The sequence below is a fragment of the Telluria sp. AZSoR62 genome, from assembly GCF_058111565.1.
In genome coordinates, this window is record NZ_JBYTST010000001.1 from 512488 (window position 1) to 568523 (window position 56036).

Genomic DNA, 56036 nt, shown 5'->3' on the forward strand with positions numbered 1-56036 from the left:
GAAGGCCAGCGGCAACAGGCTCGCGACAAAGGCGAAGGGCATTACCAGGCGGCGCATGCCGTCCAGCGCGAAATTGCGGTTTTCGAGCCAATAGGCGGCCACCGACACCCACAGCGCGCTGGAGAGCATGATGGCGAAACCGACCCGCAGTTGACCGGGCGAGACGATGTCGAGCGCGAGCGCGGCGCCGTGCACCGCCCAGGCGACGGCGGTCACGCCGGAAATGACGGCGCCCCGGCGCGACGGCAGCAGGGCGCACACCGCGTACAGCAGGGCCGCGGCGAGAAAGAGGGAGTTCTGCATAGTGGAAGGATACACCATCGATTGATGGCGGGGGCGGGAGGGGATGCTCTGGCGCTACGGCTTGTTCCAGCGCGAGTGATGCTCATGCGGACTTGGGTCCCGGCCTGCGCCGGGACCCAAGTCAATACTCAGCCACCGGCTAATCCACCGCCGCCATCCTCAACTCATCCGAATGGTGGCGCTGCTGCTCTTCCATCACCAGCATGCCCAGCTCGCGCTTGAGGGCGTTGAACTCGGGCGCCGCCGGGTCGCGCATGCGCGGCAGGTCGACGATCAGGTCGCGCTTGACGGTGCCCGGGCGGTAGGTCATCACCACGATGCGGTCGGCCAGGTAGATCGCCTCCTCGATGCTGTGGGTGACGAACAGGATGGTTTTCTTCAGCTCGGACCAGATGCGCAGCAGCTCGTCCTGCAGGTTGCGCCGCGTGAGCGCATCCAGCGCGCCGAAGGGCTCGTCCATCAGCATGATCGGCGAGTCCAGCGCCAGCACGCGGGCGATCGCCACCCGCTGGCGCATGCCGCCGGACAGGTCCTTGGGAAAGCGCTGGCGGAAATCGCCCAGGGAAAGCATGCCCAGCAAGTCGCCCACGCGCTTGGCGATGGTGGTCTTCGACATGCCCTTGATGTGCAGGCCGAAGGCGATGTTGTCCTCGACCGTCATCCAGGGAAAGAGCGCGTATTCCTGGAACACCATGCCGCGGTCCGGCCCCGGGGCGGCGACGGGCACGCTGTCGACCAGGATCGCGCCCCGGCTCGGCAGCGAAAAGCCCGCCACCGCATTGAGCAGCGTGGACTTGCCGCAGCCGGAGGGCCCCAGCAGGCAGGTAAACTGCCCGCGCGGGATCTCGAGCGAGATGTCCTTGAGCGCTTCCACCAGCCGTCCATGGCTGGCGAAGGTCTTGTCGACGCCCTCGATACGGATATGCGGCGCCTGCAGCGGCGGCGAGTAAGGTGCGTTCATGTCACTGCTCCAGGCCGCGGTGCCAGCGCAGCAGATAGTTGTTGAGGCGGTTCATGGCCAGGTCGATGGCCAGGCCGAGCATGCCGATGGTGATCATCCCGGCGATGATCTTGTCCGACCAGAAGTACTCGCGCGCTTCCAGGATGCGAAAGCCCAGGCCGTTGTTCACGGCGATCATCTCGGAGACGATCACCACGATGAAGGCGGTGCCGATCCCGATCCGCACGCCCGACAAGATGTAGGGCACGGCGGCCGGCAGGATCACGCGCAGGAACATGGTTGCGCGCCCTGCCCCCAGGTTGCGCGCGGCGCGCAGGTAGATGCCATCCACGTGGCGCACCCCGGCAATGGTGTTCATCAGCACCGGAAAAAAGGCGCCCAGCGCGATCAGGAACACGGCCGGCGGGTTGCCCAGGCCGAACCACAGGATCGCCAGCGGGATATAGGCGATCGGCGGGATCGGACGCAGGATCTGCACGAAAGGGTTCATCCAGGCATACACCACGCGGCTCGCACCCATCGCCAGGCCCAGCGGCAGCGCCAGCCCGGCGCCGATGGCAAACCCCACCACCACCCGGTACATACTGGTGAGCGTATCCATTGGCAGCTCGCCCGACAGGGCCCACGACCACCAGCCGCCCTCCGTATAGCTCTCGAAAGGCGCCAGCGGCAGCAGGTAGGCGACCCATTTGCGCCAGACGTCGAGCGGCGCCGGCAGCACCAGCGGGTCGACCCAGCCGTTCATCGCTACCCACTGCCAGAGCAGGATGGCCGCCACCGGCACCACCATGCCCACCGCCCGCTCGTACCAGGGATTGCTCCAGAAGGCGCGCGAGGAGCGGCGCCGGTTGCGCATGGCTATTTGCGTCGTCATGGGGGCTCCTTCAGCGCAGTTTCAGGTCGGCCATGGCGGCATCGAGCAGGTCGGTGCGCACCCAGTCCTTCGCCAGCGGCGGCCGCGCCATGCGCCCTACCCCGGTTTTCACCATGGTGTCGGTGGTGACCTGGATGTGTTCGGGCGTGATCTCGTACGAGTAGGGCGAATTGCGGATCGCGTCCTGGAAATCGTCGCTGGTGATCTGGTTCTTGAAGATCACCTCGCGCACGTATTTCTCGGCCACCGCCGGATGGTCGATGAAGGTGCGGGTGGCCTGGACGAAGCAGCGCATGAATTTCTCGGCCACCGGGCGGCGCTCGCGGTAGAACTTCTCGGTCATGACCATGGTGCGCACCGGTTCGCCGATCGGCGTGTCATAGGGTTTCAGCACCTCCATGCCGAAGCCCTTGTTGATCGCCTGCGAAGACTGCGGCTCGGACTGCATCATGGCGTCGATCTGCTTGCCCAGCAGCGCCCCGTTCAAGTCCGCATACGGCAGGAACACCAGCTGCACGTCCTTGCCCGGCGCCGGATCACCCTTCAGGCCGTGCTTGGCCAGTTGGGCCATGAGCAGCACTTCCTGGATCGCGCCGCGCGTGACGCCGACTTTTTTCCCCTTGAGCTGGGCCACGCTGCGGATGTTCAGCTCGGGCCGCGCCACCAGCCGCGCGCCGCCGCGCGCGAACCCGGCCACCGCCACGATCGGGGCGCCGCCGGCGCGGCCCGAGATCGCCGCTTCCGATGCGGTCGCGCCGACATCGAGCTCGCCGGCGATGATCGCCTGCATCACGTCCAGCCCTTTCGGGAACACCTTTTCCTCGACCCGGATGCCGCACTTGGGTGCGATCTCCTTGATGTACGAAACCGCGCCGAAGTGCGCGAACTTGAGGTTGCCGAGCCGGACGACTTCGCTGGCCCCGGCCGTCCCGGCCGCGCCTGCCGCCAGGCTGGCCGCGACGAGGATGCTGTTCAATAATGTGCTCATGCCTGTCTCCCCTTGAATGCCGCACGACAAAACGGCGCGGCACAGAGGACGATGCTGACGGGAAACGACCTTGCAGCACCTGAGCTGTGTCAAATGAAGCAAGCCTGCGGCGTGATCGGGCACATCACGGCTGCTTAAAAAAATTGCGCTATATCCTGGCCCTGGCCGAACCGGGCGGCGTGCGCAGGGTAAAATGGCGGATTATCGAATGCTTTCGTCTCATATATATAGTCAGGTAGAACATGCTAGATAACCTTACCCAGCGCCTTGCCAAGGTCGTCAAGACCATGCGCGGCGAGGCGCGCCTTACCGAGGCGAATACCGCCGAGATGCTGCGCGAAGTGCGCATGGCCCTGCTCGAGGCCGACGTGGCGCTGCCGGCGGTGCGCGAATTCATCGCCAAAGTGAAGGAAAAAGCGCTCGGCGAGGAAGTCATCGGCTCGCTCTCGCCCGGCCAGGCCCTGGTCGGCGTGGTGCAGCGCGAGCTGGCGGCCCTGATGGGCGCCGACCTCGGTCCCGAGGCGACCCAGCTCTCGTTCGCGCAGCAGCCGCCCGCGATCATCCTGATGGCCGGCCTGCAGGGCGTGGGCAAGACCACCACCGTCGGCAAGCTTGCCAAGTACCTGAAAGAGCAGAAGAAAAAGAAGGTCCTGACCGTTTCGGCCGACGTCTACCGCCCCGCGGCAATCGCGCAGCTGGAATCCGTCACCAGGCAGGTCGGCGCCGACTTCTTCCCGACCACATCCTCGGACAAGCCGGTCGATATCGCCAGGAATGCGCTCGACTGGGCCCGCAAGCACTACCACGACGTCCTGATCATCGACACCGCCGGCCGCCTCGGTATCGACGAAGCGATGATGCAGGAGATCGCCGCGGTGCACGCCGCCGTCAACCCGGTCGAGACCCTGTTCGTGGTCGACGCCATGCTGGGCCAGGATGCGATCAACACGGCCAAGGCCTTCAACGACACGCTGCCGCTGACCGGCATCGTGCTGACCAAGCTCGATGGCGACTCGCGCGGCGGCGCGGCGCTGTCGGTGCGCCACGTGACCGGCAAGCCGATCAAGTTCGCCGGCGTGTCCGAGAAGCTCGATGGCCTGGAAGCCTTCGATCCGACGCGCATGGCCAACCGCGTGCTGGGCATGGGCGACATCCTGGCGCTGGTCGAAGAAGCGCGCAAGGGCGTGGACGCGGAAGCGGCCACCGAACTGGCGAACAAGATCAAGGGCGGCGGCAAGTTCGACATGAACGACTTCAAGGCGCAGCTGACGCAGATGAAGAAAATGGGCGGCATGTCCGGCCTGCTCGACAAACTGCCGGCGCAGTTCCAGCAAGCCGCGGCAGGCGCCAACATGGACCAGGCCGAGAAGCAGGTGCGCCGCATGGTCGGCATCATCGACTCGATGACGCCGGGGGAGCGCGCCAAGCCGGAACTGATCAAGGCCAACCGCAAGCGCCGCATCGCCGCCGGCGCCGGCGTGCAGGTGCAGGAAGTCAACCGCATGCTGACCCAGTACGACCAGATGCAGTCGATGATGAAAAAGCTCAAAGGCGGCGGCCTGATGAAGATGATGCGCGGGATGAAAGGCATGATGCCTGGCATGCGCTGATCGTCATGCAAGCCCGCCGGAAACGGCAGGAAACCGCGCGGGCACTGGCCTTGCGCGGTTTTTTCACATCTGGAGCGCTTGATTTTTCATTTGCGGCGCATCCAGTGTGCGATAGCTCGCATTTCGCGGGTTATAAGAATGAAAAAATTTTGAAAAAGACTTGCACGAACAGTAAAAGGCCACCAATATAAGCCCGTGCGTCAATAACGCAACTTTCCCCGTGATCGTTTTAGGAGGCTCGAAGATGGCAACAGCCAAGAAATCCACCGCAGCACCAGCCAAGAAAGCAGCGGCCAAGCCAGCTGCAGCGGCCAAGCCTGCAGCAAAAAAAGCAGCTCCAGCAAAAGCAGCCGCAAAACCAGCAGCCAAGCCTGCAGCAGCACGCAAGCCAAACGCCGCTTTCATGAAAGCGATGACGCCGTCGGGCGAACTGGCCGCGGTCGTGGGCAACTCGCCGCTGCCACGCACTGAAGTCACCAAGAAGGTCTGGGACTACATCAAGAAAGAAAACCTGCAGGATCCAGCGAACCGCCGCATGATCAATGCCGACGACAAGCTCAAAGCTGTCTTCGGCGGCAAAGCGCAGGTCTCGATGTTTGAAATGACCAAGCTCATTTCGGATCACCTGAAGTAAGCGCTGCGGCTGTCCAAAGCCTTGAATGCAGAAAGCCCCGGATTCCGGGGCTTTTTGTTTTTTGGCGGGGTGAGTGAGATTGACGTTTGTTCGACGTCGCGGCTCCGGTCATGCAAGTCGCCACCTCGATCGACGCGCCTCGACTCACAAGCCCGCCGCCGCCTTCATCAGGTGGAACACCTTGGTGTTCTCCATCGTGCCCTTGAACGGCGCCGAGCCCGCACCGACCGCGTACAGCTTGACGTCGCCGCCGCCGTGCGATTCGTACACCGTGCGCACGCCCGCCTCCTGCTGGTAGCGGGGGGCCAGCGCGGTGGCGCAGTCCACGTCGGCCCTCACGTCCGGGCGTACCTTGCCGTTGCCGAACACCAGGGCCGTGAAGGTCTTGCCGTCGGCGTCCTTCTTTGGTTCGCCGGTAGCGTAGTCGTGGACGATGTCCAGCACCTTGCTGCCGCGCTTCGGATAACCATTCAATACCATCGTGTGGTCGTGGTCCGCGGTGACGACGATCAGCGTGTTTTCCAGGCCAGGGTCGATGCCGCGCATGCGCTCGATCGCGGCCTGGATCGCTTCATCGAACGCCACCGTGTCGGCCAGCGCGTTGTGGGCATTGGTGTCGTGCAGGGCGTGGTCGATCTTGCCGCCTTCGACCATCAGGAAGAAGCCGTCCGGGTCGGGCGAGAGCAGCTCGATGGCCTTGAGCGCCATCTCGCGCAAGGTAGGCTGCTCGGGACGGCGCTCCAGCGCATAGTCCAGGTGGTCGTCGGCGCTGTAGATGCCGACGAACTTGCGGCCAGGCCGGGCCGACATCATGCCGGCGCGGGTGCCGGCCACGTAATAGCCTTGAGCCGCCAGTTCCGCCATCAGGTCGCGGCCGTCGGCGCGGCCCTTCGGGTTGCCGGCCTTGTCAAAGGGCGTGAAGTGGTGCCGGCCGCCGCCCATCAGGACGTCGACGCCGTCCTTCAGGGCCGTGTTGTAGCCCGCGCCGCCGGGCACCGCCTGACGCGCGATGCTGTAGGCCGCGTCGCGGTGGCACACGTGCGAGAAGGTCGATGCCGGCGTCGCATGGGTCAGTTCGGTGGTGGTCACCGCGCCCACCGCCTTGCCGCGCGCCTTGGCCAGCTCCAGGATGGTCGGCACGATGCTGCCGTTGTTCTCGCCGCACAGGTCGACCGTGCGGTTGCCGTTGGCGTCCTTGCCCGGATCGATGGCCTTGGCATCCTTCATCGAGATGCCGTCCTGGTTGATCTTCACCCCCGTCATGTAGGCGCCCATCGAGGGCGCGCTGTCGGTGGTCTGGAAGTCGTTCGAATAGGTCTTGATACGCGCGGTGCGTTCGAGCCTTTCGAAGTTGAGCAGGCCCGCCTCGCCATGCTTGTAAATGCGCGCAGCGGTGATCGTGGTCGGGCCCATGCCGTCGCCGAGGAAGAAGATGATGTTTTTCGCTTGCGGCGCGGCCATCGCGCCGGCGCTGCACAGGCTTGCCGCCAGCAGCAGGGAGAGTCGTTGTTTCATGATGGTGTCCAGTTCGGGGCTCACAGGCCGGCAGCGGTCTTGATCAGGCTGAAGACGCGGGTATTGTCGATGGTCCCGCGGAACAGTTCGGACCCGGCGCCGGCGGCGCCCAGGTAGACGTCCGAGCCGCCATGCGTTTCCGCGCCGGCGCGCGTGCGCACCACGGCTTCCTGGTGATAGTCGTCGCGCGTCACGATCTCGTCGGTCAAGGCGGGCATGGTGTTGCGGTTACCGTTGGTGCGGTTCTCGCCGGTGCCGAAGCCGATGATCGTGAACGGACGGCCTTCCTTGTCCAGCTTCGGGCTGCCGTCGAGGTTGCGCACCAGTCCCAGCACGCCCGGGTTGGTGGGCGTGGTCTTGCCGGTACGGACCGTGTAGCCGTTCAGCAGCAGCGTGTGGTCATGGTCGGCGGTCGATACCACCAGGGTGTTCTTCAGGCCCGGGTCGAGCGCTTCCATCCTGTCCAGGGCCGCCTGCATGGCGTCGTTGAACGACACCGTTTCCTGCAAGGCGCGCTTGCCGAGCGTGGCGTGCAGCGCATGGTCGATCAGGCCGCCCTCCACCACCAAAAAGAAGCCGGCACCCTGGCTGCCGGCGTGCGGCGCCAGCAGGTCGATCGCCTTGCGCGTCATCTCGCTCAGGCTCGGCTGCCTGGCGGGATTGCGCACGGCGTCGTAGTCCATGTGGTTATCGGCGAACAGGCCGATGGCCGGCTGCCCGGCGGCTGGCGCCAGCGCATGGAAGCCTGCGCCATCGGCCACCACGCGCACGCCCTGCGCGCGCATCTCGGCCAGCAGGTCGCGGCCATCGGCGCGCTTGCCGCCGCGCGCGGACGGCGTGAAGAACTGCGTCCCGCCGCCGAACATCACGTCCAGGCCGCGCGGGCCCAGCGCGCCGTTGTAGCCGGCGCCGCCGGGCACCAGGGCCGCCGCGAAATCGGTTTCCAGCTTGCGGTGGCAGGCGTGACCATAGGCGGATGCGGGAGTCGCATCGGTGACGCTGGTATTGGTGACCACGCCCAGCGCCATGCCGCGGCGCCGCGCCAGTTCCAGCAGCGTCACCGCAGGCGAACCGTTCTCGCAGCGGCTCACCAGTGCGTTGCCGTTGACGTCCTTGCCGGGTGCGATCGAGCGGGTGCCGGCCGACATCGAGATCACGCCGTTGTCCTGCTTCACGCCCGTCATGTAGGCCGCCATGCCGGCGGCGCTGTCGGTCACCATCGCATTGTTCGAGAAGGTCTTCACGAAGGCCGATTCCGGCAGGCGGTCGATGGCGAGCTCGCCCTCCTCGCCCACGTGGAAGATGCGCGCGGCGGTGAGCGTGTTCACGCCCAGGCCGTCGCCGAGGAAGAAGATCACGTTCTTCGCGCGCTCGGTGGTGGGGGCTTGCGTGGCTAGGGATGCGGGCGGGGCGGACGCGCAGCCGGCCAGCACGGCCAGGCAGGCGGCGCCGGCAAAGGTGGTCAATCGCATGAAAACCTCAACGTCGGGAAAGCGTGAAGTTTACACCTTTGCCATGCCGGGATGGCGGATTGATATGTTGCGGGATTGTTGGTCCGCGATCACACCGCCGGCTTGAATTCCCACTTCTTCCAGGCCGACAGCACCGCGTTCGGATACTGCGGCCGGCCGCGGCTGCCGTTGTAGCGGCCCAGGGCCAGGTAGAGGTTGCCCTTCTCCATGTCGATATACATGCGCAGGATCGAGCAGCCATAGCGCAGATTGGTCTGCATGTGGAACAGCTTGCGGCGGTCGGAGTCGCCGATCACCTTGGTCCAGAAGGGCATCACCTGCATGTAGCCGCGCGCGCCGGCGATCGAGATCGCGTACTTGCGGTAGGCCGACTCCACCTGGATCAGTCCCAGCACCAGCCCCGGATCGAGGCCGGCGCGGGTCGCTTCGTACCAGGCCACTTCGAGGAATTCGGTGCGCGACTGCGCATCGGGCAGGCGCTTGGCCAGGCGCCGCGACATCTCGTCGAACCAGGCCTGGTAGCGCGCCCGCGCCGCCTCGTCGCGCAGCACCGGCTTGGGCGGCCGGCTGTCGCGGATGGCGTTGGCCATGGCCAGGCGCACCGAATCGGCCATGGCTTCTTCCTTCTGGTTTCCGGCGTGCGCCGGCGCGCCGAGCACAAGCCCGGCGGCCAGCAGCACCCCTGCTACCCAGGAAACCAGCGTCGACACGCTCACTTGCCGAGCTTGCCCTTGATGAAGGCGACCATGCCGTCGACCGGCACGCTGGTGGCGGCGTCGTCGCGGCGGCCCTGGTATTCCAGGTTGCCTTCCTTCAGGCCGCGCTCGCCGATCACGACGCGGTGCGGCACGCCGATCAGTTCCCAGTCGGCGAACATCGCGCCCGGACGCAGGCCGCGGTCGTCGACGATGACGTCCACGCCAGCCGCCTGCAGGTCGGCATACAGCTGCTCGACCTGTTCCTTGACCATCTCGCTGCGGTCCATGCCCATCGGGCACAGCACCAGCTCGAAGGGCGCGATGGCGTCCGGCCAGACGATGCCCTTGGCGTCGAAGTTCTGCTCGATCGCGGCGCCCAGGATGCGGGTCACGCCAATGCCGTAGCAGCCCATCTGCAGCGGGGCCGGCTTGCCGTTTTCATCCAGGAAGGTGGCGTTCATGGCTTCCGAATAGGCGGTGCCGAGCTGGAACACGTGGCCCACTTCGATGCCGCGCTCGATCGCCAGCACGCCCTTGCCGTCCGGCGAAGCGTCGCCCTCGACCACGTTGCGCAGGTCGGCAACCAAAGGCTCGGTGACGTCGCGGCCCCAGTTGGCGCCGGTGTAGTGGAAGTCCGCTTCGTTGGCGCCGCAGATGAAGTCGCTCATGTTGGCGACGGTACGGTCGGCCACCACGGTGACAGGCAGCTTGGTACCGATCGGGCCGAGGTAGCCCGGCACGGTGCCGTAGACTTCCTGGATCTCCGCTTCGGTGGAGAAGCGGTAGTCCTTCAGGCCCGCCACTTTCGAGACCTTGATTTCGTTGAGCTCATGGTCGGCGCGCAGCAGCAGCAGGAAGTACTGCTTCTTGCCTTCGTGCTCGACGGTCAGGGCGATGCTCTTGACGTGCTGCTGGAGCGGCAGGTTGAGCAGTTCGGCCACGGCTTCGCATTTGGTCTTGCCGGGGGTCGAGGTCTTGGCCAGCGACTGCGCCGGCGCGGCGCGCTGGCCGATCGCCAGGGCTTCGGCCGCTTCCATGTTGGCGGCGAAATCCGAGTCCGGGCAGTAGACCAGCGCGTCTTCGCCGGTGCTGGCGATGACGTGGAATTCATGCGAGCCGGTGCCGCCGATGGCGCCGTTGTCGGCCGCCACCGCACGGAACTTCAGGCCGAAGCGGTTGAAGATCTTCGTGTAGGCGTCGAACATGGCCTGGTAGGACTGCTGCATGCCGGCCACGTCGCGGTCGAAGGAATAGGCATCCTTCATCGTGAACTCGCGGCCGCGCATCAGGCCGAAGCGCGGGCGGCGCTCGTCGCGGAACTTGGTCTGGATGTGATAGAAGTTCACCGGCAGCTGGCGGTAGGACTTCAATTCGCTGCGCACGACGTCGGTAATCACTTCTTCCGAGGTCGGCTGGATGGCGAATTCGCGGCCATGGCGGTCTTTGACGCGCATCAATTCAGGGCCCATCTTGTCCCAGCGGCCGGTTTCCTGCCACAGTTCGGCCGGCTGCACGAGCGGCATCAGGAGTTCGATTGCGCCTGCACGGTTCATTTCTTCACGGATGATGCCCTCGACCTTGCGGATGACGCGCAGGCCCGTCGGCATATAGGTGTAGATGCCCGAGCCAAGCCGCTTGATCATCCCGGCGCGCATCATCAGCTGGTGGCTGACGATTTCGGCGTCGGAAGGTGCTTCTTTCAGAGTTGAAATAAAAAATCGTGAGGCACGCATATCGATGAATTCTTTTTAAAAAGAGAGAGTTATAATCGACCTAATTTTAAAGGATTAGCTGGCTGATGCGTCCAATCTTTCTACAAATGGGTCCGGAACACGCCCTCCCCGCCTCGCCGGCAGCTTGCCGGCGGGGCGGGCAGGGCAATTTGTGGGTAAAAATATAAGGATCGTACGGCTGGCAGAAAGTTTCGAGGTGCACTTATGCTCGATCGTGAAGGGTTTCGCCCCAACGTCGGCATCATCCTGCTGAACGCCAATAACGAGGTGTGGTGGGGCAAGCGGGTGCGTGAGCACTCGTGGCAATTTCCGCAAGGAGGAATCAAATACGGCGAAACGCCGGAACAGGCGATGTACCGCGAGCTCGAGGAAGAAATCGGCTTGCGCCAGGAGCACGTCAAGATCGTGGGCCGCACCCGCGACTGGCTGCGCTATGAGGTGCCAGATCACTTCATCAAGCGCGAGATCCGCGGCCACTACCGTGGCCAGAAGCAGATCTGGTTCCTGTTGCGGATGGTGGCGCGCGATAACGACGTCAATCTTCGCCTGACCGACCATCCCGAGTTTGACGCCTGGCGCTGGCACGACTATTGGGTGCCGCTGGACGTGGTCATCGAATTCAAGCGCGATGTCTACCAGAGGGCGCTGCAGGAATTGTCGCGTTTCATCACCTGGCCGGCCAAGAGCGGCGGCCCGCACGGTGAACGGCGCCACAGCGCACGCTACCTGCGCCAGCCGCATGGCCGGGCGCAGGCCGGTGGCAAGCCTGCCCAGCAGGCAACGCTGGCGACGGCGGCGCCGACGGTCGTCGCTCCGGGGGTTGCGGAACCGCTGGTGCTGGTGCCGAACAAGTAAGACCCATGGAGGCCGGCGCCCGCCGGTTTCCATTGCTTTGCGCCGATTCTGCGGTGCAGGCATTCCTGCGCGCCGCGCCGGCGCAGCATGCGAGCCATCCTGCCGCCCTGCCGCACGGGTCAAACCGCATCGCGCTACAATGCCGGCTTCCTCCCTTTTTGCCTTCCCCCCGACATGTTCACACCGTCTTCGCACGACGTGCGCCGCTTTTTCTGCGAAGCCCTGCGCAAGCAGCGCAATGGCGAGATCCTCACGCCGATGGACGCCATCGCCGCCGACTGGATCGTCCAGCATCCCGAATACCACGAGCAGCTGGACGACGCCGAGGCGGCGATCGCGCGCGACTACTCGGTCGAGGGCGGCCAGGCCAACCCCTTCCTGCACCTGTCGATGCACCTGTCGATCGTCGAGCAGGTATCGACCGACCAGCCGCGCGGGATCAAGGCCGCGCACGACCTGCTGGTGGCCAAGCGCGGCGAGCACGACGCCCACCACGAGATCATGGAATGCCTGGGCGAGATGATCTGGACCTCGCAGCGCAATGGGGTGCCGCCAGACACCGAGGCGTATATCGAGTGCGTGCGCCGGCGCGCCGCGCGTTAACACCGCCGGCCAAACAAAATCCCCCCGCCGGCTGCCCGGTCGGGGGGATTTTTTATTGGCCTGCTTGCTGACTGAAGCTTATTTGCTCACGACCAGCTGCGACGGCAGCTTGGCCAGGTAGGCGCCGATGTCGGCCATGTCCTGGTTCGACAGCGGCTGCACCTGGGCCGACATGATCGGGTTGGTGCGGCCGTTCGGGCCCGCGCCGCGCTTGTAGGCGTGCAGCGCGTGGGTCAGGTATTCGGCGTGCTGGCCGGCCAGCTTCGGATAGCTCGGGTCGATCGGCTTGTTGTAGTCGGCGCCGTGGCAGGAAGCGCAGTTGTACTTCTTGACCAGCGCTTCGCCCTTGGAGACGTCGGCGGCAGAAGCGTTGAGGCAGAATGCGCCGAACACCAGCGCGGAAACGAGTTTCTTCATGGCTGTCCTTAGCGCTTGGCGTTGGCTGGGGTCTGCTGCGCGTAGTACGCAGCCACGTCGGCGATGTCCTGGTCGCTCAGGCTGGCGGCAATGCCGCGCATCGACGGGTGCTTGCGGTCGCCTTTTTTATAGGCGAGCAGCGCCGATTCGATGTACTTGGCGGACTGCCCGCCGATCATCGGTACCCGATAGACCTCGGGGAAGGATGCCTTGTAGCCCGGGATGCCGTGGCAGCCGATGCACATTTCGACCTTGCTTGCCGCTGCCTTCGGGTTGCCGACGACTTCGGCGGCGGTTGCGGTGCCGGCAAACGCAGCCAGTACCAGTAGAGCTAAAGATGTTTTCATGGGTGTGGCTCGTTAGTTGTAATTCGAATACCGCAAACGCACAAAAAGTTAGCAAATGACTCACCAACCTGTCGATTCTATCCGAAGAGTTGTCCACAGTCTACAAACGCACGCACGGGCGGGACGTCCTCGGTGGGCGCCATTCTGGCATATACTCGGCCTCATTTCACACTTACTTTCGACCGCACATGCACGCTTCCCAACGCTTCGAAGGCAGCGACAACTATGTCGCCACCGATGACCTGAAACTGGCGGTCAACGCCGCGCTGACGCTCGGCCGCCCGCTGCTGATCAAGGGCGAGCCCGGCACCGGCAAGACCATGCTGGCCGAGGAAGTGGCGGCGGCGCTGAATATGCCGCTGATGCAGTGGCACGTGAAATCGACCACCAAGGCCCAGCAGGGCCTGTACGAATACGATGCGGTGTCGCGCCTGCGCGACTCCCAGCTGGGCGACGAGCGCGTGCGCGACATCCACAACTACATCGTCAAGGGCGTGCTGTGGCAGGCATTTACCGCGCCCGAACCGGTGGTGCTGCTCATCGACGAGATCGACAAGGCCGACATCGAATTCCCGAACGACCTGCTGCGCGAGCTGGACCGCATGGAGTTCTACGTCTACGAGACGCGCGAGATGGTGGTAGCCAAACACCGTCCGATGGTGATCATCACCTCGAACAACGAGAAGGAATTGCCGGACGCCTTCCTGCGCCGCTGCTTCTTCCATTACATCAAATTCCCGGACCGCGAGACCATGACCGACATCGTCAAGGTCCACTTCCCGGCGCTCAAGCAGGACTTGCTGGCCGCCGCGTTGCAGAGCTTCTACGAGCTGCGCGAAGTCGCCGGCATCAAGAAAAAGCCCTCGACCTCGGAATTCCTGGACTGGCTCAAGCTCCTGCTGGCCGAGGATATCCCGGCCGAGGCCCTGCGCAGCCAGGACCGCAAGGCGATCGTGCCGCCCCTGCACGGCGCGCTGCTCAAGAACGAGCAGGACGTGCACCTGTTCGAGCGCCTGATCCAGATGTCGAGGACCAACCGATGATCCGGGTCGCGCCCGTCACGCTCGAATTCAATGGCCTGCGCCTGGAGCCGCTGGCGCCACACCACGAGGAAGGCCTGCGCGCCGCCGCCGGCGACGGCGAGCTGTGGAACCTGCGCGTGACCAGCGTGCCGGAGCCGCACAACGCGGCCCGCTACATCGCCACCGCGCTCGAGACGCCGGACCGCGTGGCCTTTGCCGTGATCGATGCGCGCGAAGGGAAAAGCGGCGGGACCGTGCTGGGCACCACCAGCTTCCACGACATCGTCCCGGCGGCGGACCGCGTCGAAATCGGCTACACCTGGTATGCCAAACGCGTCCAGCGCACCCACGTGAACACCAGCTGCAAGCTGCTGCTGCTCTCGCACGCCTTCGATACGCTGGGCTGCGCGGTGGTCGGCCTGCGCACCGACTGCGAAAACTTTGCGTCGCAAGACGCCATCGAACGCCTGGGCGCGCAGAAAGATGGCGTGATCCGCCACCACGCCCTGCGGCGCGACGGCACGGCGCGCGACACCGTCATGTACAGCATCCTGCGCAGCGAATGGCCGGCGATCAAGAGCGCCCTGCACGAGCGCCTGGGGCAGCACGCACGGGGCTAAGCGCATGCTGATCGATTTCTTCTATACGCTGCGCGACGCCAAGGTCCCGGTCACGATCAAGGAATTCCTCACCCTGTTAGAGGCCCTGCAGCGCGGCGTCATCGCCCCTTCGCTGGACGAGTTCTATTACCTGGCGCGCCTGACGCTGGTGAAGGACGAAGCGCATTTCGACAAGTTCGACCGCGCCTTCGGCGCCTTTTTCAAGGGCGTGGCGGCGGTGTTCGACGAGAAGGCCGAGATTCCGCTCGACTGGCTGCTCAAGCGCTTCGAGCGCGAGCTCACCCCGGAGCAGAAAGCGGCGCTGGAAAAGCTCGGCTACGACAAGCTGCAGAAACGCCTGGAAGAACTGCTGAAGGAACAGCACGGCCGCCACGAAGGCGGCAGCAAATGGATCGGCACCGGCGGCACCTCGCCTTTCGGCAATGGCGGCACCAACCCGGAAGGGATACGCGTCAAAGGACAAAGCCGCAACCGTACGGCGGTGAAGGTGTGGGAGCAGCGCAGCTACCGCGACTACGACGACGAGCGCGAACTGGGCACGCGCAACCTGAAGGTGGCGCTGCGCCGCCTGCGCCGCTTCGCCCGTACCGGGGCCGCCGACGAACTGGCGCTGGACGCCACCATCCGGGCGACGGCCAGCAACGCCGGCTGGCTCGACATCCGCATGCAGCCCGAGCGCAAGAACCGCATCAAGGTGGTGATGCTGCTGGACGTCGGGGGCTCGATGGACGACCACATCGAACGCGCCGAGGAGCTGTTCTCGGCGGCCAAGAGCGAATTCAAGAACATGGAGTTCTACTACTTCCACAACTGCGTCTACGACTACCTGTGGAAGAACAACAGCCGCCGCCACAGCGAGCGCTTCCCGACCTGGGACGTGCTGCGCAAGTACCCGAACGACACCCGCATCATTTTCGTGGGCGACGCCACCATGAGCCCCTACGAAGTGCTGGCGCCGGGCGGCTCGGTCGAGTACAACAACGAGGAAGCCGGCGCGGCCTGGCTGGCGCGCTTCACCAATGCCTTCCCCAAGTTCGCCTGGCTCAACCCCGAGCCGGAAAACCTGTGGCCCTACCGGCAGTCGATTTCGGTCATCCGGCAAATCATGAACAACCGGATGTTCCCGATCACCCTCGAAGGGCTGGAGCGGGCGATGCGCTTGTTGAGCAAATAGGGCTTCTTCAGCGGGTATCCACGTCAATCGTGCGCGCCGGCCTCTCTTGTATTATTGTCAATAAACACCCGAGAGAGGACCCATGCCCGACCTGCTGCCCATCCTGACCAGCCTCGCCTGGCCCATCGCCATGGCCATCGCCTGGCTGGCCGGCGAATTCGGCCAGCGCTGGACCGGCCTGCCCCGCATCAGCTTCTATGGCCTGGCCGGCTTCGCGCTGGCCAGCCCGCAAATCGGTGTTTTGCCGCCGCCCGGCAGCGGCCCGGTCGCGCTGCTGGCCGACATCGCCTTCGGCCTGATCCTGTTCGAACTGGGCTATCGCATCAACCTGCGCTGGCTGCGCACCAATCCCTGGCTGGGTGTGACCGGCCTGGCCGAATCCCTGCTCACCTTTGCCGTGGTCTACCTGGTGGCGATCGCTTTCGGCAGCCCGCAGCTGATCGCCTTGATGATGGCGGCCCTGTCGATGGGCACCTCGCCCGCCACGGTCGTGCGCGTCATCAACGAGCAGCGCAGCTCGGGCCAGGTGACCGAGCGCGTGCTGCACCTGACGGCGCTGAACTGCGTGCTGGCGGTATTCGCCTTCAATGCGATCATCGGCTTCTGGATCTTCCGCACCTTCGACGCCGTGGGCGAAGCCCTGTGGCAGAGCGGCGTGATGCTGGCCGGCTCGATCTTGCTGGGCGCCGTGTTCGGGTTGGCGGTGCCGGCCCTGCTGCGCGCGATCCACAACCCGCGCCAGGATGCGACTGTCGCCTATGCCATCGCCGTGCTGCTCCTGGTGTCGATCTGCGATGCCGGCGCGCTCTCGCCGTATATCGCAGCGCTGGCCTTTGGCTTGAGCGCGCGCCACCGGCGCGTCGCCTTCAGCGCGGCGCAGCGCAATTTCGGGGCGCTGGGCGAGGTGCTGACGGTGCTGCTGTTCGTGTTCGCCGCCTCCACGCTCGACTGGCGCCAGATCGCCGCCGGCAGCCTGCTGGCCGTGGTGGTGGTGTTCGCACGCCTGCTCGCGAAAACCGCCGGGGTGACGGCCTTTGCACATTTGTCCGGCATCTCGTGGCGCAAGGGGGCGCTTACCGGCGTGGGCCTGGCGCCGCTGTCGGTGTTCGTGATTCTGCTGATCGAGCATGCGCGCCACGCCGGCGTGCACGTGGTCGAGGAATTACGCGCGATGGCGGCCGTGACCATGCTGCTGGAAGTGTTCGGCCCCTTGATCATCCAGCGCGCCCTGGTCTGGGCCCGCGAGTCGTCCGCAGAACGCCCGGAGCACCCCGATGCCGCTTGAAGCCTTTACCTCCTCCCAGCCGCTTACCTTCGGGGTCGAGCTGGAACTGCAGCTGGTCAGCCTGTCGGACTTCGACCTGACGGCGGCCAGCCCCGACCTGATGCACCTCTTGAAGCGCAAGCCTTTCCCGGGCAATGTCACGCCCGAGATCACCGAGAGCATGATCGAGATTAACTCGAGCGTGCACACGGGCTACGCGCCGCTGCTGGCCGAATTGCGCGAGATCCGCGACACGCTGGTCGCGGCCAGCGACGTGCTCAATATCGGCATCGCGGGCGGCGGCACCCATCCCTTCCAGCACTGGTCGCAGCAGAAGATCTCGAGCAAGCCGCGTTACGAATACCTGTCGCAGCTGTACGGGTACCTGGCCAAGCAGTTCACGGTGTTCGGCCAGCACGTGCACATCGGCTGCGCCAACGGCGACGATGCGCTCTACCTGCTGCATGCGCTGAACCGCTACCTGCCGCATTTCATCGCGCTATCCGCCTCGTCGCCCTTCGTGCAAGGCGTCGATTCCGGCTTCGATTCGGCGCGCCTGAATTCCGTGTTCGCCTTCCCGATGAGCGGACGCGCACCGTTTGTCCAGACCTGGCAGGAGTTCACGGATGTTTACTTCGCCAAGATGGAGCGCACCAACATCATCAAGAGCATGAAGGACTTCTACTGGGACCTGCGGCCGAAGCCCGAATTCGGCACCATCGAGCTGCGCGTGTGCGATACGCCGCTGACGGTGGAGCGCGCCGCGGCCATCGCCGCCTACCTGCAGGCGCTGTGCCGCTACCTGCTCACGCGCCCGGAAGAAGCGCCCAGCGAAGACGACTACCTGGTCTATAACTACAACCGCTTCCAGGCCTGCCGCTTCGGCATGGAGGGTTCGCTCACCCACCCCAAGACCTACGAGTCGCTGCCGATGCGCGAGGACATCCTGGCGACGCTGGAGAAGATGATGCCGCATGCGGAAACGCTGGGCAGCGTCGACGCCCTGCAGCACCTGGCCGCGGCCGCGCGCGGCGGCAGCGATGCGGCGCAGCTGCGCCAGGTGTTCGCGCTGGAAGGCAGCGTCGAGGGCATGGTGCAGGCCGCCATCCAGCGCTTCCGCGGCGACCGCCGCATGCGCTGGCAGCGCGGCTGATTACCCGTGGGCGGCGCGGGCGTCGGCCGGCGCCTCGTCCCGCTCGTGCAGGCCGTAGTCGCGCACGACCTGGGCCACCCGCAGCCGGTAGCCGCGAAACACGCTGCTGCGCCCGCGCGCCTGCGCCATCCGGTGCGATTCCAGGCTGCGCCACTGCGCCACGGCCTGTTCGTCGCGCCAGAACGACAGCGACAGGATGCGGCCCGGCTGCGTCAGCGATTCGAAGCGCTCCACCGACACGAAGCCGTCGATGCTTTCCAGCTGCGTGCGCAGGCCTGCCGCGATGTCGAGGTATTCCTGGCGGTGCGCCGGCTCCGGCTCGACTTCAAAGATCACGGCGATCATGGATGGCCTCGCGCCTGCAGGGTGCCTTCGACGGCTTCGGTGAAGGTGCGCTCCTCGCGCAGGATGAAACGCTGTTCCTGGGCCAGCGCGAAGTTGGCACGCGCCTCGTCGTCCGCCTTCAGGCGGGTGCGGTAGGCTTCGTAGGCGCTCAAGCTGTCGAAGGACACCAGTCCCCAGGCCTCGTCGTTGGTGCCCTCGTGTGGAAGGAAGTAGCCGATCAGCTCGCCGCCGCAGCGCGGGATGATGCGGCCCCAGTTCTCGGCATAGCGCCGAAAGCCTTCGCGCTGGAAGGGGTCGATACGGTAACGGATGAAACAGGTGATGGCCATGGGTGCTCCTCGTGGTTGAAGCAGTGACTGTAGGCCTTCCTGGCCGCGGATGCTTCGGCTAAGATCGAAGCATGACCGACGGACCGAACATCACTACCATCGCCGCGCTGATCGGCGACCATGCGCGCGCCCAGGCGCTGACGGCGCTCATGGGGGGCAAGGCCTTGAGCGCCACCGAACTGGCCGATGCGGCCGGCGTCACGCGCCAGACCATCAGCACGCACCTGGCGCGTCTGGTCGACGCGGGACTGCTCGCGGTCGAGCCGCAAGGCCGCCACCGCTACTTCCGCATCGCCGATTCCGAGGTGGCCCGCATGTTGGAGACCCTGATGGGCGCCGCCAGCGATGCTGCCAAACCGCAGCGCCGCACCGGCCCGCGCGACCCTGCCCTGCGCAAGGCGCGGGTCTGCTACGACCACCTGGCCGGCGAACTCGGGGTGCTGGTCTACGACAGGCTGGTGCAGCACGGCGCATTGACCCTGGAGCTCGATGGCATCGCGCTCACGCCGCAGGGCGCGGCCCTGGTGGCGGAACTGGGGATCGATGGTAGCGCAGGCGCCGGCCGCCGCCCCTACTGCCGCAGCTGCCTCGACTGGAGCGAGCGCCGCCATCACCTGGCCGGCGTGCTCGGTGCCGCCCTGCTCGGCCGCTTCGAGGCGCTGGGATGGGCCAGGCGCGTGCCGGAATCGCGGGTGCTGGCGTTCAGCCCGGCCGGCGAAGCGGCGCTGCGCGGCTGGCTGGGGTGATTCAGGCGGCTGCCGGCTTGCCGCTCCACGCACCTTTCATGAAGCGCGCCAGCAAGGGCTGACGGGCCGGCCGTGGCAAGCGTTCGTCCACCAGGCCCGCCCAGCGCTCCGCCAGCTGCTCGCAGGTGGCGCGCAAGACGGGATCGGCATCCGGCAGGCGCGACAAGGCGCTCAGGTGGCGCTCGATCACCGAGGCCAGCTTCACGCAGGGCTGCTCGCCCTCGCCGCGCGCGGTGTAGTGCGACATCAGGTGCAGCAGCGAGGCCACCAGCAGCACATCCTGGCTGCGTGTTGCCTGCACGGCGACTGCCGGGTCTGCAAAAGGACTGTTCATGCACGCGTCTCCTTCCAGTTTGCTCGATCTAATGAATGAGAATGATTCTCATTCATTATTGACCGTGTCGCTGCTGAAGGCAAGCGTTTTCGGTTCCTTACAGCCGGGTCTCGCGCGCCGCCCGCAGGAATTCGTCCAGCACCGGCGTGCAGTCGAGCAGCTCGGTCCCGCCGGCGCGGTGGAATTCGGGATGCCACTGCAGGCCCATCACGAAATTGGCGCGCTGGTAGCGGATCGCCTCGACGATGCCGTCCGGGTCGGAATAGGCTTCCACCCGAATGTCGCGCCCGAGTTCCTTGACGGCCTGGTGGTGGATCGAATTGACGATCGGCCGGTGCACGCCGCTGAACATGCGGCCCAGCGAGGAACCCGGCGGGAAGCGCACCGCATGGCGGTGGGCGTCGTACAAATCGTGCACGTGGGCCAGCGCCTCGGGCACATTGGTGGCGACGTCCTGGTAGAGGGTGCCGCCGAAGGCGACATTGATCAGTTGGCAGCCGCGGCACACGCCCAGCACCGGCTTGCCGGCGTCGACGAATTCGTGCAGCAGCTCGAGCTCGTAGACGTCGCGCGCGCGGTCGCCGCTCCATTCTGGCCGGGTCGGCGATTCGGAATAGGTTTGCGGCGCGACGTCGGCCCCGCCCTGCAGCACCAGTCCGTCGAGATGGCGGGCGTAATGGCGCAAGGTGATATTGCTGGGATGGAGCAGCCCGTTGGTATTCACCGTCGGGATCATGAATACCAGCACGTCGCGTGCCATCACCCACTGGGCGATCGACTCTTCGAGGTACTGGAGGTTCTTGCTCAGCAAGCCCTTGGCGCCCGCTTCAGGGTGGAAAATGCGCGCCGAGACCCCGATATGCAGCGTGCGGTGCATGAAGTCGCGGCTGAAACGCTCGCGCAAGCTGCGCCAGCGCGAACTCAGCACCCGTCCGGCCAGCGCAAAGGGCGTGTCGCCGTCGCGCTGGTAGCGGGCGGCGCCGGGCTCGGCCGGGCCTCGGGTGGCACGCCGGTCCGGTACGCGGATCGGGCTTTCCGGCCGCTTGTCGACGGCAGGGCCGGGGGTGTCTTCGAGGGGTGTCAGTTCATCTTCCGCCATAAGCGTCAATATAACGTCGCCATGGCTGCGCACGATTTGAACTTGTTACAAAAATCGTAATACTTGACAACGAAGCCCGCCGTAGGCGCCCGAATGCATGCTGCTGCCAGTACGCAACGGCAACTTGCACGATTTCGGTTTTCGGTTAATACTGTATGCAATTACAGTAGTTTTTCAGGCGGGCAGCGACAGCAGCTTCTGGAAGGTCGCCACGATGTGGCGGTCGGCCACCGGTTTGTCGAGCAGGCCGCGCACGCCGGCATCGTGGGCGCGCTTGCTGTCGTACGGGAAAGATGGCCCAACGAGGAACAGCACCGCGGTGCGGCTGGCCCCGCCCTGCGCCTTGATCTTGCTGCACAGATCGTAGGGCTCGATGCCGGGCGCGGCGGTATTGATCATCACCAGCGACACTGGCGTCTCATCGCACAGGCGTACGGCGGCGCGGCCGCTGTCGGTCCATTCGACGGGCCGCCCCTGGGTGTCGACGACCTGGGCCACATGGTCGCGGAAAGCGCCGCCCTTGTCGATGATGAGTACGGCGCCATCCTGGGGTCCGTGGCGCAGGCTGGCGTAATATGCTGGGGTCTCGGTATCCGGCCCCAGCCTCGGCCTTCGCCGCCGCTCCGGCAGGCAGCGTTCGCCCCGTGCCCGCAAGGCCGCCATCGCCTGTACGCGCGCGTCGAGCAAATCAGCCAGGGCGTCGTAGAGATGGACGGCGTCGACCGGGCGCGCCAAAGTGCGGTGGCGGCTGGCGCCGGGACCGCCGACCACGAGCGTCGGCTGCAGGGCGCCGGGAGGCAGGCAGCGCAGCCGTGCCAATGCCTCCGGGCTGTCGCCGGCCGCGATGTACAGGTCGGGCTCCTGCAGGCTGTCATCGTGCAGGCAGAAATAGGATGGCCCCGTGCGTGGGGCTTGCGCCAGCAGGTTCTCCAGCTGGGCGCATTCGGCAGGCGCAAACCCAACGAGTCGGACGGTGAACGGATATCTGGGTGCGTGCATCGCTTTTCCAGTCTTTCCTAGGGCACTTCCGGGTCGATCGTCTTAATCTAGCACAAGGGTGTGAACTAACAAGCACATTTGGCGACTTGAAAAGATCAATTTTTTCCCGCCCGACACGATAGAATGCGCAAGCATTAATTTACGAAAATAAGCATGGCTTCCAAGAAACCCGCATCCGACTACAGCGAATCATCCATCCGCGTCCTCAAGGGACTCGAGCCCGTCAAGCAGCGTCCAGGCATGTATACCCGGACCGAAAACCCGCTGCACATCATCCAGGAAGTGATCGACAACGCCTCCGACGAGGCGCTGGGCGGACACTGCAACAACATCGCCGTGACGCTCAACACGGACGGCTCGGTCACGGTCGAGGACGACGGCCGCGGCATCCCGGTTGGACTGCATCCCGAAGAAAACGTGCCGACCGTCGAGATCGTGTTCACCCGCCTGCACGCGGGCGGCAAGTTCGACAAGGGCTCGGGCGGCGCCTACGCGTTCTCGGGCGGCCTGCACGGTGTCGGCGTGTCCGTCACCAATGCGCTGTCGACGCGTCTCGAGATCACGGTCTGGCGCAAAGAAGACAACGGCAACGGCGTGCACGAGCTGGCCTTCTCCGCCGGCGACGTGGTCGAGCCGCTGACCTCGCGCCCGGCTGAGCGCGGCGGCAAGAAGAACGGCACCCGCGTCACCGCCTGGCCCGACCCGAAATATTTCGATTCGCCGAACATCCCGCTGGCCGAGATGCAGCGCCTGCTGCGCTCGAAAGCCGTGCTGCTGCCGGGCGTGACCGTCACGCTCACCAACCAGAAGACCGGCGACGTCCAGACCTGGCGCTACGACGAAGGCCTGCGCGGCTACCTGACCGAGGCGCTGGCCCAGGGCTCCAGCGGCCAGACCGTCATCCCGCTGTTCGAGGGCGCCCAGTACGCCCCGGCCGGCGACGAGTCCTTTGCCCAGGGCGAAGGCGCGGCCTGGGTCGTGGCCTGGACCGAAGAAGGCTCGGTGGTGCGCGAATCCTATGTCAACCTGATCCCGACCGTCAGCGGCGGCACCCACGAATCCGGCCTGCGCGACGGCCTGTTCGGCGCCGTCAAGAGCTTCGTCGAGATGCATTCGCTGCTGCCCAAGGGCGTCAAGCTGCTGCCGGAAGACGTGTTCGCACGCGTCTCCTTTGTGCTGTCGGCCAAGGTGCTGGATCCGCAGTTCCAGGGCCAGACCAAGGAACGCCTGAACTCGCGCGACGCGGTCAAGCTGGTGTCCTTCTTCACCCGTCCTCCGCTCGAATTGTGGCTGAACCAGCACGTCGAATATGGCAAGAAGCTGGCCGAACTGGTCATCAAGCAGGCCCAGTCGCGCCTGCGGTCGCTGCAGAAGGTCGAGAAGAAGAAATCCTCCGGCGTGGCGGTGTTGCCGGGCAAGCTGACGGACTGCGAATCGACCGACATCACCCGCAACGAACTGTTCCTGGTCGAGGGCGACTCGGCGGGAGGTTCGGCCAAGATGGGCCGCGACAAGGAATTCCAGGCGATCTTGCCGCTGCGCGGCAAGGTGCTCAACTCCTGGGAGACCGACCGCGACCGCCTGTTCGCCAACAACGAGATCCACGACATCGCGGTGGCGATCGGCGTCGACCCGCACAGCGCCGACGACAGCCCGGACCTGACCGGCCTGCGCTACGGGAAGATCTGCATCCTGTCCGATGCGGACGTGGACGGCTCGCACATCCAGGTACTGCTGCTGACCCTGTTCTTCAAGCACTTCCCCGCCCTGTTCCGCAGTGGCCACATCTGCGTCGCGCGCCCGCCGCTCTATCGCGTGGACGTTCCGGCGCGCGGCAAGAAGCCGCTGCAGAAGGTGTACGCGCTCGACGACGGCGAACTGCTGGCCATCGAGGACAAGCTGAAAAAAGAAGGCATGAAGGAAGGCGCCTGGAGCATTTCGCGCTTCAAGGGCCTGGGCGAGATGAACGCCGAACAGCTGTGGGAAACCACCATGAACCCCGACACCCGCCGCCTGCTGCCGGTCGCTTTCGGCCAGTACAACCTGGCCGAATCGGCTTCGCGCTTCAATATGCTGATGGGCAAAGGCGAAGCCGCGGCGCGCAGGGCGTGGCTGGAGGAACATGGGAATGAAACTGAGGCGGATATTTAAGACGCTGGCGTGATGCACGCCTAAGTTAATTAGCGCAGCCACCAGCCCTCGCCGAAAACGAACACGCAATCATGACGACGCAAGCAAACCTCTTCGAACAACAACACGAGCCGGCCGACGACGTCGAAACGCTTACCCTCTCCACCTTCGCCGAGCGCGCCTACCTCGACTACGCCGTCTCGGTGGTCAAGGGCCGCGCGCTGCCGGACGTCTCGGACGGCCAGAAGCCGGTCCAGCGCCGCATCATGTACTCGATGCACGAGCTGGGCCTGGGCCATACCGCCAAGCCGCGTAAATCCGCCACCGTGGTCGGCGACGTGCTGGGCAAGCTCCACCCGCACGGCGACCAGTCGGTGTACGACGCGCTGGTGCGCATGGCGCAGGACTTCTCGCTGCGCTACCCGCTCATCGACGGCCAGGGCAATTTCGGCTCGCGCGACGGCGACGGCGCCGCGGCGATGCGTTATACCGAAGCGCGCCTGACACCGGTGTCGCGCCTGCTGCTCGACGAACTCGACATGGGCACGGTCGACTTCCAGCCGAACTACGACGGTTCCTTCACCGAGCCGCGCCAGCTGCCGGCACGCCTGCCGATGGTGCTGCTCAACGGCGCCTCGGGCATCGCGGTCGGCATGGCCACCGAGATCCCGTCGCACAACCTGCGTGAAGTGGCCTCCGCTGCCGTGGCCCTGATCCGCAATCCGAAGATGACCCACGCCGAGCTGATGACCCTGATCCCCGGCCCGGACTTCCCGGGCGGCGGCCAGATCATCACCCCGGCCTCGAACGTGGCCGACATGTACGCCACCGGCCGCGGCTCGATGAAGGTGCGCGCGCGCTGGAAGATCGAAGAACTGGCGCGCGGCCAGTGGCAGGCGGTCGTCACCGAACTGCCGCCGGGCACCTCGAGCCAGCGCGTGCTCGAAGAGATCGAGGAGCTGACCAACCCCAAGATCAAGATGGGCAAGAAGACGCTGCTGCCCGAGCAGCTGGCGCTCAAGCAGAACATCCTCGGCGCGCTCGACACCGTGCGCGACGAATCGGGCCGCGAAGCCGCGGTGCGCCTGGTGTTCGAGCCGAAGTCGAAGAACCAGGACCAGAACGAGTTCATGCTGATGCTGCTCGCGCATACCTCGCTGGAGACCTCGAGCCCGATGAACCTGGTGATGATCGGCGGCGACGGCCGTCCGCGCCAGAAGGGCCTGACCGACATCCTGCAGGAATGGATCGACTTCCGCTTCGTCACGGTGCGCCGCCGGACCGAATTCAAGCTGGGCAAGGTCAAGGACCGCATCCACATCCTGGAAGGCCGCGAGATCGTCCTGCTCAACATCGACAAGGTGATCGCGATCATCCGCAATTCGGATGAGCCGAAGGCCGCGCTGATGGAGGAGTTCCGTCTGTCCGACCGCCAGGCCGAGGACATCCTCGAGATCCGCCTGCGCCAGCTGGCGCGCCTGGAAGCGATCAAGATCCAGCAGGAGCTGGCCGAGCTGCGTTCGGAACAGGAAAAGCTGGAAGACATCCTCGAGAACCCGTCGACCATGAAGCGCCTGATCATCCGCGAGATCGAGGCCGATGCGAAGCAATATGGCGACGAGCGCCGCACCGTGATCGAGGAAGCCGAACGCGCAGTGGCCGAGCAGAAGATCGTCGACGAGCCGGTGACCGTGATCGTGTCGGAAAAAGGCTGGGTGCGTGCGCGCACCGGCATCGGCCACGACCCGGCGCAATTCACCTTCAAGGCCGGCGATTCGCTCTACAAGGCGTTTGAATGCCGCACGGTCGACTCGCTGCTGGGCATCGGCAGCAACGGCAAGGCCTATTCGGTGCCGGTCGCGGCGCTGCCGGGCGCGCGTGGCGACGGCGTGCCGATCACGACCCTGGTCGATTTGTCGGGCGGCGTGCGCATCCTGCACTATTTTGCAGGCACCCCGGACACGCGCCTGCTGCTGGCCACGTCCAACGGCTTCGGCTTCATCGCCAAGGCCGGCGACATGGTCAGCCGCCTGAAGGGCGGCAAGTCCTTCATCACGCTCGACGATGGCGCCGTGCCGCTGCCGCCGCGGGTCGTGCCGGATACGACGGGCGCGATCGCCTGCCTGTCCGAAAAGGGCCGCGTGCTGGTGTTCGGCATCGACGAAATGAAGGTGCTGACCAATGGCGGCCGCGGCGTGATCCTGATGGAGCTCGACCCGAAAGAGAGCCTGCTGGCGGCGCAGCCGATCAACCAGAAGGGCCTGAACGTGATCGGCACCTGGGCCGGTTCGAAGCCGCGCACGGTGGAGCTGTTCGCATCCGGTCTGGAGCCGCACTTCGGCAAGCGCGCCCGCAAGGGCAAGCCGCTGTCGGCCAAGCTCAAGGCACAGGACCTGGCGATGCGGATGACGGAAAGCGAAGCGGCAAAAGCCGTATAAATGAAAACGCCGGCTCGCAAGCCGGCGTTTTTTATTTACAGCAGCGCGTGCTTAGTGCTTGGCGGCTGCCTTGTGCACGTCGGCAGTCGCTTCAGCGCGCACCTTTTCGGTCTTGGCTGCAGCAGTTGCCTTGTCGGCGGCTGCTTCGACCTGGGTCTTGAGCAGCTTTTCGTCGGCCTTGATCATCTTCTTGCTGGCCTTCAGGTTGGCGTCGGCCATCTTCTCCTGGCCCTTGGCCATGGCCTTGGCGCGGTCTTCAGGATCGGCTTCGGCGATCTTTTCAGCGACGTCGGCCTGCTTCTCGACTGCGTCGGCGTGGGCCTTCGACTTCTTCTCGTTGGCCTTGGCGGCGGCCTTGTTCACTTTTTCGTCGGCCTTGGTGGCGACCTTCATTTCCTTCGACTCCGCCTTGGCGATGTCCTTCTCGGCGCCGGCTTCGGCCTTGACCACGGCCTTGGTGGCAGGGGTCGTCGTGGTCGTGGTGGTGGTGACCTGGGCGGTGGCTGCGGTAGCGAACAGGCCGGCGATGAGGGTGGCGATCAGTTTGTTCATGGTGGATCCTTTCAGTGGTTCTGTAAGCAGATCAGTTCGTCTGCGGAATCGTTTTTCTGTGCTGATGAGCTCAGAATACGCACCCGCCGGACCCGAGTCTGTTGCCCAGCCCACTTAAGCTTGTCCAAGTTGTAAGCAAACCTTACTGCCGGGCCGGCCCCGCATACAGGTCGATGATGTCGACGATCCCGTCCTGGCACACCGGGCAGAAGCTTTCGCTGCGGTCGAACATCAGGCATTGCATCGCCGGGCGGTAGTATCCCGTCGCTTCGTAGTTCGCGCCCTCGAAGGCGCCGACCGCATGGCGATGCGGCTTGCCCGCGAACAGGGCCTGCGTGGCGCGCAGGTCTTCGTGGAACAGCGCGTTCATCTCGGACTCGGGGCGGTTGGCCGCGCGCAGGGCGGCGCGCTTTTTCTGGTAGGCGCGCGAAGCTTCCTCATACTCCGCCTTGGGCCAGCCTGTCGGCAGCGGCGTGCCGGCCTTCACGTGGCGCTTCCACTTGATGGCGGCCGGATCGCGCAGCGCGGTGACGTTCGGCTCCCACGGCTCGATGCGCGTGCTGGCCGCCGCGTAGGCGACCGGCGAAGTGTAGTACTCGTCGGCCAGGCCGGCGAAATGGTGGCCGAATTCGTGCACGAACAGGTAGTTCGCCCAGGCGTTGCCGGCGGCCGCGGTGCTGAACTGGCCGAAGATGCCCCCGCCCCCATAGGTCTCGTTGTTCACCAGGATCTCGATGAATTCATAGGGCGCGTGCTGGGCGATCTCGCGCAGCGCGCGGTTGTCCAGCGTGAGCACGTAGCGCTCGCTGCCGAAGATGTCGTAGCGCGTGCCGAGTAGAGACGCGCGGTGCACGCCGGTAGAGGGGCGGCTGATGCCCGATTCGCTGGTCGGCACCGCCAGCGCCCAGACGTTGAAGCTGCTCGCGCGCTCGCGGAAGGGCGAAACCGAGAACAGGTGCCTGGTCAGGCGGCGGGCATCGAGCTCGAATTTCTTCATGTCGGCGGCCGTGTAGCCATCGCCCATGATCAGGAGGTCGACCTTGTCGACCGAGGGCCCGCCGGTATGGATCGCGATCGGCTTGGCGGGCGCCGCCGGCTGCTTCCTGACGACCTCCTGGGAGTCGGTGTCGATCTCGACGCTCCAGGCAAGCGAGAACTGATTCAGTTCGTCGCGCTTGAGGATACGCACGCGCACCGGGCGGTCGGGTTTCGGAAAACGCACCGACTCCTGGAAAGCGCGGCTGGTCTTGCCGGCTTCTTCGGTCGTGCGCCATTCGCCGAAGATGGTCGAGAAGCCGCGCGAGTACAGCAGGTCGCCGGTTTTCGCATCGACCACCTCCAACCGGTTCTGGCCGCGGTTGGTCTCGTCGAGATTGCGCGCGGTGCTGCCGGGCCAGGGCAGCGGCTCGATCACGATGCGCTCGAGCGCGTAGCTGTCTTGCAGCGCATTGCCGCTGTGGGCGTAGTCGACGCGGACGGTGGCCGGCTGGGCGGCGCTGGCTGCGCCGGCGGCGAGCAGCACTGCGGCCGCGACGAAGTGGAAAGCGAAGCGGATCATGGATATCCTCGTGCAGGAAGAGCATCCATTGTACTGCCGGCATGCCGCGATTTTTACGAAAGCACGGATAATGCGGGGATGCGCGATTGCTGCGCGCAGACGGCGCCAAACCAGGAACAATATGACAATCGAGAACCCGCAGGTGGTCGATTTCGTCAGCATCGACGACGACACCGGCGACATCGTCCTCACCATCACCGACGACCTGCCGTGGGAAGGCGACCACGCGCACCTGATGGCGCTGCAGGAAAAGCTGAACGGCTACCTGGGCTTCATCGAAAGCGGCGAGCTGCTGGCCTCGCGGCCCGAAGCGGCAGGCCGCCGCGTGCGCATCACCCTGGTGCACCGCGCGCCGCTGACCGGCGTCGCCACGCGCTTGTTAACCAGCGCCCAGGCCATTATCGCAGACGCGGGCTTCGGCTTCACCTGGCGGCATCTGCCCGGCTAGCGCCGGACGCCGCCACGGTATCGGCCTGGCGGTAGCGGTAGAGCGGGCGCTGCACCACGATCGGCCGGATATCCAGGCGCAGGTGGTAGACCGACACCTGCTCGGTGAGCGAGGACATGTAGCCGACGCTGTCGCCCGTGCGGGTGAGCTTGAATTCGAAACCGAGGTCGGGCTCGACGCCCTGGGCGCTGTCGAAGGACAGGCCGATGGCCTCGGGCTGGTCGCTGTCGATCAGCTTGGCCATCAGGTCCACCACCGTGCTGTTGCCGAGGATGTCGGCCGAGAACAGCGGTTCGCGGTAATAGGGCTTGGCCGGGTCGATCAGGTTCTCGGCTTTGTCTTGCGAGGGCGTGAACGACCTTGTGGCGAGGCTGAAACGATCGCCGTTGTCCAGGTAGCTCAGGCGCACGTTGCTGACGTGGAGCGGACCGTGCTGCGCCACTGCCTTGGACAGGTCGACCAGCAGCGCGCCGCGGTAGCCGATGACCTCGACCTCGCGGTTGGGCCCCACCACCATCGCCGTATTCTCGTCGACGCCCAGGCCGATCTTGTAGCCCTTCTTGAGCATGGCCGGCACCATGCGCGCGAAGCGCCCGCGCACCAGGAGGTGCTGGTCGATGAAGACATCCTCGCCGATGAAGCCCAGGCCCGGCGCGATTTCCTTGCCCTCGTCCAGGCCCAGCTTGAGCGTGGCGAGCACCGTCTTGGGATGGCCGAACATGGTGCTGCTCATGATGGCCGCGCCGGCGCTGGTGCCGGCGATCACGCCGCCGCGCCGGTACATGTCCCAGAGGGCGTCGAGCATGCGGGTATTGCTGCCGTCCGCGCGCCGCAGCGCGTGCGTGATGCGGCCCTGGTCGCCGCCGGCAAAGAAGGCGCCGCCGGCCGCCCGCACGGCGTCGGCAAGCGCGGTATCATCGGCTGCGGCCTGGTAGTCGGTGCCGGCCAGGCGCACGGCGACCGGGACGAAGAAAGCCTTGGCGCCGTAGTGATTGAAACGCTCGACCAGGGCCTTGCCGGCCTTGTCGGGATGGGCGGACGCGGAAGCGAAGACGGCGATGCGGGCGCCCTTGCCGCCGGCGAGCCGCACCATGCGTTCCCACACGGCCGCGTTATCGCTGCGTAGCGCGCCGCCGATGATCACCAGCGATCCCTTGGGCTGCGGCGCTTCCGCAGCCACGAGAGGCTGGCTCGTCAGCAAGACGACGGCAAGCAATGTGCGGACGACAATATTGACGGCGGCCTGGAACATACAGCATCCTTCTCGATGGAGACTATCGTAAGCCTGATTCGAGAAGGGGGTCGCCGTGTTGCGGCGGCTCAGGACAAATAAATGTTCGGGAAGTAACGTTCCATCAGGGTCTCAGGCTGCTTGGGCGCCGTGAACCCGAAGCGCTCGTACAGGCCGTGCGCGTCGCTCGTGGCGAGCGTGAAACGGCGCAGTTTCTGCAGGCTGGGATGACGCAACACAACACCGACCAGCTGCTTGCCATAGCCCTGGCCGCGGTATTCCGGCAGGATGAACAGGTCGACCAGGTTGGCGAAGGTGGCGAAATCGGTGATGACCCGGGCGAAGCCGATCTGGCGGCCGTCGAGGTAGGCGCCGAAGCACAGCGAATTCTCGATGGCGCGCTCGACGACCGGGCGCGAAATGCCGATGGCCCAGGTCGCCTGTTCGCTCAGGAAGCGGTAGATCATCGGAATGTCGAGCCGCGTCTGGTCGGTACTGACCTGGAAGCTGGAATCGTTGGTAATCATGGGGACCGTAGCTCTGGCGAAAAAATCAATTCTAGCGCTGTTTGCAAGATGCATAACATTCAATTGGACGCCCCGGGCGATACAGCCCGGAGGCGCCATCGCACAGCTCAGCCGTTGCGCAGGTAGCGTTCCGGCAGCTGCAGTTGCGCGTCTTCCGCGCGCCAGACCAGGCTCAGCACATACCAGCGCTTGCCGTCATGGACCAGCTGGATGCTGTTCACGCCGCGCATGAAAGGCTTGGCGTCGTTCGCCGCGTGGCGCGCTTCGTAGGTGCTGAAGACGTGGGCGACCTGGCCGAACGTCTCGACGCGGCGCGCCAGTTCGGACTCGAAGAAACCCATCGTGGCGAAGGCCTTGGTATTGCGGGCGATGTAGTCGTCCGGGGTCATCATGCGCAGCGGATAGCTGCCGTCCGGGCGCATGCCGACCGCCGCCATGCGGCCCTCGGGCGCGAACAGGGAACGCATGCGGTTCCAGTCGCGCGCGGCGCCGGCCGGACCGGAGATGACGTCGTAGAGAGCGGCGACGATGGCGTCGATCGAGGCGACATCGGCGGGACGGGCCGCGGGCATGGCCAGGGTGGTTGATGCTGCCGGTGTCGCGGGCGCTGCCTGTTGCGCCATGGCCGGCGCGCAGGCCGCCGCCGTCAACGCTGCCGCCAGGCCGAGCTGGGCCAATCGATGCATGTCTCCCCCTGTGTTGTTGTCTTTTGTTGGATACGTGGCCACATCATCACGCATTTCCCGGCGCTTGTCACCCACCACGGATGGGGCGTTTGCGGGCCAGTTATAATCGTGGGATACCCTACTAGGATCCCACCATGAACGAACAATTTTCCAAGAAAGCCGAAGCCTGGTCGGCGCGTTTCTCCGAACCGGTCTCCGACCTCGTCAAGCGCTACACGGCGTCCGTTTTCTTCGACAAGCGCCTGGCGCAGTTCGACATCCAGGGCTCGCTCGCGCATGCCGAGATGCTGGCCGCGCAAGGCATCATCAGCCAGGAAGACCGCGCCGAGATCGAGCGCGGCATGGCCCAGATCAAGGGCGAGATCGAGGCCGGCAGCTTCGAATGGCTGCTGGACCTGGAAGACGTACACCTGAACATCGAAAAGCGCCTGACCGAACTGGTGGGTGACGCCGGCAAGCGCCTGCATACCGGACGCTCGCGCAACGACCAGGTGGCCACCGACATCCGTTTGTATGTGCGTGCGGCCATCGACGACATATTGGCACTGCTGGGCAGCCTGCGCGGCGCGCTGACGGACCTGGCCGAGCGCCATATCGATACCATCATGCCGGGCTTTACCCACCTTCAGGTGGCGCAGCCGATCACCTTCGGCCACCACATGCTGGCCTATGTCGAGATGTTCGGGCGCGACGCCGAACGCATGCAGGATGCGCGCCGCCGCGTCAACCGCCTGCCTCTGGGCGCCGCCGCCCTGGCCGGCACGACCTTCCCGATCGACCGCCTGCGCGTGGCAAAAACCCTCGGCTTCGACGACGTCTGCCACAACTCGCTCGACGCCGTGTCGGACCGCGATTTCGCCATCGAGTTCACCGCAGCGGCCTCCCTGATCATGATGCACGTCTCGCGCTTCTCGGAAGAACTGGTCATGTGGATGAGCCCACGCATCGGCTTCATCGACATCGCCGACCGCTTCTGCACCGGCTCGTCGATCATGCCGCAAAAGAAGAACCCGGACGTGCCAGAGCTGGCGCGCGGCAAGACCGGCCGCGTCTATGGCCACCTGAACGGCCTGCTGGTCCTCATGAAAGGCCAGCCGCTGGCCTACAACAAGGACAACCAGGAAGACAAGGAGCCGCTGTTCGACACCGTCGACACCGTGACCGACACGCTGCGCATCTTCGCCGACATGGCCGGCGGCATCACCGTCAAGGCCGGGAACATGCGCGCCGCCGCGCTGCAGGGCTATGCCACCGCCACCGACCTGGCCGACTACCTGGTCAAGAAGGGCCTGCCCTTCCGCGATGCGCACGAAGCCGTGGCGCATGCGGTGCGCGCCTGCGATACGGCCAAGTGCGATTTGTCGGAGATGTCGCTGGAGACGCTGCGCGGGTTCTCGCCGCTGATCGAGCAGGATGTGTTTGCCGTGTTGACACTGGAGGGTTCGGTGGCGGCGCGCGACCACGTCGGCGGCACGGCGCCGAACCAGGTGCGCAAGGCGATCGAGCGGGTGCGCAAGCAGCTGGCGAAATAAGCAACGCAGGGGCTGTGCCACTTGGGCGCAGCCCCCAGCGCGTTTGCGCTATGCTGGCCGACCAGCAGCCAAACGAGAATGTCCCGTGTCCCCCACCAATCCCTCCATCCTCCCCGCCCGCGACTACGCCGCCTTCCTGTTCGACATGGACGGCACCATCCTCACCTCGATCAAGTCCGCCGAGCGGGTCTGGAGCGCCTGGGCGCTCAGCCACGGACTCGATCCGGTCGCGTTCGTGCCGACCGTGCACGGCAAGCGCACCGAAGACACCATCCGCAACCTCGGCCTGCCCGGCGTCGACCCGGTGGCCCAGGCCATGTACATCGCGCTGGCGGAGATCGAGGACGTGGGCGACATCGAGGAAATCGCCGGCGTCGGGGCTTTCCTGGCGAGCTTGCCGCCGGAGCGCTGGGCCATCGTCACCTCGGCTTCGCGCGCGCTGGCGACGGCCCGCATCGCCGCTGCCGGCCTGCCCTTGCCGCCCCTGCTGGTCTCGGCTGAAGACGTGCGGCACGGCAAGCCGGCGCCCGATCCTTTCCTGCTGGGGGCGAAGCTGCTGGGCGTGAACCCGCAGGATTGCCTGGTGTTCGAGGACACGCCGATCGGCCTGCAGGCGGCCGAGTCCGCCGGCATGGACAGCATCGTGGTCACTGCCACCCACACGCACCCCGTGGAGACGCGCTCGGCGGGCGTGGCCGACTACGCGCACCTGCAGGCGGTGGTGACGGAGAGCGGGATGCTGCGGGTGCAGCGCAAGGTCTTGTAACTGCGTTGCCCCAGGTCCCCACTTGTGGAGATAACGACCGAACCCCATATACATGACTCGGACGCAATCATGGAGGCGCGACATGCATCGCTACAGAAACCAGAGCGGGGAATCGGGTGTGACGGCGTATGAACTTGGCGACGATTCGATCACCATCCAGTTCACCGGCGGCGACCGCTATCTGTACACCGGACGCAGCGCCGGCCCGGAGAATATTGCAAAGATGCAGGAACTGGCGCGCGAAGGCCGGGGGCTGTCGACTTTCGTCAGCCAGCACATCCGGCAACGCTATGCGCGCAAGCTGAACTGACGCGCACTATTCGACTGCTCAGCCGCGTGGCGGATAAGGCGTGCCGTCCTTGTGCGAATACGTATCGGTGGCGCCGTCGTAGCGCAGGTCCACGTCCGGATAGGTCGCCACGTCTTCCTTCACCCGCGTTCCCGCCACCAGGAACACGCCCGCCCCCCAGCTGCGGTTGATCAGGTGATGGCCGTTCGGCCGTCCCGCCGGGAAGGCCGCGCAGTCGCCGGCCCGCATCAGGGTTTCGCCTTCATCGGTGACCAGCACCAGCTCGCCCGATACCACCATCACGAATTCTTCCTCGTGCGAATGCCAGTGGCGCTGCGACGAAGCCGCGCCGGGCTGCAGCTCGACCAGGTTCACGCCGAGCTGGCGCAAGCCGCCGGCCTCGCCCAGCGCCTGCTTGGTGCGTCCGTCCACCAGTTCGGCGAAGGGCTCGGGATAGCCGGTGCTCTTCAGTACGGGAATGCTGCTCAAATCCAGTCTCGACATGCAAGGGTCTCCTTGGTTGGTCGTGGACGGCGGGCGCCGTCCACGGCACGCGGCTGGATCGTGGATCAGCCGCGTTTCTGTACCAGCGTCAGGATATCGTAACTCGCCACCAGTTCGTCGTTCTGATTCGTCACCTGCACGTCCCAGGCCACCACGCCCTGGCCGCGCCCCTGCTCGTCCGTGCGGTTGCGGTCGACCTTGCGCTTGCAGGTGAGCCTTGCGCGGATGGTGTCGCCGATGGCCACCGGGGCCACGAAGCGCAGGTTGTCCAGGCCGTAGTTGGCCAGCACCGGGCCCGGCGCCGGCGACACGAACAGGCCGGCCGCCGCCGACAGCACGAAATAGCCGTGCGCGATGCGCTTGCCGAACTGGGTGTCCTTGGCCGCGATGTCGTCGAAGTGCATGTAGAAGTAGTCGCCCGAGACGCCGCCGAAGTTGACGATGTCCGCCTCGCTCACGGTGCGGCGGTGGGTCAGCAGCGAGTGGCCGACTTCGAGGTCTTCGAAATGGCGGCGGAACGGGTGCAGGTCGCTTTCCTTGACCGCGCCGCCGCGCACGTATTCGCCGGTGACGGCGGTCAGCATGGTCGGCGAGCCCTGGACCGCGGCGCGCTGCAGGAAGTGCTTGACGGCGCGGATGCCGCCCAGCTCTTCGCCGCCGCCGGCGCGGCCCGGGCCGCCGTGCTTGAGCTGGGGCAGCGGCGAGCCGTGGCCGGTGGAGTCCACCGCCGATTCGCGTTCCAGGATGTGCACGCGGCCGTGCGAGGCGGCGGCCATCGGCACCGCATAGGCTGCGATGGCAGGGTCCTTCGTCACGAGCGTGCTCACCAGGCTGCCCTTGCCGCGCGCGGCCAGCTCCAGGCCTTCGTCGATGTCGCGATAGGTCATCAGGGTGGAGACCGGGCCGAAGGCTTCGACGTCGTGCACGGCGTCGTTCACCAGCGCGTTGCGGCACAGGATCAAAGTCGGCGAGAAGAAGGCGCCGTTCGCGCAATTCTCGCCCACCGGGCTGAAGCCGTCGCGGGCGCTGAACAGCACTTCGTTGCCGCGCGCGAGCATCTCGACGCGTTCGGACACGTCGCGGTGCTGGTCCATCGAGGCCAGTGCGCCCATGCGCACGCCTTCCATCTTCGGGTTGCCGACCGTGATCTTGGCCAGGCGCTCGCGCAGGCGCTCGCCCACGGCGTCCACATGCTGCTCGGGCACGATGACGCGGCGGATCGCGGTGCATTTCTGGCCGGCCTTGCCGGTCATCTCGCGCGCGACTTCCTTGACGAACAGGTCGAATTCCGGATCGTCCGGGGTCACGTCCGGCGCCAGGATGGCGCAATTGAGCGAATCGGCTTCGGCGGTGAACGGGACCGAATTGCGGATCAGGTTCGGGTTGGCGCGCAGCTTGGCGGCGGTGTCGGCCGAGCCGGTGAAGGTGACGGCGTCGAACCCGCCCATGCGGTCGAGCAGGTCGCCCGTGCTGCCGATGACCAGCTGCAGCGCGCCTTCCGGCAGCAAGCCGGACTCCATCATCATCTTGACGGTGGCGTGGGTCAGGTAGCTGGTCGCGGTGGCCGGCTTGACGATGCAGGGCATCGCGGCCAGGAAGCTCGGCGCGAATTTCTCGAGCATGCCCCAGATCGGGAAGTTGAAGGCATTGATGTGCACCGCCACGCCGCCGCGCGGCACCAGGATGTGGGTGCCGGCAAAGCCGCCACGCTTGCCCAGGGCGATGGCCGGGCCTTCGTGCAGCACGTTCGACGAGGGCAGCTCGCGCCCGCCCATGCTGGCGTAGGCGAACAGGGTGCCGATGCCGCCTTCGACGTCGACCCAGCTGTCGGTGCGGGTGGCGCCGGTCAGGTGCGAGATCTCGTACAGCTCTTCCTTACGCTCCATCATGTACAGGGCGAGGGCTTTCAGGCACTGGGCGCGCTTCTGGAAGTCCAGGCCCATCAAACCCTTCACGCCGGTCTTGCGCGCCCAGGTGAGGGCTTCGTCGAAGTCGATTTTTTCCGCGTGGGTGTGATAGATCAGTTCGTTGTCCAGCGCGCTGTGCAGCGGCGTGGATGCTTCAGTGCCGTGCCAGCGGCCGGCGATCAGGCTTTGCAGGGTTGCGATGTTGCCCATGTTATCAGTCTCCGTTCAGTTGTCTTTTGTATGCATCCGCCAGATGGCTCAGGCCTTCGGCTTGTGCAGCGCCGCCATATCGAAATCGATGCCGCGCCGGCCAGGCTCCACTTCGCTCGAGGCCTCGACTTCGCGCATCGTCTGCAGCGAGCGCACGTTCAGCTCGTGGTACTGGCGCGTACCAAAACTCTTCCACTTCACGTCCTCGTCGGTCAGTTCCCGCATGACCTTGGCCGGCGCGCCCATCACCATGCTGCGCGGCGGGATGATCATCCCGGCCTTCACGAAACTCATCGCCGCCACGATCGATTCTTCGCCGACCACGGCCTTGTCCATCACCACCGCATTCATGCCCACCATGGCATTGCGCTTGACGCGGCAGCCATGCAGCACTGCGCCATGGCCGATGTGGCCGTCGACCTCGACCACGGTGTCTTCGCCAGGGAAACCATGCATCACGCAGGTGTCCTGCAGGTTGGCGCCCTCTTCCAGGATCAGGCGCCCGAAGTCGCCGCGCATCGAGGCCAGCGGACCGATGTAGCAGCGCGGGCCGACGATCACGTCGCCGATCAGCACCGCCGACGGGTGCACGAAGGCGGTGGGATGCACCACCGGCCGCACGCCGTTGATCTCGTAGACCTTGACCATCACACGCGCTCGACGATGATGGCGATGCCCTGCCCCACGCCGATGCACATGGTGCACAGCGCGTAGCGCCCGCCGGTGCGGTGCAGCTGGCTGACGGCGGTCGTGACCAGGCGCGCGCCGGATGCGCCCAGCGGGTGGCCCAGCGCGATGGCGCCGCCGTTCGGGTTCACGTGCGGCGCGTCGTCCGGCAGGCCGAGGTCGCGCGTCACGGCCAGGCCCTGGGCGGCGAAGGCTTCGTTCAGTTCGATCACGTCCATCTGGTCGAGGCGCAAGCCGGTTTGCTGCAGCAGCTTCTTCACGGCCGGCGACGGGCCGAAGCCCATGATGCGCGGCGCCAGGCCGGCGGTGGCCATGCCGATCACGCGCGCGCGCGGCACCAGGCCGTGGCGCGCGGCGGTCGTTTCCGAGGCCAGCAGCAGCGCGCAGGCGCCGTCGTTCAGGCTCGACGCATTGCCGGCGCTGACCGAGCCGTCCGGCGCGACCACGCCCTTGAGCTTGGCCAGCGCTTCCAGGCTGGTCTCGCGCGGCTGCTCGTCGGTATCGAACACGCGCGGCTCGCCTTTCTTACCGTGAATTGTGACCGGCACGATTTCGTCCTGGAAGAAGCCGGCGGCGTGGGCCTGGGCCCAGCGCTGCTGGCTGCGCAGCGCGAACGCGTCCTGGTCGGCGCGGCTGATGCCGAACTCGCGCGCCACGTTCTCGGCCGTCTCCGGCATCGAATCGATCCCGTATTGTGCCTTCATCAGCGGATTGACGAAACGCCAGCCGAGGGTGGTGTCCTCGATTTTCGCGGCACGCGAGAAGGCGCTGTCGGCCTTGGCCATGACGAAGGGCGCGCGGGTCATGCTCTCGACGCCGCCGGCGATGATCAGGTTTGCTTCCCCGGCGCGAATCGCGCGGGCCGCGGTGCCGACGGCATCCATGCCCGAGCCGCACAGGCGGTTGATGGTATTGCCCGGCACCGCCGAGGGCAGGCCGGCCAGCAGCGCGGCCATGCGGCCGACGTTGCGGTTGTCTTCGCCGGCCTGGTTGGCGCAGCCGTAGAACAGGTCGTCCACCGCGCTCCAGTCCACATCCTTGTTGCGGGCGATGAGGGCGGCGATCGGCAGCGCGCCCAGGTCGTCGGCGCGGACCGTGGACAGCGAACCGCCATAACGGCCGAAGGGGGTGCGGATGGCGTCGCAGATGAAGGCTTCGTTCATGAATATCTCCTGATTTTTCAGTGTTTCGGGCGCCGGTCGACCACGCGCCGGGCCTTGCCGGTCAGCGTGCGCTCGATGCCTTGCGGCGGCAGCAGGGTCACGCGCGTGGTCACGCCCACATGGGTCTTGATGCAGTGCTGGAGTTCGCGGCAAAGCGCCTCCACGTCGCCTGGCGACAGCGAAGAATCGCGCAGCTCGCCCAGCACCTCGAGCGTGTCGAGGTGGCCGTCGCGCGCCACCACCAGCTGGTATTGAGGCGCCAGCGCCGGCATTTTTAGAATGATCTCTTCGATCTGGCTCGGGAAGACGTTCACGCCGCGGATGATCAGCATGTCGTCCGAGCGGCCCGTGATGCGCGCCATGCGCCGCATCGCGCGCGAGGTTGGCGGCAGCAGGCGCGTCAGGTCGCGGGTGCGGTAGCGGATGATCGGCAGCGCTTCCTTGGACAGCGACGTGAATACCAGCTCGCCTTCTTCGCCATCGGGCAGCACTTCGCCGGTGTCGGGGTCGATGATCTCGGGATAGAAATGGTCTTCCCAGATGACCGGGCCATCCTTGCTCTCGATGCACTCGCTCGCCACGCCCGGGCCCATCACTTCGGACAGGCCGTAGATGTCAACCGCATCGATGCCGGCGCGCGCTTCGATCTCGCTGCGCATCGCATCGGTCCAGGGCTCGGCCCCGAAGATGCCGACCTTCAGCGAGGACTGGGCCGGGTCGATGCCCTGGCGCGCGAATTCCTCGATGATGTTGAGCATGTAGGACGGCGTGACCATGATGATCGAGGGCTGGAAGTCCTGGATCAGCTGCACCTGCTTTTCGGTCTGCCCGCCCGACATCGGGATCACCGTGCAGCCGAGCTTTTCGGCGCCGTAATGCGCGCCCAGGCCCCCGGTGAACAGGCCATAGCCATAGGAGATGTGCACCATGTCGCCGGCACGTCCACCGGCGGCGCGGATCGAGCGCGCCACCACGCCGGCCCAGGTGTCGATGTCGCGCTGGGTGTAGCCGACCACGGTGGCCTTGCCGGTGGTGCCGCTCGATGCGTGGATGCGCACCACCTGCTCGCGCGGCACGGCGAACAGGCCGAACGGATAGTTGTCGCGCAGGGTCTTCTTGTCGGTGAAGGGGAATTTCGCCAGGTCGGAAAGCGTTTTAAGGTCGCCGGGATGCACGCCGGCCGCGTCGAACGCGGCGCGGTAATGCGGCACGTTCTCGTAGGCGTGCTGGAGCGACCACTTCAGGCGCTCGAGCTGCAGGGCCTGCAGTTCGTCGCGGCTGGCGCGTTCGATCGGTTCCAGCTCGCCGAGGGCTGGGATTTTCTGGACCATCTCGACCTCCTGATCGTCGTGCGAAATGCCTGGTTTCAGGCCTCTGCCACCATCCCGCTCACGCGGTGCGACTTCCCGCGGAACAGCGCCACCGTACGGCCGTCCTGGTTGGTGACGGTGATGTCGTAGACGCCGGTCCTGCCCTGCAAGGCCTGCTCGACGCCCTCGGCCACCAGCACGTCGCCTTCGCGGCCCGGCGCCAGGTAATCGATGGTGCAGCCGGCGCCAACGGTATTGAAATTGTGCGAATTGCAGGCGAAGGCGAAGGCGCTATCGGCCAGCATGAAGATATAGCCGCCATGGCAGGTCGCATGCCCGTTGAGCATGTCGGCGCGCACCGGCATCGACATGCGCGCATAGCCCGGCCGGATAGAGTCGAGCGTCATGCCCAGCGCCTGGGTGGCCTGGTCGCGCTCGTACATGGTCTTGCCGGCCAGTTCGGCCAGCGCCTGCGGATCAAGCATGGAAGCGCCCTTCGGGATCAGCCGCCAGCTTGCGGCGCAGCAGCGGCGACACGCGGTAGCGGTCTTCGCCATAGGTGGCGGCCAGGTTCGACAGCACGGTGACGACCTGCTGCAGTCCGACGCTGTCGGCCCAGGCCAGCGGCCCGCGCGGGTAGTTCACGCCCTTCTGCATAGCGATGTCGACGGCGGCCGCGCTGCACACGCCCTGGTTGACGGCATCGGCCGCTTCGTTGGCCAGCATGGCGACGGTGCGCATCACGAGCATGCCCGGCACGTCGTCGAAACGCGTGACGGCAAAGCCGGCGGCCTGGAACATGCCGACGACGGCATGATAAGCCTCATCGCTGCACTGGTCGGCGCGCGCCAGCGCGATGCGCGTGGCCTTGGAGGCGTCGAGCAGCAGATCGAAGACGACGGTGTCCGGATGCCAGCTTTCGGCTGCGCGCTCGGTGGCGCTGCGGCCGTCGCTCAGGTAGACGGCCGCGCCCTGGCACACGAAGCCCGGCGTGCAGTCCAGCGTTTCTTCAGGCAACAGTTCGAAGCCGGCGCTGGCAAGACGTGCCGCCAGGGGAGCCAGCTGCGCGGACTCGCTGCCGACGATCGATACCGACCCTGGCCGGGCTTGCGGCGCTTCCGTCTGCACGGCCGGCTGCTCGACGCCTTCGCCATAGCGGTAGAAGCCACGGCCGGTCTTGCGGCCCAGGAAGCCGGCATTGACCAGCTCCTGCTGCAGGATCGAGGGCGTGAAGCGCGGGTCGCCGAAATAGGCGGCGTAGACGGAATTCGTCACCGAGAAGTTGACGTCGTGGCCGATCAGGTCCATCAGCTCGAAGGGACCCATGCGGAAACCGCCACAGTCGCGCATGACGGCATCGAGCGTGGCGTGGTCCGATGCCTGCTCGAGCAGCAGGCGCAGCGCCTCGGCGTAATAAGGACGGGCGACGCGGTTGACGATGAAGCCGGGCGTGGACTTTGCGTGCACCGGGTTCTTGCCCCAGGCTTCGGAGGTGGCGTAGACGGTGTCTGCCACGGCCTTGCCGGTGGCGATGCCACTGATGACTTCGACCAGCGCCATCAGGGGCACCGGATTGAAGAAGTGCATGCCGACCAGCCGTTCCGGACGGCGCAGCGGCGCGGCGATGGCGGTGACGGAAATCGACGAGGTATTGGTCGCCAGGATGCAGTCGTCGCCCACGATGCTTTCGAGTTGCGTGAACAGCGCGCGCTTGGCCTCGAGGTTCTCGACGATGGCTTCGACCACCAGCGCGGCGTCCTTGGCTTCCTGCAGCGTGGCGATGCGCGCCAGGCGCGCGTGCGCGGCCTCGGCGTCCGCCGCGCCCATGCGGCCTTTTTCGACCAGCTTGGCGTAGGTCTTGCCGATCTCCGCCACGGCCTTGTCGGCCGCTTCGATGCGGGTGTCGAACAGCAGCACCTGGTGGCCGGCGCTGGCCGCGACCTGCGCGATGCCGGAGCCCATGGCGCCGCTGCCGATCACCGCAACGATGCTGTCTTTCGGGAGTGCCTGCATGTCTTACTCTCCCTTGAAATGCGCCGGGCGCTTGGCGATGAAGGCAGCGACGCCTTCGCGGTAGTCGTGGGTGTAGCCCAGCTCGCGCATCATCTCGCCTTCCAGCTTGAGCTGTTCCGGCAGGGTGTTGGCGTAGCTGGCATTCAGCGCTTTTTTGGTAAAGGCGAGCCCTTTGGTGGGCGCGGCGGCGAAGTGCTCGGCCATGGCCATGGCCTGGTCCATCAGCGCTTCGTCCGGGACGCAGGCCCAGATCAGGCCCCACTGCTCGGCCTTCTCGGCGCTGAGCTTGTCGCCCAGCATGGCCAGGCCCGTGGCGCGCGCGTGGCCGATCAGGCGCGGCAAATGCCAGGTGCCGCCGGTGTCCGGGATCAGGCCGAGCTTGCAGAAGGCTTCGATGAAGCTGGCCGATTTCGCGGCCAGCACGATATCGCAGGCCAGCGCCAGGTTGGCGCCGGCGCCTGCGGCCACGCCGTTGACGGCGCAGATGACGGGCATGGGCAGGGTCTTGAGCGTCATGACCAGCGGGGCGTAGAACTTCTCGACGGATTCGCCGAGGTCCACGCCTTGCGCGCCCGGTTCGACCGCACGGTCGGACAGGTCTTGCCCGGCGCAGAAGCCCCGGCCGGCGCCGGTCAGCACCAGCACGCGGACGCGCTTGTCTGCCTGCAGCTTGTCCAGGGCGTCGCGCACTTCGAGGTGCATGGCCTGGGTGAAGCTGTTCAGGCGGTCCGGGCGGTTCAGGGTGAGTACGGCGATGCCGTTCTGGATCGTGAACTGAATGGATTCGTAGGTCATTGGTATCTCCAGATTTTTATTGTTATCTCTTGAGCCGTCGGCATTAAGGGCGGTGGTGAAAGCGAGCTCTGCGATTGCGCTTATTCGGCGATATCGAAATCGACGACCACCTTGTCGGTGATCGGGAAGCTCTGGCAGCTCAGGACGAACCCGCGTGCGACTTCGTAATCCTCCAGCGCATAGTTCACGTCCATCTCCACCTGCCCATCGAGCACCTTGCAGCGGCAGGTCGAGCACACGCCGCCCTTGCACGAGTAGCGCATGTCGATGCCGGCGCGCAGGCCGGCGTCCAGCAGCGACTCTTTATCCTTGTCCATCGTGAAGCTGGCGGCGCTGCCGTCCATGATCACGGTAACCTCGGTCAAATGCTGCACGCCCGCCTCGACCTTGCGCGGCTTGTGCTCGTGCTTGGGGATGCTGGCCGCGAACAGCTCGATGCGGATTTTTTCCTTGGCCAGGCCGGCTTCCTGCAGCGAGCGCGAGACGCCGTGCATCATGTCTTCGGGGCCGCAGATGAAGGCGACGTCGATGTCGCGGATGTCGATCCAGTGGCGCAGGAAGTGGCCGCATTTTTCTTCGGTGATGCGGCCGTTGAAGAGTTCAATGTCCTGCTGCTCGCGGCTCATCACATACACCAGCTTGAGCCGGTCCATGTAGCTGTCCTTGAGGTCGGTCAGCTCGTCGCGGAAGATCACGCTCGACGAGGCGCGGTTGCCGTAGACGATGGTGAAGCGGCTCTTCGGCTCGGCCAGCAGGGTGGTCTTGACGATCGAGAGGATGGGCGTGATGCCGCTGCCGGCGGCAAAGGCCAGGTAGTGGCGCTCGCTCTCGGGTTCGAGCGGCACGTTGAAGTGGCCCATCGGCGGCATCACGTCCAGCATGGCGCCGGGCGCAAGGTGTTCGTTGGCCCAGGTCGAGAACAGCCCGCCCGTGGTGCGCTTGATCGCCACACGGAGGCTGTCGTCCTGCACCGCGGAGCAGATCGAATAGGAACGGCGCACGTCTTCGCCGTCGATCATGGCGCGCAGGGTCAGGTGCTGGCCCTGCTGGTAGGCGAATTGGGCTTTCAGTTCAGGCGGCACGTCGAAGGTGACGGCGATCGCGTCGCGGGTCTCGTGCTTCACCTTGGCCACGGTGAGTGGATAGAATTTGCTCATGCTTCCTTCGGTGCTCTCAGTGGCACTTGAAATAATCGAAAGGCTCGCGGCAATCGAGGCACTTGTACAGCGCCTTGCATGGCGTCGAGCCGAATTCGCTCGTCAATTGGGTATGCGGCGAGCCGCAGTTCGGGCAGGAGACCTCGGGCGCGGCGCGGCGGCGGATGCCGGCGTGCAGGCCGCTGATGTCGATCGCCTGCTGCACGGGTGGCGCGATGCCGTAGCCCTTCAAGGCTGCCTTGCCGGCCTCGCTCATCCAGTCGGTGGTCCAGGCGGGAGCCAGGCGGCTGACGATGCGCACGTCGTCGATGCCCTTCGCCTGCAAGGCTTCCTTGACCGAATCGGCAATCACCTGCATCGCGGGGCAACCGGAATAGGTGGGCGTGATCGTGACCACGCAGGCATCGCCCTCGAACGCCACGTCGCGCACGATGCCCAAGTCCACCACCGAGATGACCGGGATCTCCGGATCGGCGACGTCGCCGAGCCAGGTCCAGACATCGTCGACCGTCACGCCCAGGGCCGTCATTACCACTGCGCTCCCGGATAGGCGCGCTGCAGGAACTGCATCTCGGCCAGGATGAAGCCGAGGCGCTCGGTGTGCCGGCCCTGCTTGCCGCCGCGCTGCATGTAGGCGTCCGGCGGAGGCATCGTCAAGGTGGCTTCGTTCAGCACGTCGGCCAGGTGGTCGAGGAACTGCTTGCGCAATGCTTCCGCGGCCGGGGCCACACCCTGCTCCACCATGGCCTGGTCGACTTCGTCGTAGAGGAACATCTCGCCGCTGTACATCCACAGCTCGTCCAGTGCGCTTTGCATCTTCGCGTGGCTGACCGGCGTGCCGTCGCCCAGGCGCACCACCAGGTCGCCCGAGCGGCGCAGGTGGTAGGTCACTTCCTTGATCGACTTCTGGGCGATCTCGGCGATGCGCGGGTCGGTCGAACGGGTCAGGCCATCCATCAGGAAGTAGTGCCAGGTATCGAACAGGAACTGCCGCATCATGACTTCGGCGTAGCTGCCGTTGGGCTGCTCGACCAGCTGGCAGTTGCGGTAATCCTGTGCGTCGCGGTGGAAGGCCAGGCGGTCTTCGTCGCGGCCACGGCCTTCGAGTTCGCCGGCATAGGTAAGCCACATGCGGGTCTGGCCCAGCAGGTCGAGGGCGACGTTGGACAGGGCCATGTCTTCTTCCAGCGCCGGGCCCTTGCCGCACAGCTGGCACAGCTGCTGGGACAGGATCAGGGCGTTGTCGCCCTGGCGCAGCAGGTAGTCGATTTTTGCAGTCGTCAGGTCCACGGCGCCGCTCACAGGTTCTTGACTTCTTCCGGCATCGGGAAGAAGGTCGGGTGGCGATATACCTTGCTGTTGGCCGGCTCGAACAGCGCTTCCTTGTCGTTCGGGCTGGAGGCGACGATGTCGACGGCGCGCACGACCCAGATCGAGACGCCTTCGTTGCGGCGCGTGTAGACGTCGCGCGCGTTATTCACCGCCATCTCGGCGTCGGGCGCGTGCAGGCTGCCCACGTGCTTGTGGGCCAGGCCGTGCTGGCTGCGGATGAAGACTTCCCACAGTGGCCATTCTTTGCTCATCTTGTCTCTCCGTGTATTTTTTTATGCGGCCGCCTTGGCAGCGGCTTTCTTCTCGGCGTGCGCCACCAGGGCGTCGCGGAACCACTCGCCGTCTTCGTAGGCCTTCACGCGGGTGCGCAGGCGCTCGCGGTTGCAGGGGCCGTTGCCCTTCAGGACGTTCTGGAATTCGCTCCAGTCGATCTCGCCGAAGTCGTACGAGCCGCGTGCTTCGTTCCATTTCAGGTCCGGGTCGGGAACCGTCAGGCCCAGGTATTCGATCTGCGGCACGGTCTGATCGACCATGCGCTGGCGCAGCTCGTCGTTCGAGAACAGCTTGATGCGCCAGGCGGCGGACTGCGCGCTGTTCACCGATTCGGCGTCCGATGGGCCGAACATCATCAAGGACGGCCACCACCAGCGATTCAGCGCATCCTGGGCCATCGCCTTCTGCTCGGGCGTGCCCTTGGCCAGGCTCATCATGATGTCGTAGCCCTGGCGCGCATGGAAGGACTCTTCCTTGCAGACGCGGATCATGGCGCGCGCGTACGGGCCGTACGAGCAGCGGCACAGCGGGATCTGGTTGATGATGGCCGAGCCGTCCACCAGCCAGCCGATGGCGCCCATGTCGGCCCAGCTCAGGGTCGGGTAATTGAAGATGCTCGAATACTTGGCCTTGCCCGAATGGAGGTTGGCGAGCAGTTCGTCGCGCGATACGCCCAGGGTTTCGGCGGCGCTGTACAGGTAGAGGCCATGGCCGGCTTCGTCCTGGATCTTGGCCAGCAGGACCGACTTGCGCTTGAGCGTCGGCGCGCGCGTGACCCAGTTGCCCTCGGGGAGCTGGCCGACGATCTCGCTGTGCGCGTGCTGCGAGATCTGGCGGATCAGGGTCTTGCGGTAGGCGTCGGGCATCCAGTCCTTGGCCTCGATCTTGATGCCGGCATCGATGCGCGCCTGGAACGCCGCTTCTTCCGCGCTCATGTCCTCTTCGGTACGGACTTTCTTCAGTCCGGTCTCCACCATCTGTGCGTACATGTTGGTTCTCCATTTGCAAACCTATCCAATCCATAATACGATACAAAAAATCAGATGTACACCGAAATTTTGAATCATATTGCGACGGATCCCCATGCAACCAGGCTCAAGCGGCGAATGGATCGCCCACCTCCTCGCGAGCGACCCGCCGCGCCATAAATCGCTGGTGATGACGCTCTGCGGCGACGCCATCGCCCCGCACGGCGGGGCCTTCTGGCTGGGCAGCATGATCGAGCTGCTGGGGCCACTGGGCGTGTCCGACCGGCTGGTGCGCACCAGCGTGTTCCGCCTGGTGCAGGAAGGCTGGCTGACCGCCAGCCGCGAGGGCCGCCGCAGCCGCTACGCGCTGGAGCCCAAGGCCCTGCCGCGCTTCGAGCGCGCCAACCGCCGCATCTATTCGGCGCCCGGCCTGCACTGGGACGGCCGCTGGAGTTTTGTCTTGGCCCCGAACGGCAGCATCGACGGCGACCTGCGCACGCTGCTGCGCAAGGAACTGGAGTGGGAAGGTTTTGCCATGCTGGCGACCGGCGTGATGGCCCATCCGGCGCCCGACCGCGACACCCTGCGCGAGATCCTGGCGCGCACCGGCGCCACCGGCCGCGTCTTCGTGTTCGAGGCGGCCGAGCTGCCCGGCGCCGGCTCGCGCTCGCTGGCGGAACTGGTGGGCGACGGCTGGGACCTGTCCGGCGTGATCGCCAGCTACCGGCAATTCATCGACAGCTTCACGCCGGTGCTGGCGCAATTGACGGCCCATGGCGCGGCCGGCCCGCAGGATGCCTTCGCCATCCGCAGCCTGCTGGTCCACGCCTACCGCCGGGTGCAGCTGCACGACCCGATGCTGCCGGTCGAGCTGCTGCCCGATCCGTGGCCGGGCTCGGACGCCTACGAGCTGGCCCGGCACATCTACCTGCTGACCCATGCCCAGGCCGAGCAGCACATCATGGCGATGCTGGCCAAGGAAGACCCGGCCACGCCGCCGGCCGACAGCGTGTTCTACGACCGTTTCGGCGGATTGCCGGCCGGATTGCATGAATAACAGCAGCGCCAGTGCGGTATCATCACGCTTTTCCGACCTCACCCAACAACAGGACATACCATGTCTATCAAGATCAGCAGCCAGTTCGACGCCGGCGCCATCGAGATCGTGAACGCCACGAGCGCCAACGCCATCGACCTGAACATCCGCAAGGACTCGCACGCCGAGATCATCCAGTGGTTCTACTTCCGCCTGCAGGGCGCGCAAGGCGAGGCGTGCACGATCCGCTTCCTGAACGCGGGCCAGGCCGCCTATCCGGCCGGCTGGGAAGGCTACCAGGCCATGGCCAGCTACGACCGCGTGAACTGGTTCCGCGTGCCGACCAGCTTCGACGGCGAGGTATTGAGCATCGAGCACACCCCGGGCATGGACAGCGTCTATTACGCCTATTTCGAGCCCTACTCGTGGGAACGCCACCTGGAGCTGCTCGATCGCGCCCAGATGTCGGAGAACGTGCGCATGCTCGACCTGGGCTCCACCGTCGACGGCCGCGACCTGAACATGCTGGTCATCGGCGAACCTGCGCCCGAAAAGAAGAAGGTCTGGGTCATCGCACGCCAGCACCCGGGCGAGACGATGGCCGAGTGGTTCGTCGAAGGCATGCTCGACGCCCTGCTCGACCCGGCGCATCCGTTCGGCCGCCAGCTGCTGAACGAATCCGTGTTCTACGTGGTGCCGAACATGAACCCGGACGGCTCGGTGCGCGGCAACCTGCGCACCAACGCGGCCGGCGCGAACCTGAACCGCGAGTGGATGAATCCGACCATGGAGCGCAGCCCGGAAGTGTTCCTGGTGCGCCAGAAGATGCACGAGATCGGCGTGGACATGTGCCTGGACGTGCACGGCGACGAAGGCCTGCCTTACGTCTTCGTGGCCGGCAGCGAATCCCTGCCGACCTGGAGCGCCGAACAGGCCGCGGCCCAGCAGCGCTTCATCGACGACTTCAAGATCGCCAGCCCGGACTTCCAGGACGTGCACGGCTACGGCCAGACCCCGTACACCGACGAGACCCTGACCATGGGATCGCCGCACATCACCCACGCCTTCGGCTGCCTGTCGCTCACGCTCGAGCTGCCGTTCAAGGACAACGCCAACGACCCGGACCCGCTGGTCGGCTGGGACGGCGCCCGCAGCGCACGCCTGGGCGCATCGGTGCTGCAGCCGGTCCTGAATACCGTGCGCGCGCTGCGCAACAAGTAAGAGGACGCCGCCATGACCGTATTTGCCGCATCCGTGTTCGACGCCACCGTCGTGTTCGAGGGCCAGGAACTGTTCAAGGGCCAGGGCTCGGCCAAGGCCTGGGCCGAGAAGGTGGCCAGGGAGCTCGAGACCGAGGTGGTGGTCGAGAAGATGGGCACCGGGTGGGTGCTCAAGGCAACCGTGGATGGCGAGCCGCGGACCTGGGGGATTTTCGGGCAGCGGCTGAGCAGGATCGAGCAGCCCGTCTAAGCTGCTGTAGCGGCACATGACACGACGCCCTGGCTTGCCGGGGCGTTGTTTTTTCTGGCGTGGACAAGCTGCGACAGCACCCTATCCGCGGTGCATAAAATTTCCTTTATTACATTTCTTTTGCTCGACAAACAATGTCTGTCGATGGGATAGTGACGCCTAGGAAATTCTAGCTCACCCATCCCCATGCCGATTCCCACACCGCCAGCTTCCTCTGCCAACGTGCTGAGTGCCAACGTACCCGCCACTGCGAGCAAGGAAGGCATGCCCATGCCGACCGGTTTTCCCAGCGATGGGCATCCGGCCGACCAGGACCTGGTCATCACCTTCGATGAGCCGATTGTCCTGTCCAAGGGCACGCTTACTATCTCGTGCAAGGGGATCGAGGTCGTGTATCCCGTGCTGAACAACCCAGCCATCCGGGTCGTGGGCAATACCCTCGTGTTCAATCCACCCGATACCCTGGCCTACTCTGCCCTGCACCACGTGACCATCAGCGGCGGCGCGATCCGCGATCTCGACGGCATGGAAGCGTATTACGGCGGGACGATCGACATGTCCTTCCGGACAGGACTGAGTCCTGTCCCGGTCACGGCAACCGGCACCGATGGCGCCGATGAGCTCCACGGCAGCGACCTCGCCGACAACCTGGCCGGCGGCCGCGGCCCCGATCTCCTGATGGGCTACGGCGGAGACGACATCCTCGCCGGCGGAGACGAAAGCGGCGGCTTCGACGACCGTGGCGACGGCATCGGCGGCGGCGACGGCAATGACCAGCTGTTCGGTAACGGCGGGGCGGACCGCCTGTTCGGCGACGCCGGCGACGACCGCCTCGACGGCGGCGACGGCGACGACTACCTGGTGGGCGGCGCCGGCAAGGACCTGATCGAGGCCGGCGCAGGCTGGGACGAACTCGAGGGCGGTGCGGGCGACGACATCCTGGACGGCGGCGCCGACAACGACAAGCTGACCGACCTGGAGGGCAACAACACGCTGCGCGGCGGCGACGGCATCGATACGCTCACGGGCGGCGGCGCCTCCTCCGGCCTGCTCGACGGCGGCGCCGGCGACGATGTCCTGAGCGGCTCCGGCGGCAACGATTATGCGGGCGGCGACGGCAACGACCTGATCACGATCGAGGCTGCCGCAGGCGAAACGAACAGCATCGCCGACGGCGGCGCGGGAAGCGACCAGTTCCAGTTTTCCTTCCTGCGGCAAAGCAGCGGTGTCATCACCGTAACGGGCGGCGCCAATGCCGATACCTATATGCTGTCCAACCGCGACGAGACCCGCGCCAGCAATGTCCAGCTGCGCGTGACCGACTTCGATCCGGCGGCCGGCGGCGACCGCATCGACCTCCTCGCCCTGCTGCCCGCCGGTTTCCAGGGCAATCCTTTCGCCACCGGACTGCTGCGCCTGGCCACCGACGGCGCCGATACCCTCATCGAGATCGCGCGCGTCGCGCCCGACACCGGCTACCTGCCGCTGCTGCGCCTGGTCGGTGTTCTTCCAGCACGGCTCACCGCGGCCAATTTCACCGGCGGCATCGATCCGGCCGGCGCCAGCAGCGGCTTGACCCTGACCGGCACCGATTACGCCGACACCCTGCAAGGCAGCGTGGCCGACGACCTGCTGCGCGGCCTGGCCGGCAACGACATCCTGCTCGGCGGCGGCGGCAAGGACCGCCTGGAAGGTGGAGATGGCGAAGACCGGATCGATGGCGAAGCAGGCGGCGACACCCTGGTCGGCGGCAATGGCTGGGATCGGCTGATCGATACCGGGGCCGACGGCGACCATACCTTGCAGGGCGAAGAAGGCAACGACACGCTCTCTGTCGCCAGTACCGGCACCAACCACCTGGACGGCGGCATCGGCGACGACAGCCTGGCAGGCGGCGCCGGCAACGACACCCTTGCCGGCGGCGACGGCAAGGATCTTCTCGTGGCCACCGGCGTCGGCAGCGCGGTGACGGTCTCTCTCGTTGGCGGCGCCGGTAACGATACGCTGCGCTTCACCGGCGACCTGGCGCGCGCCAGCCTCAGCGCCGAAGGCGGGACCGGCGCCGACAGCTTCGTGCTCGACGGCTTCCTCCCGAACCTGCTGGTCAAGGACTTCAGCACCGCCGATGGCGACAAGATCGACCTGCGGGCCTTGATACCCACCGGTTTCGGCGGCAATCCGTTCGGCCCCGCGGCCTACCTGTCGCTGGTCCAGTCCGGCAACGACACCCTGGTGTATGCCGACCGCGACGGCACCGGCGCGCTCGCGCCTGTCCTGGTGGCGACGCTCGCTGGTGTCCAGAAAAATACCCTGACCAGCGCCAGCATCGGTGGCGGTTACGCCCCGGACGGCAGCACTGCCGGCCTGCGCATCGACGGCACGGCGGGCCGCGATTTCCTCACGGGCGAAGCGCTGGACGATATCATCCGTGGCTTCGCCGGCGGCGATTACCTCTGGGGTGGCCTCGGCAACGACCTGCTCGAGGGCGGCGACGAACTCGATAGCGGCGACCACCTGTACGGCAATGAAGGCGACGACGTGCTGCGCGGCGGCCAGGGCTGGGACGAACTCGAAGGCGGCGGCGGCGACGACACGCTCGAGGGCGGCGCCGGCGGCGACATCCTGAAGGGCAATGCTGGCAACGACATCCTGCTCGGCGGCGACAACAACGACAATCTGCTCGACAACGAAGGCTACAACCTGCTCGACGGCGGGGCCGGCGACGACATCATCGGGGGCGCTGCGCCCGACCTGGGCGGCCCCGGCATCAAGTCGCGCATCCTCGGGGGCGAGGGCAACGACGATATCAAGGCCAGCGACACCATCGACCGCATCGAAGGCGGTGACGGCGACGACCATATCGCGACCTGGGCCCTGCACGGCGCCACGCGCTGGGACCAGGCGCTGCAGATCGATGCCGGCAGCGGCAATGACCGGATTACCCTGGGCATCACCGGAGGCAGTGTGCGTCCCATCGAAGCGAGTGGCGGCGCCGGACGCGACACCTATTCCTTCGACAGCTACGACTTCCCGCCGGTACTCACCGTCCTGGACTTCGAGACCGGCAACACGGGCGACATCCTGAGCGCCTATTCGGTTCTTGGCCAACTGGCCAATTCGTTCCAGGGCAATCCGTTCGGCGCAGCGGCCAGGCTGCAGCTCATCCAGCGTGGCGATGACGCCGTCCTGCAGTGCGACCCCGATGGCAGCGCCAGTGGCACGGCCTGGCTCGACGCCGTTATTTTCAAGGGCAAGACCGTGTCCGCATTCACTCCCGAGAATTTCATGGGCGTGGACCCTGGCGGCTCGTCGAAAGGCGACGACCGGCAAGGGACCGGCCAAGCCGACAGCATGTTCGGCGGGAATTTCGACGACACCCTGCGCGGCCTCGGCGGCAACGACACGCTGCATGGCCTCGGTGGCAACGACACGCTCTACGGCGACGACGGTAACGACACGCTGTACGGAAACGACGGCAATGACCGGCTCGAGGGCGGCGCGGGCGACGATGCGCTGCACGATTACAGCGGCAATAACGAGTTGTACGGTGGCGACGGCAATGACACGCTGACGGCGCTGAGCGACGGCGTCTATCTGCTCGACGGCGGTGCCGGCAATGACATTCTTGCGCTGCGCACCTCGGAAAACGGAAGCATCACCGCACGTGGCGGCAGCGGCGCCGACGTGTTCCAGCGCCACAGCGGCGACGGCAATGTCACGATCGCCGATTTCAGTACTGCCGACGGCGACCGGCTGGACATCAGCGGATTGTTCCCGTACGGCGTGGACGGCAATCCCTTCGGCCGTATCGGCTTGCTCAAGCTGGAGCAGTCCGGCAGCGACACCGTGCTCTCCCTGGACAGCGACGGCGCCACCGGCGCCGCGTTCGGCTTCCGCCCCATCGCGACGCTGGCCGGGGTCGATCTCAAGACGCTGACCGATGCGCACATCGTCGGGCAATACCACCCGAATGGCAGTTTTGCCGGGCAGACCCTTACCGGCACGGACAGGAACGATACGCTCACAGGCGGAGTGCGCGACGACGTCATCCGGGGCCAGGGTGGCGCCGACTGGATCGATGGCGACAATGGCGACGACCAGATCGACGGCGGCGACGAGACCGGCGCCGGCGACTACCTGCACGGCGGCGCCGGCAACGACATCCTGCGCGGCGGCAAAGGCGACGACCACCTGTACGGCGGCATGGGGTGGGACCGCCTCGAAGGCGGCGAGGGCAATGATTCTCTCGACGGCGACGATGGAGTGGACTTCCTGTATGGCGACGGCGGCGACGACGACCTGATCGATCGGTACGGGGCCGGCCTGGTCGACGGCGGCGACGGCGACGACCACATTCGCGCGGGCGTGCAGCTGGCCAGCCCCCATTCGGTGTCCGGCACCATGCTGGTGGCCGGCGGCGCAGGCAATGACCGCATCGATGCAGCGTACAGCGTGGGGGGCATCGACGCCGGCAGCGGCAACGACCGGATCGACCTCCTCGCCCACGGCGGCGCCGATGCCACGCACGTGCTGTACGTCACAGGCGGCGACGGCGACGACGTCGTCGTGCTGTATGGTGGCCAGGGCACGCGGCCGGTCGAAGCAACCGGCGGCGCCGGCCAGGACAGCTACCGCTTCGACTCGTTCGTCCGGCTTGCCTCACTGACGGTGACGGACTTCCAGGCAGGGGCTGGAGGCGATGTGCTCGACATCTCCGCGGTGTATCCGGATCTGCTGTTGCAGGACAATCCATTCGGCGCCTGGAACCTGCTGCGCCTGGTCCAGCGCGATGGCGACGCCGTCTTGCAGCGCAATGGCGCGCCGTCCCTCGCGCCGGCGCTATGGACCGATCTGGCTGTGCTGCGCAATACCTCCGCTACAGCGCTGACCGGCGACAACTTCAGCGATGGCGTGCGGCCGGACGGGTCACCCGGCGGCTGGGATCGCACCGGGACGCCGGCAGACGAGACCATGCTGGGCGGCCGCCTGAACGATCGCCTGCGCGGCGGCGGCGGCAACGACACGCTCACCGGTGGCGCAGGCGACGACACGCTCTCCGGCGGCGATGGCGCCGATACCCTGTACGGAAATGAAGGCAGCAACCTGCTCGAGGGCGGGTCCGGCGACGATCGGCTGTACGCCGACGGTATCGCCGACAAGCTGTCCGGCGGCGATGGCAACGATATCCTGAGCACGAGCGGCACCGGCTCAGTACTCGACGGCGGCGCCGGCAGCGATACCTTCCTGCTCGAGGCAAGACAGCCAGGCAGTATCCGCATCCTCGATTTCCAGGCAGGCGAAGGCGGCGATGTGCTCGACCTGAGCAAGCTGCTCCTGCCTGCCTGGGACGCCGCCAAGCCGAATCCGTTTTCGCCCGGCGGCCTGCTCAAGGCAACGCAGCTCGGCCAAGACACGGTGATACAGACCCGCGTGACGGACAACGGCATCACCAGCTATGAAGATCTCGTCGTGCTGGTCGGCGTCGACAAGACCGCCCTCGGCGCGATCAACATTGCCCTCGGCATCAATCCGGATGGCAGCACGCAGGGCAAGCGCATGCAGGGCACGCCCGACGCCGACCAGCTTACCGGGGGCTGGCTCGATGACAGCCTCCACGGCGGCAATGGCGACGATATCCTCGATGGCCATTACGGCAACGACACGCTCGACGGCGGGGCGGGCAATGACCGGTTGAGCGCCTATTCAGGCAGGGACAGGCTGCTCGGAGGCGCCGGCAACGACTTCCTGATCTCCTCGCGTCTTGCAACCACCCTGGACGGCGGCGACGGCGACGACATACTGCATGTCAGCTGGGAGCAGGCACCTGCGCCGGTTGCGCGTCCGGTCATGCTCGGAGGCGACGGCGACGATTTCTTCCAGGTTGCCGAAGGCTTGCCGACCGACTTTCAGGCTAGTGCGGCAGTCGCCACTGGCGGGGTGGGCCACGACATCTTCGCGGCGAGCCGCCAGGCATACACGGTGACCGATTTCGAGACGGGCGCCGACGGCGACACGATCTTCCTGAGCAACCTTTACACGGGCATGTCCGCTGCAGCCAAGGCCGACCCGTTCGGAAAAGGCTATCTCCGCCTGCTCCAGGACGGCGCTGATGTCCAGTTGCAGATCGACCGCGATGGCGCCGGTGGCGGCGCCGGTTTCGAGACCGTCCTTGTATTCAATGACGTCAAGGCCACCGATTTCACAGCTGACAATTTTGTCGAGGGCGTACAACCCGGAGCGGCTGTTCCGCCACCGCCGCCACCGCCGCCACCTCCTCCTCCTCCTCCTCCTCCTCCTCCTCCTCCTCCGCCGCCACCGCCAGTTGCCACCGCCCCACCGGTTACAAGCGTCGGCACGGGCGAAAGCGATCAGTTGATCGGCGGCGCCGGCAACGACCGCCTCGATGGAGGCGCGGGCAACGATGTCCTGTTCGGCGGCGCCGGCAGCGACACCCTGCTCGGCGGCGCCGGCATGGACAGCGCCCGCTACAGCAGCGCCAGGGAAAACTACACCATCAAGCGCACGTCCGACGGTTTCCAGGTGCTCGACAAGCGCAGCGTCGGCGACGGCAGCGACCTGCTCTCCGGCGTCGAGCGCCTCACCTTCACCGACGGCGCCATGGCCCTCGACATCGACGGCGTGGCCGGCCAGGCCTTCCGCATCTACCGCGCCGCGTTTGATCGCGCACCCGACCTGGGCGGCATGGGCTTCTGGCTCGCCAGCATGGACAAGGGCGCCACGGTGTACGACCTGGCCGTGGGCTTCGTGGCCTCGAAAGAGTTCGCCGACCTGTATGGTGCGGCGCCGACCAATGCGGAACTGGTCACGCGCCTGTACACCAACATCCTGCACCGCGCGCCGGAAGCGGCGGGCTACGCCTACTGGCTCGATATCCTCGACAGCAAGAAGGCCGACCTGGTGGGCGTGCTGGCGATGATCAGCGAGAGCGGCGAGAACGT

General features: G+C 66.0%; 53 protein-coding genes (2 of these 53 only partly in view). 20 read left to right on the forward strand and 33 right to left on the reverse strand.

Features of this window, described 5'->3' with window-relative positions; translation table 11 throughout:
* From AC3XQU_RS02245 to AC3XQU_RS02260, 4 genes are all read right to left on the reverse strand, one after another.
* Positions 1-303, reverse strand: partial view of a cytochrome C assembly family protein gene (locus AC3XQU_RS02245; protein ID WP_489872494.1) — the 5' end (the start) only. The gene continues 501 nt to the left of window position 1, outside the view; 303 of the gene's 804 nt are visible here — the first part of the coding sequence; it begins with the start codon at positions 301-303; its stop codon lies off the left edge, out of view.
* A gap of 139 nt (positions 304-442) precedes the next feature.
* Positions 443-1264, reverse strand: coding sequence for an ABC transporter ATP-binding protein (locus AC3XQU_RS02250; protein ID WP_489872495.1), 822 nt, complete (start codon positions 1262-1264; stop codon positions 443-445).
* Between the two features lies 1 nt (position 1265).
* The gene (locus AC3XQU_RS02255) at positions 1266-2054 is read right to left on the reverse strand and encodes an ABC transporter permease (protein ID WP_489872731.1); all 789 of its coding nucleotides are present in this window, start codon (positions 2052-2054) and stop codon (positions 1266-1268) included.
* 94 nt (positions 2055-2148) lie between these two features.
* Positions 2149-3126, reverse strand: a complete 978-nt coding sequence (locus tag AC3XQU_RS02260) for an ABC transporter substrate-binding protein (protein ID WP_489872496.1) — start codon at positions 3124-3126, stop codon at positions 2149-2151.
* A gap of 242 nt (positions 3127-3368) precedes the next feature.
* On the opposite strand from AC3XQU_RS02260, the gene ffh reads away from it, so the two are divergent.
* Both ffh and AC3XQU_RS02270 read left to right on the forward strand, forming a co-directional pair.
* A complete protein-coding gene (ffh, locus tag AC3XQU_RS02265) occupies positions 3369-4736 on the forward strand; it encodes a signal recognition particle protein (protein WP_489872497.1) in 1368 nt (455 codons plus the stop codon).
* A 244-nt stretch (positions 4737-4980) separates the two neighbouring features.
* The gene (locus AC3XQU_RS02270; RefSeq protein ID WP_489872498.1) at positions 4981-5370 is read left to right on the forward strand and encodes an SWIB/MDM2 domain-containing protein; all 390 of its coding nucleotides are present in this window, start codon (positions 4981-4983) and stop codon (positions 5368-5370) included.
* 144 nt (positions 5371-5514) lie between these two features.
* On the opposite strand, the gene AC3XQU_RS02275 is transcribed toward AC3XQU_RS02270, so the two are convergent.
* The 4 genes from AC3XQU_RS02275 to AC3XQU_RS02290 all read right to left on the reverse strand — a co-directional run bounded on the left by AC3XQU_RS02275 (position 5515) and on the right by AC3XQU_RS02290 (position 10788).
* Positions 5515-6885, reverse strand: a complete 1371-nt coding sequence (locus AC3XQU_RS02275) for an alkaline phosphatase (protein ID WP_489872499.1) — start codon at positions 6883-6885, stop codon at positions 5515-5517.
* A gap of 20 nt (positions 6886-6905) precedes the next feature.
* Complete coding sequence (locus AC3XQU_RS02280; RefSeq protein WP_489872500.1) at positions 6906-8357, reverse strand: alkaline phosphatase; 1452 nt, start codon at positions 8355-8357, stop codon at positions 6906-6908.
* An 89-nt stretch (positions 8358-8446) separates the two neighbouring features.
* Positions 8447-9058, reverse strand: a complete 612-nt coding sequence (locus AC3XQU_RS02285; protein ID WP_489872732.1) for a lytic transglycosylase domain-containing protein — start codon at positions 9056-9058, stop codon at positions 8447-8449.
* A gap of 11 nt (positions 9059-9069) precedes the next feature.
* A complete protein-coding gene (locus AC3XQU_RS02290; protein ID WP_489872501.1) occupies positions 9070-10788 on the reverse strand; it encodes a proline--tRNA ligase in 1719 nt (572 codons plus the stop codon).
* 204 nt (positions 10789-10992) lie between these two features.
* On the opposite strand from AC3XQU_RS02290, the gene AC3XQU_RS02295 reads away from it, so the two are divergent.
* Both AC3XQU_RS02295 and AC3XQU_RS02300 read left to right on the forward strand, forming a co-directional pair.
* A complete protein-coding gene (locus AC3XQU_RS02295) occupies positions 10993-11643 on the forward strand; it encodes an RNA pyrophosphohydrolase (protein ID WP_489872502.1) in 651 nt (216 codons plus the stop codon).
* Between the two features lie 174 nt (positions 11644-11817).
* Positions 11818-12246 (forward strand): DUF1841 family protein, encoded by a 429-nt coding sequence (locus AC3XQU_RS02300; protein ID WP_489872503.1) that lies wholly within the window; start codon positions 11818-11820, stop codon positions 12244-12246.
* A 78-nt stretch (positions 12247-12324) separates the two neighbouring features.
* On the opposite strand, the gene AC3XQU_RS02305 is transcribed toward AC3XQU_RS02300, so the two are convergent.
* On the reverse strand, positions 12325-12663 hold the full coding sequence (locus tag AC3XQU_RS02305; RefSeq protein WP_489872504.1) for a c-type cytochrome: 339 nt from the start codon (positions 12661-12663) through the stop codon (positions 12325-12327).
* A gap of 8 nt (positions 12664-12671) precedes the next feature.
* Positions 12672-13010 (reverse strand): c-type cytochrome, encoded by a 339-nt coding sequence (locus AC3XQU_RS02310; RefSeq protein WP_489872505.1) that lies wholly within the window; start codon positions 13008-13010, stop codon positions 12672-12674.
* Positions 13011-13198: 188 nt separating this feature from the next.
* On the opposite strand from AC3XQU_RS02310, the gene AC3XQU_RS02315 reads away from it, so the two are divergent.
* From AC3XQU_RS02315 to AC3XQU_RS02335, 5 genes are all read left to right on the forward strand, one after another.
* Positions 13199-14053, forward strand: a complete 855-nt coding sequence (locus AC3XQU_RS02315; RefSeq protein WP_489872506.1) for an AAA family ATPase — start codon at positions 13199-13201, stop codon at positions 14051-14053.
* The gene (locus tag AC3XQU_RS02320) at positions 14050-14652 is read left to right on the forward strand and encodes a GNAT family N-acetyltransferase (protein ID WP_489872507.1); all 603 of its coding nucleotides are present in this window, start codon (positions 14050-14052) and stop codon (positions 14650-14652) included. The genes AC3XQU_RS02315 and AC3XQU_RS02320 overlap by 4 nt, the downstream gene beginning before the upstream one ends.
* 4 nt (positions 14653-14656) lie before the next feature.
* Entirely contained in the window at positions 14657-15826 is a 1170-nt protein-coding gene (locus AC3XQU_RS02325; RefSeq protein WP_489872508.1) for a vWA domain-containing protein, read from the forward strand.
* 82 nt (positions 15827-15908) lie between these two features.
* The gene (locus AC3XQU_RS02330; protein WP_489872509.1) at positions 15909-17111 is read left to right on the forward strand and encodes a cation:proton antiporter; all 1203 of its coding nucleotides are present in this window, start codon (positions 15909-15911) and stop codon (positions 17109-17111) included.
* Complete coding sequence (locus AC3XQU_RS02335; protein ID WP_489872510.1) at positions 17101-18243, forward strand: YbdK family carboxylate-amine ligase; 1143 nt, start codon at positions 17101-17103, stop codon at positions 18241-18243. The genes AC3XQU_RS02330 and AC3XQU_RS02335 overlap by 11 nt, the downstream gene beginning before the upstream one ends.
* Here AC3XQU_RS02335 and AC3XQU_RS02340 read toward each other — a convergent pair whose 3' ends face one another.
* Both AC3XQU_RS02340 and AC3XQU_RS02345 read right to left on the reverse strand, forming a co-directional pair.
* Complete coding sequence (locus AC3XQU_RS02340; protein ID WP_489872511.1) at positions 18244-18588, reverse strand: antibiotic biosynthesis monooxygenase family protein; 345 nt, start codon at positions 18586-18588, stop codon at positions 18244-18246.
* Positions 18585-18917, reverse strand: coding sequence for an NIPSNAP family protein (locus AC3XQU_RS02345; protein ID WP_489872512.1), 333 nt, complete (start codon positions 18915-18917; stop codon positions 18585-18587). The genes AC3XQU_RS02340 and AC3XQU_RS02345 overlap by 4 nt, the downstream gene beginning before the upstream one ends.
* A 71-nt stretch (positions 18918-18988) precedes the next feature.
* On the opposite strand from AC3XQU_RS02345, the gene AC3XQU_RS02350 reads away from it, so the two are divergent.
* A complete protein-coding gene (locus tag AC3XQU_RS02350) occupies positions 18989-19663 on the forward strand; it encodes an ArsR/SmtB family transcription factor (protein ID WP_489872513.1) in 675 nt (224 codons plus the stop codon).
* A 1-nt stretch (position 19664) separates the two neighbouring features.
* Here AC3XQU_RS02350 and AC3XQU_RS02355 read toward each other — a convergent pair whose 3' ends face one another.
* The 3 genes from AC3XQU_RS02355 to AC3XQU_RS02365 form a co-directional block, all read right to left on the reverse strand.
* The gene (locus AC3XQU_RS02355; protein ID WP_489872514.1) at positions 19665-19997 is read right to left on the reverse strand and encodes a hypothetical protein; all 333 of its coding nucleotides are present in this window, start codon (positions 19995-19997) and stop codon (positions 19665-19667) included.
* A gap of 97 nt (positions 19998-20094) precedes the next feature.
* Positions 20095-21096, reverse strand: coding sequence for a gamma-glutamyl-gamma-aminobutyrate hydrolase family protein (locus AC3XQU_RS02360; RefSeq protein ID WP_489872515.1), 1002 nt, complete (start codon positions 21094-21096; stop codon positions 20095-20097).
* A gap of 174 nt (positions 21097-21270) precedes the next feature.
* Entirely contained in the window at positions 21271-22095 is an 825-nt protein-coding gene (locus AC3XQU_RS02365) for a response regulator (RefSeq protein ID WP_489872516.1), read from the reverse strand.
* Positions 22096-22248: 153 nt separating this feature from the next.
* Between AC3XQU_RS02365 and AC3XQU_RS02370 the strand changes: the two genes are divergently transcribed.
* Entirely contained in the window at positions 22249-24246 is a 1998-nt protein-coding gene (locus AC3XQU_RS02370; protein ID WP_489872517.1) for a DNA topoisomerase IV subunit B, read from the forward strand.
* Between the two features lie 71 nt (positions 24247-24317).
* Positions 24318-26663: a DNA topoisomerase IV subunit A gene (gene parC, locus AC3XQU_RS02375; RefSeq protein ID WP_489872518.1), complete on the forward strand. Its 2346-nt coding sequence runs from the start codon at positions 24318-24320 to the stop codon at positions 26661-26663.
* 51 nt (positions 26664-26714) lie between these two features.
* On the opposite strand, the gene AC3XQU_RS02380 is transcribed toward parC, so the two are convergent.
* Positions 26715-27215 (reverse strand): hypothetical protein, encoded by a 501-nt coding sequence (locus AC3XQU_RS02380; RefSeq protein ID WP_489872519.1) that lies wholly within the window; start codon positions 27213-27215, stop codon positions 26715-26717.
* Between the two features lie 142 nt (positions 27216-27357).
* The gene (locus tag AC3XQU_RS02385) at positions 27358-28773 is read right to left on the reverse strand and encodes an IgA Peptidase M64 (RefSeq protein WP_489872520.1); all 1416 of its coding nucleotides are present in this window, start codon (positions 28771-28773) and stop codon (positions 27358-27360) included.
* 121 nt (positions 28774-28894) lie between these two features.
* Here AC3XQU_RS02385 and AC3XQU_RS02390 point away from each other — a divergent pair, with 121 nt between their 5' ends.
* A complete protein-coding gene (locus AC3XQU_RS02390; RefSeq protein ID WP_489872521.1) occupies positions 28895-29221 on the forward strand; it encodes a DUF6572 domain-containing protein in 327 nt (108 codons plus the stop codon).
* Here the strand turns inward: AC3XQU_RS02390 and AC3XQU_RS02395 are convergent.
* From AC3XQU_RS02395 to AC3XQU_RS02405, 3 genes are all read right to left on the reverse strand, one after another.
* The gene (locus AC3XQU_RS02395; RefSeq protein ID WP_489872522.1) at positions 29196-30401 is read right to left on the reverse strand and encodes a cyanophycinase; all 1206 of its coding nucleotides are present in this window, start codon (positions 30399-30401) and stop codon (positions 29196-29198) included. The genes AC3XQU_RS02390 and AC3XQU_RS02395 overlap by 26 nt on opposite strands.
* A gap of 140 nt (positions 30402-30541) precedes the next feature.
* Positions 30542-30979, reverse strand: coding sequence for a GNAT family N-acetyltransferase (locus AC3XQU_RS02400; RefSeq protein ID WP_489872523.1), 438 nt, complete (start codon positions 30977-30979; stop codon positions 30542-30544).
* Positions 30980-31086: 107 nt separating this feature from the next.
* Entirely contained in the window at positions 31087-31665 is a 579-nt protein-coding gene (locus AC3XQU_RS02405; RefSeq protein ID WP_489872524.1) for a hypothetical protein, read from the reverse strand.
* A 134-nt stretch (positions 31666-31799) separates the two neighbouring features.
* Between AC3XQU_RS02405 and argH the strand changes: the two genes are divergently transcribed.
* The 3 genes from argH (at position 31800) to AC3XQU_RS02420 (ending at position 34273) form a co-directional block, all read left to right on the forward strand.
* Positions 31800-33197, forward strand: a complete 1398-nt coding sequence (argH, locus tag AC3XQU_RS02410) for an argininosuccinate lyase (protein ID WP_489872525.1) — start codon at positions 31800-31802, stop codon at positions 33195-33197.
* 85 nt (positions 33198-33282) lie between these two features.
* The gene (locus AC3XQU_RS02415) at positions 33283-33963 is read left to right on the forward strand and encodes an HAD-IA family hydrolase (protein WP_489872526.1); all 681 of its coding nucleotides are present in this window, start codon (positions 33283-33285) and stop codon (positions 33961-33963) included.
* An 82-nt stretch (positions 33964-34045) separates the two neighbouring features.
* The gene (locus AC3XQU_RS02420; protein WP_489872527.1) at positions 34046-34273 is read left to right on the forward strand and encodes a hypothetical protein; all 228 of its coding nucleotides are present in this window, start codon (positions 34046-34048) and stop codon (positions 34271-34273) included.
* A gap of 18 nt (positions 34274-34291) precedes the next feature.
* Here AC3XQU_RS02420 and AC3XQU_RS02425 read toward each other — a convergent pair whose 3' ends face one another.
* The 13 genes from AC3XQU_RS02425 to paaA all read right to left on the reverse strand — a co-directional run bounded on the left by AC3XQU_RS02425 (position 34292) and on the right by paaA (position 46592).
* Positions 34292-34756: a cupin domain-containing protein gene (locus AC3XQU_RS02425; protein ID WP_489872528.1), complete on the reverse strand. Its 465-nt coding sequence runs from the start codon at positions 34754-34756 to the stop codon at positions 34292-34294.
* 65 nt (positions 34757-34821) lie between these two features.
* Complete coding sequence (gene paaZ, locus AC3XQU_RS02430; protein ID WP_489872529.1) at positions 34822-36873, reverse strand: phenylacetic acid degradation bifunctional protein PaaZ; 2052 nt, start codon at positions 36871-36873, stop codon at positions 34822-34824.
* A 48-nt stretch (positions 36874-36921) separates the two neighbouring features.
* Positions 36922-37521, reverse strand: coding sequence for a phenylacetic acid degradation protein PaaY (locus AC3XQU_RS02435; RefSeq protein ID WP_489872733.1), 600 nt, complete (start codon positions 37519-37521; stop codon positions 36922-36924).
* Positions 37521-38723 carry a 3-oxoadipyl-CoA thiolase gene (pcaF, locus tag AC3XQU_RS02440; RefSeq protein WP_489872530.1) on the reverse strand — a complete coding sequence of 401 codons (1203 nt, stop codon included), beginning with the start codon at positions 38721-38723 and terminating at the stop codon, positions 37521-37523. Before pcaF ends, AC3XQU_RS02435 begins: the two co-directional genes overlap by 1 nt.
* Before the next feature lie 17 nt (positions 38724-38740).
* Positions 38741-40054, reverse strand: coding sequence for a phenylacetate--CoA ligase PaaK (gene paaK, locus AC3XQU_RS02445; protein WP_489872531.1), 1314 nt, complete (start codon positions 40052-40054; stop codon positions 38741-38743).
* A 35-nt stretch (positions 40055-40089) separates the two neighbouring features.
* Positions 40090-40518, reverse strand: a complete 429-nt coding sequence (gene paaI, locus AC3XQU_RS02450) for a hydroxyphenylacetyl-CoA thioesterase PaaI (RefSeq protein WP_489872532.1) — start codon at positions 40516-40518, stop codon at positions 40090-40092.
* Entirely contained in the window at positions 40511-42046 is a 1536-nt protein-coding gene (gene paaH, locus AC3XQU_RS02455; protein WP_489872533.1) for a 3-hydroxyacyl-CoA dehydrogenase PaaH, read from the reverse strand. Before paaH ends, paaI begins: the two co-directional genes overlap by 8 nt.
* A gap of 3 nt (positions 42047-42049) precedes the next feature.
* Positions 42050-42841 (reverse strand): 2-(1,2-epoxy-1,2-dihydrophenyl)acetyl-CoA isomerase PaaG, encoded by a 792-nt coding sequence (gene paaG, locus AC3XQU_RS02460; protein WP_489872534.1) that lies wholly within the window; start codon positions 42839-42841, stop codon positions 42050-42052.
* Between the two features lie 80 nt (positions 42842-42921).
* A complete protein-coding gene (paaE, locus tag AC3XQU_RS02465) occupies positions 42922-43998 on the reverse strand; it encodes a 1,2-phenylacetyl-CoA epoxidase subunit PaaE (RefSeq protein ID WP_489872535.1) in 1077 nt (358 codons plus the stop codon).
* 16 nt (positions 43999-44014) lie between these two features.
* Positions 44015-44527, reverse strand: coding sequence for a 1,2-phenylacetyl-CoA epoxidase subunit PaaD (gene paaD, locus AC3XQU_RS02470; protein ID WP_489872536.1), 513 nt, complete (start codon positions 44525-44527; stop codon positions 44015-44017).
* Positions 44527-45288: a 1,2-phenylacetyl-CoA epoxidase subunit PaaC gene (gene paaC / locus AC3XQU_RS02475; RefSeq protein WP_489872537.1), complete on the reverse strand. Its 762-nt coding sequence runs from the start codon at positions 45286-45288 to the stop codon at positions 44527-44529. The genes paaD and paaC overlap by 1 nt, the downstream gene beginning before the upstream one ends.
* Before the next feature lie 8 nt (positions 45289-45296).
* A complete protein-coding gene (gene paaB, locus AC3XQU_RS02480) occupies positions 45297-45581 on the reverse strand; it encodes a 1,2-phenylacetyl-CoA epoxidase subunit PaaB (RefSeq protein WP_489872538.1) in 285 nt (94 codons plus the stop codon).
* A 21-nt stretch (positions 45582-45602) separates the two neighbouring features.
* Positions 45603-46592 (reverse strand): 1,2-phenylacetyl-CoA epoxidase subunit PaaA, encoded by a 990-nt coding sequence (gene paaA, locus AC3XQU_RS02485; RefSeq protein WP_489872539.1) that lies wholly within the window; start codon positions 46590-46592, stop codon positions 45603-45605.
* 94 nt (positions 46593-46686) lie between these two features.
* Here paaA and paaX point away from each other — a divergent pair, with 94 nt between their 5' ends.
* From paaX to AC3XQU_RS02505, 4 genes are all read left to right on the forward strand, one after another.
* On the forward strand, positions 46687-47628 hold the full coding sequence (paaX, locus tag AC3XQU_RS02490) for a phenylacetic acid degradation operon negative regulatory protein PaaX (protein ID WP_489872540.1): 942 nt from the start codon (positions 46687-46689) through the stop codon (positions 47626-47628).
* Positions 47629-47688: 60 nt separating this feature from the next.
* Positions 47689-48828 carry a M14 family metallopeptidase gene (locus AC3XQU_RS02495; protein WP_489872541.1) on the forward strand — a complete coding sequence of 380 codons (1140 nt, stop codon included), beginning with the start codon at positions 47689-47691 and terminating at the stop codon, positions 48826-48828.
* A 12-nt stretch (positions 48829-48840) separates the two neighbouring features.
* Complete coding sequence (locus tag AC3XQU_RS02500) at positions 48841-49077, forward strand: hypothetical protein (protein ID WP_489872542.1); 237 nt, start codon at positions 48841-48843, stop codon at positions 49075-49077.
* A 264-nt stretch (positions 49078-49341) separates the two neighbouring features.
* Positions 49342-56036 carry the 5' portion of a type I secretion C-terminal target domain-containing protein gene (locus AC3XQU_RS02505; RefSeq protein ID WP_489872543.1) on the forward strand. It continues 55 nt past the right edge of the window, so the window shows 6695 of its 6750 coding nt (coding positions 1-6695); its start codon is at positions 49342-49344; its stop codon lies beyond the right edge, outside the window.

What these genes read in the sequence shown, in the direction of transcription:
- AC3XQU_RS02250 (WP_489872495.1), bottom strand. Translation starts at nt 1,264, where the DNA reads ATGAACGCACCTTACTCGCCGCCGCTGCAGGCGCCGCATATCCGTATC.
- AC3XQU_RS02255 (WP_489872731.1), bottom strand. Translation starts at nt 2,054, where the DNA reads ATGGTGGTGCCGGTGGCGGCCATCCTGCTCTGGCAGTGGGTAGCGATG.
- AC3XQU_RS02260 (WP_489872496.1), bottom strand. Translation starts at nt 3,126, where the DNA reads ATGAGCACATTATTGAACAGCATCCTCGTCGCGGCCAGCCTGGCGGCA.
- ffh (WP_489872497.1), top strand. Translation starts at nt 3,369, where the DNA reads ATGCTAGATAACCTTACCCAGCGCCTTGCCAAGGTCGTCAAGACCATG.
- AC3XQU_RS02270 (WP_489872498.1), top strand. Translation starts at nt 4,981, where the DNA reads ATGGCAACAGCCAAGAAATCCACCGCAGCACCAGCCAAGAAAGCAGCG.
- AC3XQU_RS02275 (WP_489872499.1), bottom strand. Translation starts at nt 6,885, where the DNA reads ATGAAACAACGACTCTCCCTGCTGCTGGCGGCAAGCCTGTGCAGCGCC.
- AC3XQU_RS02280 (WP_489872500.1), bottom strand. Translation starts at nt 8,357, where the DNA reads ATGCGATTGACCACCTTTGCCGGCGCCGCCTGCCTGGCCGTGCTGGCC.
- AC3XQU_RS02290 (WP_489872501.1), bottom strand. Translation starts at nt 10,788, where the DNA reads ATGCGTGCCTCACGATTTTTTATTTCAACTCTGAAAGAAGCACCTTCC.
- AC3XQU_RS02295 (WP_489872502.1), top strand. Translation starts at nt 10,993, where the DNA reads ATGCTCGATCGTGAAGGGTTTCGCCCCAACGTCGGCATCATCCTGCTG.
- AC3XQU_RS02300 (WP_489872503.1), top strand. Translation starts at nt 11,818, where the DNA reads ATGTTCACACCGTCTTCGCACGACGTGCGCCGCTTTTTCTGCGAAGCC.
- AC3XQU_RS02305 (WP_489872504.1), bottom strand. Translation starts at nt 12,663, where the DNA reads ATGAAGAAACTCGTTTCCGCGCTGGTGTTCGGCGCATTCTGCCTCAAC.
- AC3XQU_RS02310 (WP_489872505.1), bottom strand. Translation starts at nt 13,010, where the DNA reads ATGAAAACATCTTTAGCTCTACTGGTACTGGCTGCGTTTGCCGGCACC.
- AC3XQU_RS02315 (WP_489872506.1), top strand. Translation starts at nt 13,199, where the DNA reads ATGCACGCTTCCCAACGCTTCGAAGGCAGCGACAACTATGTCGCCACC.
- AC3XQU_RS02320 (WP_489872507.1), top strand. Translation starts at nt 14,050, where the DNA reads ATGATCCGGGTCGCGCCCGTCACGCTCGAATTCAATGGCCTGCGCCTG.
- AC3XQU_RS02325 (WP_489872508.1), top strand. Translation starts at nt 14,657, where the DNA reads ATGCTGATCGATTTCTTCTATACGCTGCGCGACGCCAAGGTCCCGGTC.
- AC3XQU_RS02330 (WP_489872509.1), top strand. Translation starts at nt 15,909, where the DNA reads ATGCCCGACCTGCTGCCCATCCTGACCAGCCTCGCCTGGCCCATCGCC.
- AC3XQU_RS02335 (WP_489872510.1), top strand. Translation starts at nt 17,101, where the DNA reads ATGCCGCTTGAAGCCTTTACCTCCTCCCAGCCGCTTACCTTCGGGGTC.
- AC3XQU_RS02340 (WP_489872511.1), bottom strand. Translation starts at nt 18,588, where the DNA reads ATGATCGCCGTGATCTTTGAAGTCGAGCCGGAGCCGGCGCACCGCCAG.
- AC3XQU_RS02345 (WP_489872512.1), bottom strand. Translation starts at nt 18,917, where the DNA reads ATGGCCATCACCTGTTTCATCCGTTACCGTATCGACCCCTTCCAGCGC.
- AC3XQU_RS02350 (WP_489872513.1), top strand. Translation starts at nt 18,989, where the DNA reads ATGACCGACGGACCGAACATCACTACCATCGCCGCGCTGATCGGCGAC.
- AC3XQU_RS02355 (WP_489872514.1), bottom strand. Translation starts at nt 19,997, where the DNA reads ATGAACAGTCCTTTTGCAGACCCGGCAGTCGCCGTGCAGGCAACACGC.
- AC3XQU_RS02360 (WP_489872515.1), bottom strand. Translation starts at nt 21,096, where the DNA reads ATGGCGGAAGATGAACTGACACCCCTCGAAGACACCCCCGGCCCTGCC.
- AC3XQU_RS02365 (WP_489872516.1), bottom strand. Translation starts at nt 22,095, where the DNA reads ATGCACGCACCCAGATATCCGTTCACCGTCCGACTCGTTGGGTTTGCG.
- AC3XQU_RS02370 (WP_489872517.1), top strand. Translation starts at nt 22,249, where the DNA reads ATGGCTTCCAAGAAACCCGCATCCGACTACAGCGAATCATCCATCCGC.
- parC (WP_489872518.1), top strand. Translation starts at nt 24,318, where the DNA reads ATGACGACGCAAGCAAACCTCTTCGAACAACAACACGAGCCGGCCGAC.
- AC3XQU_RS02380 (WP_489872519.1), bottom strand. Translation starts at nt 27,215, where the DNA reads ATGAACAAACTGATCGCCACCCTCATCGCCGGCCTGTTCGCTACCGCA.
- AC3XQU_RS02385 (WP_489872520.1), bottom strand. Translation starts at nt 28,773, where the DNA reads ATGATCCGCTTCGCTTTCCACTTCGTCGCGGCCGCAGTGCTGCTCGCC.
- AC3XQU_RS02390 (WP_489872521.1), top strand. Translation starts at nt 28,895, where the DNA reads ATGACAATCGAGAACCCGCAGGTGGTCGATTTCGTCAGCATCGACGAC.
- AC3XQU_RS02400 (WP_489872523.1), bottom strand. Translation starts at nt 30,979, where the DNA reads ATGATTACCAACGATTCCAGCTTCCAGGTCAGTACCGACCAGACGCGG.
- AC3XQU_RS02405 (WP_489872524.1), bottom strand. Translation starts at nt 31,665, where the DNA reads ATGCATCGATTGGCCCAGCTCGGCCTGGCGGCAGCGTTGACGGCGGCG.
- argH (WP_489872525.1), top strand. Translation starts at nt 31,800, where the DNA reads ATGAACGAACAATTTTCCAAGAAAGCCGAAGCCTGGTCGGCGCGTTTC.
- AC3XQU_RS02420 (WP_489872527.1), top strand. Translation starts at nt 34,046, where the DNA reads ATGCATCGCTACAGAAACCAGAGCGGGGAATCGGGTGTGACGGCGTAT.
- AC3XQU_RS02425 (WP_489872528.1), bottom strand. Translation starts at nt 34,756, where the DNA reads ATGTCGAGACTGGATTTGAGCAGCATTCCCGTACTGAAGAGCACCGGC.
- paaZ (WP_489872529.1), bottom strand. Translation starts at nt 36,873, where the DNA reads ATGGGCAACATCGCAACCCTGCAAAGCCTGATCGCCGGCCGCTGGCAC.
- AC3XQU_RS02435 (WP_489872733.1), bottom strand. Translation starts at nt 37,521, where the DNA reads ATGGTCAAGGTCTACGAGATCAACGGCGTGCGGCCGGTGGTGCATCCC.
- pcaF (WP_489872530.1), bottom strand. Translation starts at nt 38,723, where the DNA reads ATGAACGAAGCCTTCATCTGCGACGCCATCCGCACCCCCTTCGGCCGT.
- paaK (WP_489872531.1), bottom strand. Translation starts at nt 40,054, where the DNA reads ATGGTCCAGAAAATCCCAGCCCTCGGCGAGCTGGAACCGATCGAACGC.
- paaI (WP_489872532.1), bottom strand. Translation starts at nt 40,518, where the DNA reads ATGCTTGATCCGCAGGCGCTGGCCGAACTGGCCGGCAAGACCATGTAC.
- paaH (WP_489872533.1), bottom strand. Translation starts at nt 42,046, where the DNA reads ATGCAGGCACTCCCGAAAGACAGCATCGTTGCGGTGATCGGCAGCGGC.
- paaG (WP_489872534.1), bottom strand. Translation starts at nt 42,841, where the DNA reads ATGACCTACGAATCCATTCAGTTCACGATCCAGAACGGCATCGCCGTA.
- paaE (WP_489872535.1), bottom strand. Translation starts at nt 43,998, where the DNA reads ATGAGCAAATTCTATCCACTCACCGTGGCCAAGGTGAAGCACGAGACC.
- paaD (WP_489872536.1), bottom strand. Translation starts at nt 44,527, where the DNA reads ATGACGGCCCTGGGCGTGACGGTCGACGATGTCTGGACCTGGCTCGGC.
- paaB (WP_489872538.1), bottom strand. Translation starts at nt 45,581, where the DNA reads ATGAGCAAAGAATGGCCACTGTGGGAAGTCTTCATCCGCAGCCAGCAC.
- paaA (WP_489872539.1), bottom strand. Translation starts at nt 46,592, where the DNA reads ATGTACGCACAGATGGTGGAGACCGGACTGAAGAAAGTCCGTACCGAA.
- paaX (WP_489872540.1), top strand. Translation starts at nt 46,687, where the DNA reads ATGCAACCAGGCTCAAGCGGCGAATGGATCGCCCACCTCCTCGCGAGC.
- AC3XQU_RS02495 (WP_489872541.1), top strand. Translation starts at nt 47,689, where the DNA reads ATGTCTATCAAGATCAGCAGCCAGTTCGACGCCGGCGCCATCGAGATC.
- AC3XQU_RS02500 (WP_489872542.1), top strand. Translation starts at nt 48,841, where the DNA reads ATGACCGTATTTGCCGCATCCGTGTTCGACGCCACCGTCGTGTTCGAG.